General features: G+C 53.8%; 49 protein-coding genes and 3 tRNA genes (1 of these 52 running past the window's edge). 12 read left to right on the plus strand and 40 right to left on the minus strand.

Annotated features, from left to right (window positions below):
• Positions 1 to 258 precede the first annotated feature (258 nt).
• From BM477_RS01585 to BM477_RS01625, 9 genes are all read right to left on the minus strand, one after another.
• The gene (locus BM477_RS01585; protein WP_075361189.1) at positions 259 to 891 is read right to left on the minus strand and encodes a response regulator; all 633 of its coding nucleotides are present in this window, start codon (positions 889 to 891) and stop codon (positions 259 to 261) included.
• 81 nt (positions 892 to 972) lie between these two features.
• Positions 973 to 1,884, minus strand: a complete 912-nt coding sequence (gene mutM, locus BM477_RS01590; protein ID WP_075360939.1) for a bifunctional DNA-formamidopyrimidine glycosylase/DNA-(apurinic or apyrimidinic site) lyase — start codon at positions 1,882 to 1,884, stop codon at positions 973 to 975.
• Positions 1,877 to 2,647, minus strand: a complete 771-nt coding sequence (gene rnc / locus BM477_RS01595) for a ribonuclease III (protein ID WP_075360940.1) — start codon at positions 2,645 to 2,647, stop codon at positions 1,877 to 1,879. The genes mutM and rnc overlap by 8 nt, the downstream gene beginning before the upstream one ends.
• Position 2,648: 1 nt before the next feature.
• Entirely contained in the window at positions 2,649 to 3,260 is a 612-nt protein-coding gene (locus tag BM477_RS01600) for a YceD family protein (protein WP_084543639.1), read from the minus strand.
• A 55-nt stretch (positions 3,261 to 3,315) separates the two neighbouring features.
• Positions 3,316 to 4,002: a V-type ATP synthase subunit E family protein gene (locus BM477_RS01605; RefSeq protein WP_075360941.1), complete on the minus strand. Its 687-nt coding sequence runs from the start codon at positions 4,000 to 4,002 to the stop codon at positions 3,316 to 3,318.
• 9 nt (positions 4,003 to 4,011) lie between these two features.
• On the minus strand, positions 4,012 to 4,488 hold the full coding sequence (coaD, locus tag BM477_RS01610) for a pantetheine-phosphate adenylyltransferase (protein ID WP_075360942.1): 477 nt from the start codon (positions 4,486 to 4,488) through the stop codon (positions 4,012 to 4,014).
• A 13-nt stretch (positions 4,489 to 4,501) separates the two neighbouring features.
• Positions 4,502 to 5,077, minus strand: a complete 576-nt coding sequence (gene rsmD / locus BM477_RS01615) for a 16S rRNA (guanine(966)-N(2))-methyltransferase RsmD (protein WP_075360943.1) — start codon at positions 5,075 to 5,077, stop codon at positions 4,502 to 4,504.
• 33 nt (positions 5,078 to 5,110) lie between these two features.
• Positions 5,111 to 7,330, minus strand: a complete 2,220-nt coding sequence (locus tag BM477_RS01620) for an ATP-dependent DNA helicase RecG (protein WP_245792807.1) — start codon at positions 7,328 to 7,330, stop codon at positions 5,111 to 5,113.
• 2 nt (positions 7,331 to 7,332) lie between these two features.
• Positions 7,333 to 9,042 (minus strand): DAK2 domain-containing protein, encoded by a 1,710-nt coding sequence (locus BM477_RS01625; protein WP_075360944.1) that lies wholly within the window; start codon positions 9,040 to 9,042, stop codon positions 7,333 to 7,335.
• A 165-nt stretch (positions 9,043 to 9,207) separates the two neighbouring features.
• Between BM477_RS01625 and rpmB the strand changes: the two genes are divergently transcribed.
• Positions 9,208 to 9,399 (plus strand): 50S ribosomal protein L28, encoded by a 192-nt coding sequence (gene rpmB / locus BM477_RS01630; protein WP_075360945.1) that lies wholly within the window; start codon positions 9,208 to 9,210, stop codon positions 9,397 to 9,399.
• A 363-nt stretch (positions 9,400 to 9,762) separates the two neighbouring features.
• Positions 9,763 to 10,119: a M23 family metallopeptidase gene (locus tag BM477_RS08430; RefSeq protein WP_187337391.1), complete on the plus strand. Its 357-nt coding sequence runs from the start codon at positions 9,763 to 9,765 to the stop codon at positions 10,117 to 10,119.
• On the opposite strand, the gene BM477_RS01640 is transcribed toward BM477_RS08430, so the two are convergent.
• From BM477_RS01640 to leuS, 21 genes are all read right to left on the minus strand, one after another.
• Positions 10,116 to 11,069, minus strand: a complete 954-nt coding sequence (locus BM477_RS01640; protein ID WP_075360946.1) for a tyrosine recombinase XerC — start codon at positions 11,067 to 11,069, stop codon at positions 10,116 to 10,118. The two genes, BM477_RS08430 and BM477_RS01640, sit on opposite strands and share 4 nt — an antisense overlap.
• A gap of 19 nt (positions 11,070 to 11,088) precedes the next feature.
• Positions 11,089 to 12,291: a DNA-processing protein DprA gene (gene dprA, locus BM477_RS01645; protein ID WP_075360947.1), complete on the minus strand. Its 1,203-nt coding sequence runs from the start codon at positions 12,289 to 12,291 to the stop codon at positions 11,089 to 11,091.
• Positions 12,284 to 13,870, minus strand: coding sequence for a YifB family Mg chelatase-like AAA ATPase (locus BM477_RS01650; RefSeq protein WP_075360948.1), 1,587 nt, complete (start codon positions 13,868 to 13,870; stop codon positions 12,284 to 12,286). The genes dprA and BM477_RS01650 overlap by 8 nt, the downstream gene beginning before the upstream one ends.
• Positions 13,870 to 14,298 carry a YraN family protein gene (locus tag BM477_RS01655; protein WP_075360949.1) on the minus strand — a complete coding sequence of 143 codons (429 nt, stop codon included), beginning with the start codon at positions 14,296 to 14,298 and terminating at the stop codon, positions 13,870 to 13,872. Before BM477_RS01655 ends, BM477_RS01650 begins: the two co-directional genes overlap by 1 nt.
• A gap of 108 nt (positions 14,299 to 14,406) precedes the next feature.
• Positions 14,407 to 14,712, minus strand: a complete 306-nt coding sequence (locus BM477_RS01660; RefSeq protein WP_075360950.1) for a DUF2469 domain-containing protein — start codon at positions 14,710 to 14,712, stop codon at positions 14,407 to 14,409.
• Positions 14,713 to 14,758: 46 nt separating this feature from the next.
• Positions 14,759 to 15,418, minus strand: coding sequence for a ribonuclease HII (locus BM477_RS01665; protein ID WP_075360951.1), 660 nt, complete (start codon positions 15,416 to 15,418; stop codon positions 14,759 to 14,761).
• Between the two features lie 11 nt (positions 15,419 to 15,429).
• Positions 15,430 to 16,101, minus strand: coding sequence for a signal peptidase I (gene lepB, locus BM477_RS01670; protein WP_143230171.1), 672 nt, complete (start codon positions 16,099 to 16,101; stop codon positions 15,430 to 15,432).
• Between the two features lie 228 nt (positions 16,102 to 16,329).
• Positions 16,330 to 16,686: a 50S ribosomal protein L19 gene (gene rplS / locus BM477_RS01675; protein WP_075360953.1), complete on the minus strand. Its 357-nt coding sequence runs from the start codon at positions 16,684 to 16,686 to the stop codon at positions 16,330 to 16,332.
• Between the two features lie 193 nt (positions 16,687 to 16,879).
• A complete protein-coding gene (trmD, locus tag BM477_RS01680) occupies positions 16,880 to 18,079 on the minus strand; it encodes a tRNA (guanosine(37)-N1)-methyltransferase TrmD (protein ID WP_075360954.1) in 1,200 nt (399 codons plus the stop codon).
• A gap of 2 nt (positions 18,080 to 18,081) precedes the next feature.
• Entirely contained in the window at positions 18,082 to 18,600 is a 519-nt protein-coding gene (gene rimM / locus BM477_RS01685) for a ribosome maturation factor RimM (protein ID WP_075360955.1), read from the minus strand.
• A gap of 87 nt (positions 18,601 to 18,687) precedes the next feature.
• Positions 18,688 to 18,924, minus strand: coding sequence for an RNA-binding protein (locus tag BM477_RS01690; RefSeq protein WP_075360956.1), 237 nt, complete (start codon positions 18,922 to 18,924; stop codon positions 18,688 to 18,690).
• 2 nt (positions 18,925 to 18,926) lie between these two features.
• Entirely contained in the window at positions 18,927 to 19,427 is a 501-nt protein-coding gene (gene rpsP, locus BM477_RS01695) for a 30S ribosomal protein S16 (protein ID WP_075360957.1), read from the minus strand.
• 201 nt (positions 19,428 to 19,628) lie between these two features.
• A complete protein-coding gene (gene ffh, locus BM477_RS01700; RefSeq protein ID WP_075360958.1) occupies positions 19,629 to 21,200 on the minus strand; it encodes a signal recognition particle protein in 1,572 nt (523 codons plus the stop codon).
• Positions 21,201 to 21,255: 55 nt separating this feature from the next.
• Positions 21,256 to 22,416: a signal recognition particle-docking protein FtsY gene (ftsY, locus tag BM477_RS01705; RefSeq protein ID WP_084543641.1), complete on the minus strand. Its 1,161-nt coding sequence runs from the start codon at positions 22,414 to 22,416 to the stop codon at positions 21,256 to 21,258.
• 97 nt (positions 22,417 to 22,513) lie between these two features.
• Complete coding sequence (smc, locus tag BM477_RS01710; protein WP_075360959.1) at positions 22,514 to 26,098, minus strand: chromosome segregation protein SMC; 3,585 nt, start codon at positions 26,096 to 26,098, stop codon at positions 22,514 to 22,516.
• A 60-nt stretch (positions 26,099 to 26,158) separates the two neighbouring features.
• On the minus strand, positions 26,159 to 26,914 hold the full coding sequence (locus BM477_RS01715; protein WP_075360960.1) for a CDP-alcohol phosphatidyltransferase family protein: 756 nt from the start codon (positions 26,912 to 26,914) through the stop codon (positions 26,159 to 26,161).
• A gap of 19 nt (positions 26,915 to 26,933) precedes the next feature.
• Entirely contained in the window at positions 26,934 to 28,298 is a 1,365-nt protein-coding gene (locus BM477_RS01720; protein WP_075360961.1) for a bifunctional folylpolyglutamate synthase/dihydrofolate synthase, read from the minus strand.
• Positions 28,291 to 31,620, minus strand: a complete 3,330-nt coding sequence (gene ileS / locus BM477_RS01725) for an isoleucine--tRNA ligase (protein WP_075360962.1) — start codon at positions 31,618 to 31,620, stop codon at positions 28,291 to 28,293. The genes BM477_RS01720 and ileS overlap by 8 nt, the downstream gene beginning before the upstream one ends.
• A gap of 278 nt (positions 31,621 to 31,898) precedes the next feature.
• A complete protein-coding gene (locus tag BM477_RS01730) occupies positions 31,899 to 32,579 on the minus strand; it encodes a SanA/YdcF family protein (protein WP_075360963.1) in 681 nt (226 codons plus the stop codon).
• Positions 32,579 to 33,508: an aldose 1-epimerase gene (locus BM477_RS01735; RefSeq protein WP_075360964.1), complete on the minus strand. Its 930-nt coding sequence runs from the start codon at positions 33,506 to 33,508 to the stop codon at positions 32,579 to 32,581. The genes BM477_RS01730 and BM477_RS01735 overlap by 1 nt, the downstream gene beginning before the upstream one ends.
• Before the next feature lie 93 nt (positions 33,509 to 33,601).
• On the minus strand, positions 33,602 to 36,466 hold the full coding sequence (gene leuS / locus BM477_RS01740) for a leucine--tRNA ligase (protein WP_075360965.1): 2,865 nt from the start codon (positions 36,464 to 36,466) through the stop codon (positions 33,602 to 33,604).
• Between the two features lie 84 nt (positions 36,467 to 36,550).
• Between leuS and BM477_RS01745 the strand changes: the two genes are divergently transcribed.
• On the plus strand, positions 36,551 to 36,970 hold the full coding sequence (locus BM477_RS01745) for an HIT family protein (RefSeq protein WP_075360966.1): 420 nt from the start codon (positions 36,551 to 36,553) through the stop codon (positions 36,968 to 36,970).
• A 74-nt stretch (positions 36,971 to 37,044) separates the two neighbouring features.
• Here the strand turns inward: BM477_RS01745 and BM477_RS01750 are convergent, their stop codons facing one another.
• Positions 37,045 to 37,848 (minus strand): vitamin K epoxide reductase family protein, encoded by an 804-nt coding sequence (locus tag BM477_RS01750; RefSeq protein WP_075360967.1) that lies wholly within the window; start codon positions 37,846 to 37,848, stop codon positions 37,045 to 37,047.
• 158 nt (positions 37,849 to 38,006) lie between these two features.
• Between BM477_RS01750 and BM477_RS01755 the strand changes: the two genes are divergently transcribed.
• The 3 genes from BM477_RS01755 (at position 38,007) to BM477_RS01765 (ending at position 38,841) form a co-directional block, all read left to right on the plus strand.
• A tRNA-Lys gene (locus BM477_RS01755) sits at positions 38,007 to 38,079 on the plus strand.
• A 20-nt stretch (positions 38,080 to 38,099) separates the two neighbouring features.
• Positions 38,100 to 38,172 (plus strand) — tRNA-Lys (locus tag BM477_RS01760).
• Positions 38,173 to 38,316: 144 nt separating this feature from the next.
• Entirely contained in the window at positions 38,317 to 38,841 is a 525-nt protein-coding gene (locus BM477_RS01765; RefSeq protein ID WP_075360968.1) for a hypothetical protein, read from the plus strand.
• Positions 38,842 to 38,882: 41 nt separating this feature from the next.
• On the opposite strand, the gene BM477_RS01770 is transcribed toward BM477_RS01765, so the two are convergent.
• Positions 38,883 to 39,356 (minus strand): peroxiredoxin, encoded by a 474-nt coding sequence (locus BM477_RS01770; RefSeq protein WP_075360969.1) that lies wholly within the window; start codon positions 39,354 to 39,356, stop codon positions 38,883 to 38,885.
• A gap of 98 nt (positions 39,357 to 39,454) precedes the next feature.
• Between BM477_RS01770 and BM477_RS01775 the strand changes: the two genes are divergently transcribed.
• Positions 39,455 to 39,539: transfer RNA gene (locus tag BM477_RS01775), tRNA-Leu, on the plus strand.
• On the opposite strand, the gene mnmA is transcribed toward BM477_RS01775, so the two are convergent.
• The 4 genes from mnmA to BM477_RS01795 are packed head-to-tail and all read right to left on the minus strand — an operon-like array spanning position 39,540 to position 43,656.
• Positions 39,540 to 40,670, minus strand: coding sequence for a tRNA 2-thiouridine(34) synthase MnmA (mnmA, locus tag BM477_RS01780; RefSeq protein ID WP_075360970.1), 1,131 nt, complete (start codon positions 40,668 to 40,670; stop codon positions 39,540 to 39,542).
• Positions 40,670 to 41,833, minus strand: coding sequence for a cysteine desulfurase family protein (locus BM477_RS01785; RefSeq protein WP_075360971.1), 1,164 nt, complete (start codon positions 41,831 to 41,833; stop codon positions 40,670 to 40,672). Before BM477_RS01785 ends, mnmA begins: the two co-directional genes overlap by 1 nt.
• Before the next feature lie 12 nt (positions 41,834 to 41,845).
• Entirely contained in the window at positions 41,846 to 42,850 is a 1,005-nt protein-coding gene (locus tag BM477_RS01790) for an electron transfer flavoprotein subunit alpha/FixB family protein (RefSeq protein WP_075360972.1), read from the minus strand.
• Positions 42,847 to 43,656, minus strand: a complete 810-nt coding sequence (locus tag BM477_RS01795; protein WP_075360973.1) for an electron transfer flavoprotein subunit beta/FixA family protein — start codon at positions 43,654 to 43,656, stop codon at positions 42,847 to 42,849. Before BM477_RS01795 ends, BM477_RS01790 begins: the two co-directional genes overlap by 4 nt.
• 181 nt (positions 43,657 to 43,837) lie before the next feature.
• On the opposite strand from BM477_RS01795, the gene glgX reads away from it, so the two are divergent.
• The 4 genes from glgX to glgB all read left to right on the plus strand — a co-directional run bounded on the left by glgX (position 43,838) and on the right by glgB (position 51,842).
• Entirely contained in the window at positions 43,838 to 46,147 is a 2,310-nt protein-coding gene (gene glgX / locus BM477_RS01800) for a glycogen debranching protein GlgX (RefSeq protein WP_222842266.1), read from the plus strand.
• A 42-nt stretch (positions 46,148 to 46,189) separates the two neighbouring features.
• Positions 46,190 to 47,287, plus strand: a complete 1,098-nt coding sequence (gene trpS, locus BM477_RS01805) for a tryptophan--tRNA ligase (RefSeq protein ID WP_075360974.1) — start codon at positions 46,190 to 46,192, stop codon at positions 47,285 to 47,287.
• A gap of 303 nt (positions 47,288 to 47,590) precedes the next feature.
• Complete coding sequence (locus BM477_RS01810; protein ID WP_075361195.1) at positions 47,591 to 49,609, plus strand: alpha-1,4-glucan--maltose-1-phosphate maltosyltransferase; 2,019 nt, start codon at positions 47,591 to 47,593, stop codon at positions 49,607 to 49,609.
• A gap of 64 nt (positions 49,610 to 49,673) precedes the next feature.
• Positions 49,674 to 51,842 (plus strand): 1,4-alpha-glucan branching protein GlgB, encoded by a 2,169-nt coding sequence (gene glgB, locus BM477_RS01815; RefSeq protein WP_075360975.1) that lies wholly within the window; start codon positions 49,674 to 49,676, stop codon positions 51,840 to 51,842.
• A gap of 57 nt (positions 51,843 to 51,899) precedes the next feature.
• On the opposite strand, the gene BM477_RS01820 is transcribed toward glgB, so the two are convergent.
• From BM477_RS01820 to BM477_RS01830, 3 genes are read right to left on the minus strand one after another with little or no spacing between them, the layout of a single operon-like run.
• Positions 51,900 to 52,781, minus strand: a complete 882-nt coding sequence (locus BM477_RS01820; RefSeq protein WP_075360976.1) for a co-chaperone YbbN — start codon at positions 52,779 to 52,781, stop codon at positions 51,900 to 51,902.
• A 46-nt stretch (positions 52,782 to 52,827) separates the two neighbouring features.
• On the minus strand, positions 52,828 to 53,838 hold the full coding sequence (locus BM477_RS01825) for a hypothetical protein (RefSeq protein WP_075360977.1): 1,011 nt from the start codon (positions 53,836 to 53,838) through the stop codon (positions 52,828 to 52,830).
• On the minus strand, positions 53,831 to 55,282 hold the full coding sequence (locus BM477_RS01830) for a PepSY domain-containing protein (RefSeq protein WP_075360978.1): 1,452 nt from the start codon (positions 55,280 to 55,282) through the stop codon (positions 53,831 to 53,833). Before BM477_RS01830 ends, BM477_RS01825 begins: the two co-directional genes overlap by 8 nt.
• Before the next feature lie 154 nt (positions 55,283 to 55,436).
• On the opposite strand from BM477_RS01830, the gene BM477_RS01835 reads away from it, so the two are divergent.
• Positions 55,437 to 56,873 carry a DivIVA domain-containing protein gene (locus BM477_RS01835; protein ID WP_075360979.1) on the plus strand — a complete coding sequence of 479 codons (1,437 nt, stop codon included), beginning with the start codon at positions 55,437 to 55,439 and terminating at the stop codon, positions 56,871 to 56,873.
• A 60-nt stretch (positions 56,874 to 56,933) separates the two neighbouring features.
• Here the strand turns inward: BM477_RS01835 and BM477_RS01840 are convergent, their stop codons facing one another.
• Positions 56,934 to 57,671 carry the 3' portion of an alpha/beta fold hydrolase gene (locus tag BM477_RS01840; RefSeq protein WP_075360980.1) on the minus strand. It continues 33 nt past the right edge of the window, so only the last 738 of its 771 coding nucleotides appear in the window; its start codon lies off the right edge, out of view; the stop codon is at positions 56,934 to 56,936.

A 57,671-nucleotide genomic window follows, 5' to 3' on the forward strand; every position in this document is an offset into this window, starting at 1 on the left:
CCACCGCGATCATCACGATTAAAGCCACGGCCACCACGACCACCATCACGGCTACCGCCCCGGTCATCACGGCTATAGCCGCGTCCACCGCGATCGCCATCATTGTTCCATCTGCGTTCACCGCGAGAATTTCCTCGCGAATTATGGTTTCTATTGTTATCTGATTGACGATCGTCGTTCACGTGAGTCCTCACAAACTTTACTTCTGCTATCTATAAGTCATATTACGGCAATGCGGCCGTCACAGTGTGCACAGGATTAGGGATTTTCCCCACGTGGCGTACGCCATGAAGTAGCGCGCTGTCCTGCTACCCACGCCGCGACCTGCGTGCGGCGCTGCAAACCCATCTTGGCTAGAAGTGAAGTGATATGGTTCTTCACAGTCTTCTCTGCAACTCCCAGTCGGTCACCAATCTCACGGTTCGACAGACCGTCCCCGATTAGCATCAAAACACGACGCTCAGACGGTGTCAATGAAGCCGTCGGGTCATCACTATCGGCTTTACGCGCCGTAATAGTCCGATCATCTAGAAGGACCTGACCACTCGCAACCTGTCGAACAACGTCGGCAATTTCATTACCCCTCACGTTCTTCAAAACAAAAGCACGAGCTCCTACCTTAAGGCTCTCCGCCACGGCGGTATCATCATCAAAGCTGGTCAGCACAACGGGAAGAGCATCGCATCCCGATTCCTTCAAAGAACGCAAAATATCAATGCCAGTGCCATCAGGAAGCTGTAAATCAACCAAGATTACTTCTGGTTTAACAAGCTGTGCCCGCAACACCGCATCATTCACAGTGCCGGCTTCAGCAACCACTTTCAAATCGTCAGCGCGCTCAATAATTTCCGCGATTCCGCGTCTCACAATCTCATGATCGTCAACAATCATAACTGTGATAGGAGTGTCTGTATGGGGAGTAGTATTATTCACCCTCCTATAATAGCGTTAAGCCACGGAATAAGCGAAAATTTAGACTCCGCGGGGTGGCTTCTGGCAGTGTCGGCAAAAATGATGCGACCTGCCTGCGCTCATGAGGCTTTCAATCTTTCTCCCACACTTTCGGCACTCTGCCCCTTTGCGTCCATAGACCAATAGGTGCTCGCCAAAATCGCCAAATTTTCCGTTCACATCAACATACAGAGCATCAAAGGAAGTGCCTCCATGGGCTAGTGACAGATTCATGATCTCCCGGCCCTGCTCTAGGATTTCAACCACCTGAGCGAGTTTTAAGGAACTTGCCCGGCGCAGACCATGAATGCGGGTCCGAGCCAACGCCTCATCAGCGTAAATATTGCCAAATCCGGAAACTATCTGCTGGTTTAGCAGAACTGATTTAATCGTGGACTTAGATCTACGAATCAGCTGAGCAGCCTTCCGCAAATCTAACTCGGGATGAAATAAATCAACCCCGATGTGAGCAGCAGCCGCAGGGATACGTAAAGGAGGTGCACCATCTTTCAATGTCGGGGCAAACAACTCGATAATCGGGCTGGTATGCGTAGCGCCGAACATACGTTGATCGATGAAACGTACACCGTGATTGGGTGCTTCCGTGGTTTGGGTGCCCTCCGTGAAAGTCAGTCTGACTCTTTCGTGTTTGAGTGCCGCTGAGTCCACTTCTTCGAGTGGTCGCAGCTGCCCAGACATGCCGAGGTGGATAACAATTGTTTGGTCTTTTCGCGACTGCAGCCAAAGGAACTTTCCATGCCGGGCAACCTGGGTAATCTCGAAAGCCCGCGTAGCTTCAAGAAAAGCGGGGACTCCCCCATTTTGGTGACGAAGCATGCGCGGTGCATAGACAGCAGCCTCCTGGATCTGCTGACCCAAAGCTAAGGTTTCTAGCCCACGCCGGACCGTCTCAACCTCAGGTAGCTCAGGCATGCGGGAAGGTCTCCCCAAAAACTCCTGAGCCTGTCAAGACAGGAGCATCAGAAACTTGATACTTTTCACGAATCACCTTTACTGCCACCTCTGCAGCAGCGCGCTCTGCGTGACGTTTGGAAGTGCCCTGCCCCTTCCCGACCTCTATATCATCGACCAGGATGCGAGCCTCAAATACGCGCGCATGGTCAGGGCCAGAACCTGCCACCTCATAGACTGGGCTACCCAGTTTCAAATCGGCGGTCAGCTCTTGCAAAGTGGTCTTCCAGTCGACTGAAGCACCACGTTCAATCGCGTGATCAAGTAAATCACCTAAATGGTGGGTAACAATCTTGCGGGTAACTTCCAGGCCGTGGCACAGATAGGTAGCACCAATCAACGCCTCCACCGTATCCGAAAGGATTGAAGCCTTCTTGGCCCCGCCAGTCTTCTTTTCGCCTCTCCCCAGCAGGATAAAGCTACCCAGTTGTAGGTTCTTGGCCACAATCGCTAGGGCCGCTTGAGAGACAGAGGCAGCCCGCATTTTGGACAGATGTGATTCGGGACGATCTGGATAGGTACGAAAGAGATACTCTGTCACGATGATCGAGAGCACCGAGTCGCCTAAAAACTCCAGCCGCTCATTATGCGGCAAGCCATCATTCTCGTAGGCAAAAGAGCGGTGCGTCAAAGCCATCACCAACAGTTCAGGATCAATCTCTATTCCCCAAGCATCCTCGAGTTTAGTTACCTGAGAAACGGACAGCAACTGCGGCACAGTCATCCTACTTGTTCATCTCCTCAGATGAATCCAACTTCTCCGCAAAAACAGCTAAAGCTGACCAACGCGGATCAATCTCTTCATGAGCATGATCTTCGGGAAGTTTCGCCCAAGGTTCACCGCATACGTCACACAGTCCTTCGCAGTCTGGTGAGCAGAGCGGCAAAGTAGGCAAACCCAAGATTAGCTCATCACGAACGAAAGGTTCCAAATCAATGGAGTCGTTTTCAATCAGATAGAACTCTTCATCTTCCTCAGCTTCAGTAACGACTGGAGAATCAGGATAGAAAAACACGTCCTGCGCATTAAGTGGGGTGCTTCCTCGCACTTCCTCGGCGCAACGCGAGCACAAAGCAGTCCACCCCAGCTCACCCGCAACAGAAACCAACACTCCATCAGTCAAAGACTGAAGCTCCACGCGAATCGGGAAATCCTGATCTAGCCACTGAGCGACTTCAGTAGACCACTCAGCAATCGGGCGAATCTGCAAAGAATGCTCCTGCAGGGAACCAATCTCACGCCCCAGAGACTGCAACGATAAAACGAAAGTATCAGACATAGCTTTCCGGACCTCCACGGTTGAGAAATAGGTTTTCAGACCATCAGCGTACCGCACTGTCGGCAGCTAGGCCGCAGCCAAGCACCAAAGCAGAGGCGCAAAGTAAGCAAGCTTACTCAGAAAACTCCGCTTCAGGCTCATAACCAGAACGGTCAGCCATGCGCTGTTCAATCCGGTCGCGTCCGCCCTCAGCAACCCGGGCAACATCCAAAGCGGCCTGCATCAGATCGTTCATCTTCTCAAAAACGTATTCATTGGCGTTAGTCATCAAACGATCCGCTTCAGTTTCTGCCGCCCGAGTCACCTGCTGACCACGTTCAGTGGCAACCTGCAAGACCTCCTCCGCGGAAATCAGACGCTCAGCTTGAGCCTGCGCGTCAGCAATAATCTGCTCCGCACGGGTATTAGATTCGTTAATCGTCAAATCAGCCTGATTGGTGGCATTCGCCTGAATAGTTTTCGCTTCCTCATTCGCCTCAGCAAGGATTGTTTCAGCACGCACACCAGCATCACGCAAACGCGCATCAGCTTCCTGAGTGGCGCGTTCCAGCACTAGGTCAGCACGGTTAACAATATCGTCGGCGTTCAAAACATCACGCGGCAAGGCTTCACGAATCTGCTCCAACAAATCCAAAACCTGAGCTTTGTTGATTAGAACCGAAGCAGACATGGGCAGAGCACGTGCCTCAGTCACCAAGTCATGCACGTAATCAATCAGCGCCAGCGCAGTTGATTCATCATTCGCAACCGCACCAGTTTCTGCCGTTTCAGTCTCGTAAGACTCCTCGTACTCGCTCATGCTTACCCCCTACTGCTGGTTCAACTTCATTGCGAGCGCTTGCGCGACCCGCTCGGTGGTGAACTCGGATAAATCCACCCCGTAGTGCCCCAATTCTTTCACGATTGACGAGGAAATATGGGAAAGACTCGGCGTTGCGGGCAAATAGAAAGTCTCAAAACCAGAAATCTCCCGATTAACAGTGGACTGGATAGCCTCATGCTGAAAATCAGACGGTCCACGCACGCCCTTCACAATGACCGGATTGAACGACTTATAGCGCTCCACCATCAAGCCCTCCACAATATCCACCCGCACATTCGACAGATGACTGACCGCATCTCGGGCCAGTTCAGCGCGTTCTTCAGCGGTAAACAAGTAGCATTTTTCCGCATTATTAGCGATCGCCAAAATCACGGTGTCCGCCAATGAGGCACAACGGGCAATCACATCGACGTGGCCAAAAGTAATTGGATCATAGCTACCGGGGCAAACAAAAACTGTCATGTTGAGATTCTACCTATTCTTGTATTGCCGAGGGAAGCTCGGCAGCTAATTCCAGATACCACACTGTGGTTTCACCGTACTTTTTCTGATCCAAAACCGAGAGCGCCGCCGGCCAGCTAGGTTCACCGCCGCGCGATGACCGCTCCAACACCAGGACCCCGTGTGGCTCCAGCCAGCCAGCAGCTACCTGAGCGGCAATCGATTCAACCTCTTGAGCAGCCATATCGTAGGGCGGATCAAAGAAAACCACATCACAGCTGTGTGGGCTGCCGGCGAGAAAAGAGGCAGCTGACAGGACATGAACGCGCGCGCCCGCATAACCTAAAGCTTGCACATTTTGCTGGCAGACGCGGGCCGCCTTATGTGATATTTCAACCAAATCCACCTTCCTGGCCCCGCGACTGGCAGCCTCAAGGCCGAGGGCGCCAGAGCCGGCACACAGGTCTACAACCCTAGAATCGTTCAGCAGATTCCAGTGCTCAAGACGGCTGAAGATTGCTTCCCTCACTCGTGAAGAAGTCGGCCTAGTCCCCTGCTGGGGAATTTTCAGTTCCCGACCCTTGTATTGTCCAGCAATAATTCGTGTCATGGTTTTAGCCTAACCTCTCAACGGCATGCGCGCCTATGCACGCAGCAGGTTAGCCTGTTCTGCTTCGTTTAAGCGTAGCTCAATAGCCGCTTTGAGCTGAGGATGTTCTTCCAACTTCGGGTCAGCTTCTACTAGCTGGGTGGCAATCTTTCTGGCCTGCCGGATTAGCTCCCCGTGGTGGCGAACTTTCAAGAATTTCAGACCCGAATGGTAGCCGGCTTGATTATGCCCTAACACGTCACCTTCGGCCCTGAGTTCTAGGTCTTTTTCTGCGAGGATGAATCCGTCTGTGGTTTCAGCGAAGGCTGAGAGTCGTTGCGCTGAGATGGGTGATTCGGTGGCGCGCATGACGGCCATACAGATGCCTGCACGGTTGCCGCGCCCAATCCGCCCGCGTAGCTGATGGAGTTGGGAGAGCCCGAATTGTTGCGCATCCAAGATGATCATCATGGTGGCTTGGGGGTCATCAACACCTACTTCAATCACGGTGGTCGATACCATGATGGGGGTTTTCCCGTTTTGGAAGTCAGCCATTGCTTCGTCTTTTTCGGTGGCGCTCATGCGCCCGTGAAGACTGCCGATTTTATAGCCAGATAGTATGGGCAACTGTGTCAGTTTTGCCAAAGTCGCTTCCACTGAAGCGAGGCTTTCCGCCGCACCCTCGTAGGTTTCCCCGTCTTCTACGGTGTCCGCATCGATTCGCGGGCAGACCACGTAGACGTGTCCGCCGCCTTTGATTTCCTCTGCTGCTCTTTCCCAAACTCGGCCCATCCAGCGTTGGTTTTCGGCGGGGACGAGGAAGGTGGAAACTTCGGCGCGCCCCGCTGGGCGGCTCTCGAGGACTTCTACATCCAAGTCACCGAAAACCGTCATGGCCACGGTGCGCGGAATCGGGGTGGCGGTCATCACCAACACGTGCGGGGTGAGTTCGCCGCGTTCGCGGAGGGTGTCACGTTGGGCGACACCGAAACGATGTTGTTCATCCACGACCACGAGGCCGAGGGATGGTATCTGCACATTCTCTGACAGGAGGGCATGGGTACCCACCACGATCAGAGGTTCCCCCGAGGCTAGCCGGGCAAGGACTCTACGTTTTTCTGCAGCGTTTGCCGATCCGGTCAGTAGTTCCACGCTGGTGGAGGGACCATCTTGAGCTAAAAGTGTCCCACCGTTTGCAAGACGGCCGAGAAGACTCCTCAGTGTGCGGGCATGCTGAGCCGCTAAAACTTCCGTGGGGGCGAGTAGCGCCGCCTGATAGTTTGCATCTACCGCCCGGCACATGGCCAGTAGCGCGACGATAGTCTTTCCAGAGCCCACATCACCTTGGAGCAGGGTCTGCATGGGGTGATCTTTTCCTATGGTAGCGTCCAGTTGCTTCAAAACCGTGCTCTGCGCGGAAGTGAGTTCCCAGGGAAGCTGGCCGCGCAACGCATCGTGGACTCCCCCAGTTTTCGGGGAAAGTACCGGGGCGGGACGCGAATTTGCGCCCACCCGGGCGAGGGCGAGCGCGCTTTGCGTGATGAGGGCTTCATCCCAAGCGAGTCGGCGTTTCGCTGCCAGCCACGTATTCTCGCTGGCGGGATGGTGGAGGTCGCGGAGTGCCTCCAGGGTGGTGCTGAGGTCGTGGGATTTGCGATCTTTGTCGGGGAAAACTTCCGGTATTTCACCTGGTTTCAAGGTTTCGAGGATGGTGTCGACGGCTCTGGCAATCGCCCATGAGGGGAGCCCCGCTACCGCCGGATAGATTGGCACCGGTTTCGCAGCCCGGCTGGCCACTTCTGCTTCACTGAGTTCGCTGGCATCGTCATAGGTGGGATGAGTAAGCTGCCATTGCCCACGGTATTGACTAATTTTCCCAGCGAACATGAGTCTTTGACCGGGAACCAGGTTCTTTCGATGATAGGTCAGGGCACCAGAGTGCTTCGCAAAAAAGGTAGCACTCAAACTACCACTATCGGTTTGGAGCGTCACTGTCAGCATGGCGCCGCGCCGAGCTTTCATAGTGCGTACTTGCGCATCTATAACGTCTGCGATGAAGGTGATTTGGTCTCCCTCGTTCAGCTCACCTAGATCGGTAAGCTGGTCCCATACTTGGAGTCTCCGAGGGGCCAAGTAAAGCAGGTCTAAAGCCGATTCGACGCCCAATTTAGCCAGTTTCTTGGCAGTTGCTGGACCTACCCGACGCGCCACTGGGGCGAGCAAGCTGGTGCCAGCTTCGGGATTGATGAGTTCTCCGACTTGTGCGTTAGTCATAGTTACCAAGTTTGGACGATGATAATGGTGTCCGCTTGATTTCCTTGATAGTAGTGAATGTCCGCGTTTACTCCGGCCAGTTTCGGCAAGCTAGCTTCAAGGGTTTGAAAATCGATGGGATCCATGGTGGCGGGGAGCTGCACTAGCAGATTGTTGAGTCGACTGTAGTCGTCATCTACCAAGAATCCACCGCGAACCGTGTCACGCATCAGCCAACCAGATTGTGAGTCAACCTCTTCACCGCTGAGTTTGAGGTCTGGAATGTCTCGCAAGAAGGGGTCTTTGGTAGTGAAGGAACGCATGGTAGCTTCCGCCTGTTCGAGGGCGTTGTGGGCCAGTTGATAGCGGCTCTCCGGGTCAGCTCCGCGATTGTACGCGCAGGCATGCCGAGCGGCATGAAGCAAGGCCACCTCAGATTCACATTCCGCATGCAAGATGGGCATCTCCGAGCTACCTACGTAGTTGGAGAGCACTTCTTTCACCAAAGCGACGGAAGCTGGATCGCTCGTGAGGATAGTGATGGGAACATCAGTAACCGATTCGAGGAGTCGTTTCAATCTTTCCGTAGAATCAGGATTAAACAGCACATTCACCCCCATTGGCGGCAAATCTCTAACGGTATCTTGGCAACGAGTCAGCGCGATTACGGTGGGACGATGAGCCACTCGGGAAGCAGGCTTATGTAAGGTGACCACATTAGAATTCCCGGCACTACGAGTGGGGTCTTGTTCTGTACCGAGGCTAAGCTCACCTACCGGCGGAGGTGAGACAACCACCAGGTTTCGTCGCTTAGCAAAGTCTGGCACCTCACTGACCGGATCAGAAACCCGATGTACTAGTTTCCAGGTTTCCCAACCGAAAAAGTCGGTCTTACCAACCGCCCAAATCACATCCTTTGAGCGGGTTTGCTGCCGGTATTCAGCTAAGACCCCAGCGGCACCTTCAATCGTTAAAATACAGAAGTTTAGGCGTTGGGCTCGCATGGTGATTGGGGCGGGCCGACTAACACTGGGAAGACGGCTGAGCACCTCATTTGCTGAATCCATCAAGTCACTATCTGAAATGGCGGGCTGGGCTCCTAAAGCTAAGCCGAGGCTTATCATCAAGAAAGCTACCAGATCCGGTTCTAAGCTCAGGTACGCATCTTCAGTCGCAGCTGCAGAGTCTCTCAAGAAATCAGTATCTTCGCTGCCCTGTTCGGGGAGGGATACGGCTGCCAGTAGAGAGTATGACAGCATCGTGAAGACGTCCTCGGCGGTAATGCTGGAGCGTCCGGTTAGGGCAACGTCAGAGGGATGAAGCTGCCGGGGAGAACTGGAGGGCAAAGCAGCCGGCATCTGTTCAATAATCTGCCTGATAGCTTCCGCCAGGGCCACGGGCGTGAGCTCATCTTTCCCCTCACAAGCAGAAGCGAATGATTGGAGCGCCCAAGATAGTCGCATTCCGCTGAAACCAGCCGCAGCCTCAGTCGCAGCGGTGGCCATATCTTCGGTAACGGCGGCTAGGTCTTTGGCGGAATGCTCCGCACCGGCTTGGAGAGCAGCCGCGAGGGGCACGGAAAAACCGGTATCCAGGTTGTGTCGACTCACCCGCGCGTAGGGGGCTAAAATAGGAGCGTACTGGGGGGAATGAATCAAAGCTAAAGCCCTCTGACAGCCGGTTTTTAATTGCGCTGCCGTGAAGTTAGCTGAGATAGTTATTCCTTGGTTCATGGCTATATGATATCGCCTCTCAGGCGTGATAACTCGCACAGCCTTAGCATTTGGGTTTTTGGCTGAAGTGAGCTATTCTAGTCAAGTTGCTTATTCAGGTTATTAACAGATTTCCTTAATGAGCTCACACAAAGTTTTAATTTTCGAAGAGACCAGGAGATCACCGTGGCTGCTGTTTGCGACGTTTGCGGTAAGGGACCGGAGTTCGGCAAGAGTGTCTCGCACTCGCACGTGCGGACCAACCGCCGGTGGAACCCGAATATTCAGCGTGTTCGCGCCGTTGTTAACGGTACTCGCATGCGCTTGAACGTGTGCACTAAGTGCATTAAGAGCGATCGGGTAGAACGCGCCATCTGAGCGCCTTATAGTTCTTTCAACTGTGGCCTAGTGGAAACACTGGGCCACAGTTTTTTGTACGCCCTGTTTTTGGCTTTATCCACATTTTAGAGCGTGAGTAGCTTTCCCCAACCTGTTTGAAGCCGGTTAAACAATGAAGTTTCCCACTAGCATGATGGAAAGATGCAAGTTTACTTTTTTCCTCGCCCACAAAGCGGGCGGCAGAAGATTGACGCTCACAGATTGGGTCCGTTGAGAAGCTTTCGAAGGGGTTTGGCTCTGGTCGCTCTAGTTCTTATTTGTGCGCTTGGCTTTAGCCTATCCCTCCCGTCATCACTTTCTCACGCTACTTCCGGCAGGTTCCAAGCACCCACTCGGCCTTTAGTGATTTCCCGTAATTTCAGCAATCCAGATCAGCCTTGGTTATCGGGAAATCGCGGAGTGGATTTGGTGGTGACCGAGGGCACCCCCGTGTACGCCAGTGGGGATGGGGTCGTCACGGTTGCCAGGGTGATTGTTGACCGGCCGGTGGTAGCAATACGTCATTCACCGCTACTACGCACCACCTACACTCATGTGACCCCCAAAGTGAGCGAAGGTAGCAAAGTGAGAGCCGGGGAGGTGATCGGGGTGGCGCAAGGCGAAATGATCGAATGGGGGGCTAAAACCGGACAGAAAAGCTACCTGAATCCTCTGCTTCTCCTGCTGGGCAGGGCGCGACTGGTTCCCTACGACAGTTAGGCACGCGGGAATGCCTGTAGGTACACTGCCGCGAGGCGTTTTTGGTCCACATGAGTGTAGCGTTGCGTGGTTGCAAGGGACGCATGTCCGAGGAGGTCTTGCACTACTCTCATGTCGGCTCCCCCGCTCAGTAGATGGGTGGCGGCGGAGTGACGCAGGTCGTGTGGGCTGATATCTGGTACGCCGGCAGCTTGAGCGCAGTGATGAACATCTGCTCGCACGGTACGCGGGTTGACTCTGCGGCCACGGCTACCGATGAAGACCGCTGGTTCTTCGGAGTGCACGCCACCTAATAGTGTGGGCCTTGATTTCGCTAGATAGGTATTCAAAGCGTTCAGAGCGGGCAGACCGAATGGGACAATGCGTTCTTTATTGCCTTTACCTAGGACTCTGATGGTGCGGTGTGAGAAGTCTACGGACTCGATATTTAACCCGACTAGTTCGCTAACCCGGATACCTGTGGCATAGAGTAGCTCGCATTCGGTCCAGCGCCGCAAAGCGGTAGCTGCCGCATGTATCTCAGCTGTTTCAGAAGCTGCCGCTGCCTGCCTTTCCGCTGCCTCTTGCGCAGTTGCTAGCAAAATACTAACCTGTTCTCCATTAAGCACCGTGGGCAGATACTGGGCTAGTTTCGGGGTTCTCAGTCTGCCGGTTGGGTCCGATTCGATTAGCTCCTGCTTTACGCACCAGCCGAAGAATGTGCGAGCGGCAGCCGCCTTACGCATCAAAGTGGATCTGGCCTTGCCTTCGGCGCCTAGTTCGGATAACCACAGACGAAGCACCGAGTAGTCGACCTGGCGGAGTTCGACTGCCCCGCACTCGGCGGCAGCGAACTCTAGGCAGTCTTTAATATCGTTCGTGTAGGCGCGAACAGTATGATCACTTAAACCTCTTTGTAGCTGCAGGTATTCCCCGAACTGGGCAACTACCTGGCTACTGGGACTGTTCATCCCTCTATCTTCGCATACTTTACGCCCCTTGCAGGCGAGACCATTGCGCGCCGGTTTGTTTCACTCGTCCGCAAAGTTCAAGTTGTCCAAGAAGACCCAGCGCCTCGTAGGGTGCCAAGCCGGTCGCCACACTAATGCGCTCTGGTGTGATACCGGCCCCGTGTGGCGGCAGTGCGTCATATACTCTGCGCTGGCTGGCAGTCATCTCTCCTGCTTCTGCCGTATCGACACCCGCAATCACATCAGTTTGGAGTAGCGAATACGGTAACAGTGTTTGTGCGGACTGCGCCATCAAATCCACAATGTGTTCACTGCGCGATACGAGGCTTGCCCCGTCGCGAATTAGCTGGTTCGTACCACTCGAGAGTTGAGAGTGAATAGGTCCGGGTACAGCACCAACAGGCCGACCAATTTTGAGTGCAGTTCTGGCCGTATTTAGGGCACCCGAACGGATATTGGCTTCTATCACTATTGTGGTAGCTGAGTAGCCTGCGATGAGCCGGTTACGGGAGAGGAACCGCCATCTTGCGGGCCTAGCTCCTGGAGGGAATTCTGAAACTACTGCTCCGGTTGAGATGATCCGCTGGTGTAGCTCAAAGAGATCGGCTGGATAAAGCCGGTCTAGTCCTCCGGCCATAAATGCTACAGTGTTTCCGTTGGCAGCGAGAGCGCCCTGATGCGCGCATGCGTCTATCCCGAAAGCTCCACCCGATACTATTACGCTACCTGCGCTATTGAGCTCGTAGGCAAAGTCGCGGGCAACTGTTTCACCATAGTTGCTAGCAATCCTCGCGCCGACAATGGACACAGGCATTCCCTGCGGAATCTTCCCCCGCAGCCAAAGACCAATCGGAGCGTCTTCTCCTAGGTCACTGAGCTGCTGTGGCCAGCTAGGGTCTCGTGGGCAAAGGAATCTGATTTCGTGCCTTGCCGCGCCGTCTTCCATCCTCTGTAACTGGCAAGCAGCAGCCCTTGGCTTCCAACGTTCCATAGCGTTTCGTAAGTTATCTGCGGGCAGTTCCAGCTTCTTGGCCAGCAGAGACTGCTGGTCGCGAGAATCCAGAGACCGTGCGCAGACACCGAGCGCCGCCGCCGCACCGTAGGCAGAGATTAGCCGGTAAGCAACCCGGTCTGGAGGTTCTAGGATTGAGCTCCAGATCATTCTGGCTGTAGTTTCGTCATTGACTCCAGGTAGGGCAGAGAATTCATTCTGCTTAAACATAGGTTTTTCCTTGTTGTCTCAGGCTCATTGCGAAGCCAATATCATCTCCGTCAGGGGTGTCGTGGCCACGTGAATCTGCCACGCTCCAAGCCACCTTCAGGACTCTTTCCATTCCTCTCATTGACAGGGAGCCACGGCTAACTCCCCGATGAAGACCAGCCAATAGATCGGCGGTAACTCCTCTCCCGAGGCTTGCGAGGGCAGCCCCGGGGACTTCTCTCATGCTGTTCCAAGGCGTGTCTTTTAAGCGATAGATAGCCCGCTCACGAGCCTCCAGCACCCGTTGCGCCACCTGTTCGGAAGACTCAGGCACGTTGCTGTATTCGAGATCTGCGGCGGTTAAAGGCTCAACAACCACCTGCATGTCGATACGGTCTAAGAGAGGCCCCGAAAGCCGTTGCCCGTATCGGCGTCTCATTGCGACAGTACAAGTACAGGCAACACCTCTTGACATGGCATTACCGCAAGGACACGGGTTAGCCGCCATTACCAGTTGAAAACGCGCCGGATAGTCCACCGAGAGGCGCGAACGAGAAATAGTAACTTTCCCCTCCTCTAGGGGCTGACGCAATGAGTCTAAAGCCCGCGGTGAAAACTCTGGAGCTTCATCAAGGAAGAGCACGCCATGATGGGCTAAAGAGATGAGTCCAGGCTTAGGAACTGGGGCACCTCCGCCAACTAGGGCAGGCAAAGAAGCCGAATGATGCGGGGCAAGGAAAGGCGGGATGTTAATTAGCTTTTGGACAGCCTGCTGAGTGCCAAAAACGGAGTGGATGCTGGTTACCGTCACAGCTTCAGTTTCTGTGAGCGGAGGCATAATAGTCGGCAGGCATTTAGCCAGCATTGTCTTCCCCGCTCCAGGTACTCCCACCATCAGCAGATGATGTCCCCCGATGGCGGCAATCTCCAGTCCCATCCGGGCCAATGTTTGCCCCCTGACCTGACTCAGATCTACAGTATTTTTCACACTGGAGTGCTTATTGTTAGTCTCTGAACTGGATGAGACTGACATATTCACATCGGAGACAAACGCAGCTGATTTGGCCCAAATATTGTGATCAACATTAATCCCACAGTCGTTCAGCAGCTCACCGAGATGGCGGTATCCGCGCACCACAATCCCTGAAACCAAGCGCGCTTCAGGGAGATTAGCAAGGGGAACCACAATCTCCCTGATACCCGTTTCTTTCGCGGCCCGAACCGCGGGGAGCACACCCTTCACTGGATGGAGCGATCCATCCAAACCCAGCTCCCCCAGAAAACCACGTTCTTTCAATAGGTGCATGGGGAATCCGTGCTCAGCCCAAAGCACCGCCACAGCTATGGGTAAATCAAAGCTACTCCCAGTTTTTGGTAGATCTGCGGGAGAAAGATTAACCGTGATTTTCCGTCGACCAATTGGGTACTGGCAACATGATGCGGCTGCTTTCACTCGGTCCTTTGCTTCACGCAAAGCGGCATCTGGCAAACCAACCAGTGTGATGGCTGGGAGCCCCTGAGCGCAGTGTGCTTCCACTGAGACGATTTGTCCTTCTAAACCCAGTAGTGCCACGGTTTTCACTGAGACGACCCGAGACATTAGCCAACGCTCCGAATGAATCTCAGCAAAGCTGGCTGATTTGTACGGACCGCTATCTCAATTACGTCTAGACTCACTAACGACCAATGCTGGTCTTGAGCCTGCAACCAGAGCGCAGCGAGTTTACGCATTCGCTTCACCTTGGTTACTGTCACGGCCTCGGCGCCTGAACCGAATGCGTCAGAGCTCCTCGTCTTCACTTCAATAACAGCGAGATGGCGCCCCTTGCAGGCTACGATATCAATCTCGCCGTTGCGGCAGCGCCAGTTTCGGTCGAGGATCTCCCAGCCGTGATCGGTGAGCATTTGGCAGGCGAGAGACTCTCCCTCGTTGCCAATTTTTTGGTTATGGCTTAGCTCAGCTTTTTGAGGCTCAGGATTATCGAGAGCTGAACTATCGTCTTGGTATTCTTTGTTCTGTTTTGACATATTTTCCTCCTGAGAGCAAGCATGCCAAGGTTAAAGCTATGATTACAAAGAGAAAAATGCCAGGTTGGGGATTAAATTTTTGTGGAAAACTCTGAAAACGACTGACTCTTAGTTAGGCATATCCAGTTCAGATTTGGCGAGTTCCTCCACGTTGACGTCCTTAAAGGTAATCACCCTGACGCTCTTTACAAAACGTGAAGAACGGTAGATGTCCCAGACCCAAGCATCAGTGAGCTCAATATCGAAAAAGACTTCACCGCCGGTCGAACGCGCCTGCACATCAACCTGATTTGCCAAATAGAAACGGCGTTCAGTTTCCACTACATAGCGAAAGAGTGGGACTACATCACGATACTCCCGAAACAGCGCGAGTTCCTGATTGTTCTCGTAGTTTTCTACTTCATCATGACCCATGACGACTCTTTTCTTTGACTATCCGAATAATTGTCTGGTCCGTATTTCACAGGGGTAACTTCCAACTCTGCCTATGATAAGCGCTCACGCCCAGTTTTTGCAGTGCCGCACGGTGCCCGGCCGAAGCATAGCCTTTATTTTTTGCCCAACCATAGCCAGGATCGGGCAAAGCCGCCATGTAGGCGTCGCGGCTTACCTTCGCTACCATCGAAGCCCCCGCAACCACCGCGCATTCACGGTCTCCCTTTACCCTCATATAGACGGGAAGCGGAGAAACCGGCCATTGGTCCTCCGGCCCGGCCCACAAATCTAAAACCTCGGGCGGTGTCAACCAATCATGTGTGCCATCCAAAATGATGGCGGAAGGGAAGATTTCTTGTTCAGCTAAAGCTGTCAAGGCGCGCATACCTGCCCGACGTAAAGCGCGAATAATCCCCACCTCATCGATTTCCGTGGCGGGGCTTGAGGCAACATGGGTCGCCACGGACCAGGTGGCAACCGCCTCAGCTAGCGCACCTCGCTTGCTTGCTGAAACCAGCTTGGAATCAGCTAGGCCCGCTGGCGCTTCCGAGGTATCCCTATCAACTACGCACACGCCCACGCTGACGGGGCCAGCTATCGCGCCGCGTCCTACTTCATCCATACCGAGGACGAGGGGGAACTGCTCAAGCAGTTCCAGTTCATATTCACGACTGGCCAAAAGCATAGGAGCGACGATTAGTTGTGGTCTTGGACGCGAGCGCCAGCTGGAACTGATGAGAACACATCAGAGTAATCGGTCAGCCATTGGATCCTAGAGAAAGGCCAGACCACAGCTACGGCTTTGCCCAAGACATCCGAACGAGGAATTGTGCCGTCCCCCGGATTGTCTTGATGAGCTCGAGAGTCCGCTGAATTGCTACGGTTATCACCCATCACCCAGTACCGGTCTTCCGGCACAGTGACGCTGAACTGTGCAAGTGAGGGAACTACCCCAGATTTAAGATACGGCTCATCAATTTCAGTGCCGTTCACTTCAATCAGTCCTGAGGCATTACAACAGGTAACTGTGTCACCGGGCAAGCCAATCACACGTTTGATTAATTGCTGATGCCCAGGATCTGGGCGCAGGCCGCTCCAAATCAAAGCCTTTTGGAACCAGCCCAGTTCAGGCTGTTCATGCTCACCCAGCCAGTTTCCGGAGTCGTTGAAGACCACAATATCGCCGCGGTTAATCTCGATGCTATCGGGAACCAACTTAGAGGTCAGTACATAGTCGTGAGGCATAATCGTGTTTTCCATCGAACCCGACGGAATATAGTAGCGTTGTACCACCCAGTTATTGAGCATCCCGAGGACCGCTAATGTAACGAATACCACTACGACAAAATCAAGAGCCTGCCGAAACAAACCTGCTTTTTCAGCGTGCTTAGAGTGACGATAACTCGGTCCCCTAAACGCAGAATCTGCCGTCGCTCGGTTGGCTGACGCTGCTTTACTTGCAGGGTTATTTAGCGGCGTATTCTCCACCCGTAGCACCTCTCATCCGTCAAATACCTATCAGTATTGTACACACTGATAATACACGTGTACCCACGGCAAAACCGTGGGTACACAGATGCTTGAAGCTGATTTAAGTTACTTCGCGACGTTATCGCGACGTTCCTTAACTTTAGCTGCCTTACCGTGGCGGTTACGCAGGTAGTACAGCTTAGCGCGACGCACGTCACCGCGGGTAGCAACCTCAATAGATTCGATAGTCGGCGCGTGCAACGGGAAGGTACGCTCAACACCAACGCCGAAGGAAACCTTACGGACGGTGAAAGTCTCGCCGATACCGGAGCCATGACGGGCCAATACAATACCCTGGAACATCTGCACACGAGAGCGGTTACCTTCAACCACGCGCACGTTCACCTTAACGGTGTCGCCGGGGCGGAAATCGGGAATGTCATCGCGCATGCTTGCGGAATCAATAGCATCAAATTTCTTCATTGCATTTCCTTCACATTCAAGCCGCAGGTCTTCAACGTGTAGTTACGGCGCTCTAGTCGCCTGTTTCTCTATTGCTGCCCCTGTATTTGCGAGCCCCCTACGGCAGGTTATCGCACAGTGCAACGACTCTTAATCTTGCCATAAGTTACCGCGTATACCAAGCGATATTTGAGTTGCTTTCGCCACCCTGACCTTAAGAGAGCTGCCGGTAAAACCAGACGCTACGCGGTTCTTCCTGTCCAGGGACCCGCAAGTCAGCATGACGAAGCACTTTCCCCAGGCCCTGCGGGGCCTTCTTCCAACCGCGTTCTTTCGCCCATGCCTGGGTCAGTTTATCCGCAGGCATACGCATCAAAGCAGCAGAAACCCCCAGTTTTTCGGCATATTCTTCTGCCAGAAGCAAGGTGGAGCCGACCAGTTCGTTCTCAGCTCCAAGATCTGGCCTGGCACCAATAATTACGAAGCCGTGCTTTAACGCCTCATGCGGATGTTGCGGGTGAGCCTCCCTCGGACCCCAAATCACGACAGCGGCTGAACGCGATAAGGCTCCACGCTGGTGCGTAAGTTGGAAGCACTGACCTCCAGCGTAGTCCATCTCCTGCAACCTGACTTGTCCCGCATCTGGGCTGACCTGCCAAGCTAAAAGACGCTCACGGTCCAAAACAGAAAGAGAGTCATGCGCCTTACCCCCCGGTTGCAACAAATCTGCACGAACCTGTGCGGTACGCTCCAGAGATTTCAAATGCCGCCACCTAGCCACCGCCTCATGGTCCCCGCTCAGCAGCACCTGTGGTACCTGCGCTCCCGAAAAATCCAAAGGCCGGGTGTAAACCGGATACTCCAGCAGACCGGACTGCCCATGAGATTCTTCCACTAACGACTCCGCGTTGCCCACCACGTCAGGTACCAGCCTGCCGACAGCTTCAATAGCGACCAGGGTGGCTGCCTCTCCCCCATTGAGGACGTAGTCGCCGAGGGAGAATTCGCACAACTCAACTGCCGAGTCCTGAGCGACCAGCTCAGCAAACCGAGCGTCAATCCCCTCATACCTGCCGCAAGCAAAAATCAGCTGATCAGCGGTCGCGAGATTCTCCGCCAGAGTCTGAGTCAAAGGACGGCCAGAAGGAGTCGGAATCATGACCACACGACGCCCCTTTATAGCGCTGCTGTTGAGAACATCGGTCAAGGCCCTGGTCCAGACATCAACGCGCATTACCATCCCTGCACCACCCCCGTAGGGTGAATCATCTACAGTGCGGTGACGGTCGTGGGTCCAGTCGCGCAGATTATGGGCTTTGATGGCGAGGGCGCCACTCTCTTGCGCCTTTCCCATCAAGGAAAGTTCTAGCGAGTCAAAGAACTCTGGGAAAATCGTCAGAATATCAATGCGCACGATTATCCTTCAGCGCCGGTTTCAGCTGGGAAAAGACCGCCGGGCGGGTCTAGCACAATCTTCGCTGCCTCTAAATCAACTTCGGGAACGAGTGCGTGCACGAAAGGCACAGCCACTTCTTCTCCATCCGGGGTCGTGACGAGGAGGCGTTCTTGCGCCAAACCGAACTCTAAGTCCTTCACCACTCCCAAGGTTTTCCCCTCTAAATCAACTACGTCCAATCCGCGTAGCTGGTGAGGGTAGAAACCTTCGTCGTCTTCGTCAGTCTCAGAATCCACGGTAAGTCGCACTCCGCGCAGCGCCTCGGCAGCGTTACGGTCCGTCACCTCAGCGAAAGCAACAATGAATTTAGTACCCTGCTTGCGGAGACCCTGCACGGTTAGGGGACCAACTTCGGCAGGATCGGTATGCAGAACGGAGCCTTTTTCGAAGCGTGTCAGAATCTGGTCAGTGCGCATGTCTAACCGAACATGTCCTCGCAATCCTACTGCGGATCCAATAATTGCCACTGTGACTTCCATTTTGCCTCCTTACTGCTCGTTTATCATACCGCTTCATATGAGAAAAGGCCGAGATCATTTCGATCTCGGCCTTTTCCTAAGTTACCTTTAGCGGTCCGTGTCGATTACGTCAACTCGAACTGCCCCTCTGGTAGAGATGCCATTCATGACGGTACGAAGAGCCTTAGCTACTCGACCGCCACGACCAATCACTCGTCCCAGATCGTCGGGGGCAACCCTAATTTCTAGGAGTTGACCGCGACGAATGTTCTTCCGGGTCACTTCCACAGAGTCGGGATCATCCACGATTCCACGAACCAGGTGCTCGAGTGCGTCAGCCAGCATGATTAGGCCTCCTCTGCGGGGGCTTCTGCCGGCTCTTCAGCTGCTTCTTCAGCGACGGGCTCAGCCGCAGCTTCTTCAGCTACTGCCTTTTCGGCGGCAGCCTTCTCAGCTTCAGCCTTGGCCTTTTCTTCGGCCAGAGCAGCCTTTAGCTTCTCTGCATCCTTAGCAGCTTCTTCCATTGCCTTGGCGGCAGCGGCCTGCTTGGCGGCTTCGTCACGGTATTCCAGACGAGACTCAGTGTTCTTGGCACCTTTGAACTTGGCCCAGTCACCGGTCAGATCCAGCATGTGCTTGACGGCGTCGGAAGGCTGTGCGCCAACACTCAACCAGTACTGCACGCGCTCAGAATCAATGTCGATCAGAGACGGGGTGGTCATCGGGTCATATTTACCTACCTGCTCGATGACGCGGCCATCACGCTTCTTGCGTGAATCGACGACGACGATACGGTAGAACGGTGCACGGATCTTGCCCATGCGCTTCAAACGAATTCGAACTGCCACTTTAGTGGTCACTCCTATGCTTAATCGGGGTGGATTACAAAGTAATTCCGGTGGGTATCGGATTTACTGAGAATCCGTTGTGCCGCGACATGTTCTGAGAGGGGTCCCACATCACGAGTACAGCTAACTATTCTGCCAGAAAACTGCCCGAATAGCTATTTATCGCACCGGCAGGTGCGGTGTCTTTGCTCACTAAGGCGCTTAGAGCTGCCCCAGCATCCGTTTCACGTCATCCGGCAAGTCGTCCAGCGTGGGCGGTCCAGGCTTAGCTGAGGTTGCATTCGGTAGGCCCGGTTGAGTCATTCCGAAGGAGCTACCACCCGTACTCCCCTGTTTCGCTGCTTTCTCCTGCTGCACGCGTTTGGCGGGATTACCGGATTTAACCTTGCGATTCTTTTTAGATTTTTGTTTGCGTTGCTGAACGCGCTTTGACTGTCGTCCACCCGGCATTCCCGGCATTCCCGGAACCCCACCACCATTACCCATCTGCTTCATCATCTTCTGGGCGGCTTCAAAACGTTTCACCAAACTGTTGACGTCCTGCACGCTGGTGCCGGAACCGCGGGCGATGCGGGCACGACGCGAACCATTCAATAGCTTGACATCTGCACGCTCCGCAGGCGTCATAGACTGTACGATCGCCTGAACTCGGTCGATCTCACGCTCATCGAAGTTCTCTAGCTGATCACGAATCTGTCCAGCGCCGGGGAGCATGCCCAGCATCTTTTTCATCGACCCTAGCTTGCGTACCTGTTGCAGCTGTTTTAGGAAGTCATCTAGGGTGAACTTGCCGGCCATCAACTTGTCGGCCAGTTTCTCCTGCTCAGCTGCGTCGAAAGTTTTCTCGGCCTGCTCAATCAGGGTGAGGACGTCACCCATATCCAGGATGCGCGATGCCATGCGGTCGGCATGGAAACGTTCAAAATCTTTGATTCCTTCACCGTTTGAAGCGAAAAGAATCGGGGCTCCGGTGACGCCGCGCACGGACAGTGCCGCGCCACCTCGTGCATCACCATCAAGTTTGGAGAGCACCACGCCGGTGAAGCCAACCCCGTCACGGAAAGCGGTGGAGGTATGTACCGCATCCTGACCGACCATGGCGTCAAGGACGAACATGACTTCGTGAGGATTGATGGCGTCACGAATCTGACGCGCCTGGTCCATGAGGACCTCATCCACGCCGAGGCGACCAGCGGTATCAACAATGACCACATCGTATTTCTCGGTCATGGCGTGGGCGACACTGGTGCGCGCCACCTCTACCGGATCTCCGACTCCGTTACCGGGTTCGGGAGCGAACACGTCGACTCCAGCACGTTCACCAACCACCTGTAGCTGATTAACTGCGTTTGGTCGCTGCAAATCACAGGCCACCAGCAGGACTCGTTTGTTTTGCTCTTTCAGCCAAAAACCGAGTTTCCCCGCCAGGGTGGTTTTACCGGCACCTTGCAAACCAGCCAGCATAAAAACGGTCGGTCCGCGGCGGGCGAAGTGCAAGTCACGGGTTTCCCCGCCCAGCATGTCGATTAGTTCTTCGTGGACAATCTTGATGACCTGTTGCCCCGGATTCAGCGATTTAGATCGCGCCGCACCGTAGGCTTTCTCTCGGACGGTTTGCGCAAATTCGCGCACCACGGGCAGGGCCACATCGGCATCAATCAACGCGCGGCGAATCTCACCTACGGTTTGGTCAACATCAGACTCCCGCAGGACGCCTTTGCCGCGTAACCGTTTAAACGAATCTGTGAGCCGATCAGAGAGCGAATCGTACACGAATACCCCTTATGGAAACTAAAACTTAACCTACTAAGGATAACACCGACCCCAGCTAGGCGATGATGGAGTCAACAAAACTCTCCGGATCGAAAGGTGCCATATCGTCAGCGCCTTCACCCAGCCCCACCAGTTTTACGGGAACACCAAGGGCTTTTTGCACTGATACGACGATGCCGCCTTTAGCGGAACCGTCCAGTTTGGTGAGGATGATGCCGGTCACGTTGGTGACTTCAGCGAAGACCTTTGCCTGCGCCATACCGTTCTGGCCGGTGGTGGCGTCGAGGACGAGGAGGGTTTCTTTAATCTGGGTGCCACGCTCCATAACCCGGCGGATTTTGCCTAGCTCATCCATGAGGGCGCCCTTAGTGTGAAGACGTCCGGCAGTATCAACTAGGACCACATCTGCTTGGGTTTCGAGGCCGTGTTTGACGGCATCGAAAGCTACTGAGGCTGGGTCTGCCCCTTCTTTGTCGGAACGCACGACCTCAACTCCGACGCGCTCTCCCCAGGTCTGTAGCTGATCAGCGGCAGCCGCCCGGAAAGTATCAGCGGCGCCGAGGACAACCTGGTTACCTTCCGCAACTAAAATCCGGGCAAGTTTGCCAACCGAAGTGGTTTTACCGACACCGTTCACGCCTACGACTAAAGCTGCGGCAGCCTGTTTTTGCCCGTCCTCTGCTTCTCCAGGTTCCAGATGGAGTTCGCGGTCTGCGTTGAGGTCAACCAGTTTGAGTAGTTCTTGGCGTAGTACTTCGCGGATTCTTTCGCTGTCGTTATTACCGGACACTTTTACTTCGGTGCGCAGAGCTTCCATGATCTGATCGGTAGCTTCCAAGCCTAAATCAGCACTCAATAAGGTATCTTCGATATCCTCCCAGTCGCTGGCTTTTAAGTCGCCACGAGCAAATACACTCAGGAGTGCTTTACCTAGTGCACCTGAGCTAGCTAGTCGAGCACGCAAACGGGTCATGCGGGAGGAGACTGATTCAGGTTGTTCGAACTCGGGCGCGTCCTGCAGACCTTGTGGTTGCGCTGTTTGGCCGCTATCGCTTTCCGAACTTGGCGACGCAGCTAGCTGAGCTTCACCGCTGTCTGCTTCGGAGGCAGTATCGCGAGAGCTCTTGTACCCAAACCAGCCGGCGATAGCTACTACGACTGCTACCGCGGGTCCCCATACTTCGGGCATGGAAAGAAAATCAATCATCTGTTGCATACTGTTATTCAACCGTACTTTCGGACAGTTTGGCTACCTGTATCGCTGTCAGGGGCCGGTTTATGCTACTTAACACAGAGCTGTCACCAAGGGCACGTCAGTGAGAGCGTTCCTCAAGTCTTTGCGACACAACTTTGGTGACGCCGTCGCGCATGGTGATGCCATAAAGCGCATCTGCAACTTCCATGGTGCGTTTTTGGTGAGTAATCACAATCAGCTGCGAGTTTTCTTTCAGGCGCTTGAAGATTCCCAGCAAGCGACCCAGATTGGTATCGTCGAGGGCGGCTTCGACCTCATCCATTACATAGAACGGGGAGGGGCGTGCCATAAAAATAGCGATTAGCATTGCTACCGCGACAAGGGAGCGTTCCCCACCGGAGAGCAGGGAAAGCCGTGAGACTTTCTTTCCGGCCGGTCTCGCTTCGACCTCAATCCCACTGGAAAGCAAATCTTCCGGTTCAGTGAGGACAAGTCGGCCTCGCCCACCGGGGAACAGTGTGGAGAAGACTTCTTGGAAGGCTTGCGCAGTGTCGTTGAAAGCCGATTCAAAAACCTTTAGGACGTGGTCATCAACTTCATCAACAATCTTGAGAAGATCTTTGCGTGATTGGTGCAGGTCAGCTAGCTGTGTCGTAATGTATTCGTAGCGTTCACTCAGGGCGCGATGTTCTTCTAACGCCAAGGGGTTAACTTTGCCCAATCGCTCCATTCGACGCTGAGCTGCCTCATAGGCGGCTTCAACTTCTGCGACGTTAAACGGTCTAGTTTCCGTCTTTTCATCCTGCTCCGCGCTTGCCGGAGGGGTTTCCTCCTCGGCATCCTCGTCCGGGATGACGGGCGCCCTGAACAGCCATTCTGGCACCGGTTGCTCCGGGCCGTATTGTGCTACGAGAGCCAGCGGCTCCACCCCAAGCTCAAGTCTAGCTGAGCGTTCAGCAGCCGTAACCTGGGCGTTGATTTCGGAACAAGCTACCTCATCTCGGTGGATGCCTTCCAGTAACTCCCCCAGTTTCTGGTTGAAGTTCTCAATTTGGTCACGTAGCCGGCCGACCTGTCCGGCCTGCTCTTGCTGCAGACGGGATACTTCTGCACGAATCGTAACGGCCTGCTGGTAGCTTGCCTCGACACCTTGCAACAAAATTTGGGTTTGTGCGGCGACCGCTTTAGCATGGCTTAGCGCCCGAGTCCTTTTCTTCTCAAGTAACGCTCTGCGGGCCAGCTCACTGCGTTCTCTTTCCGCCGCGCTCAGCAGGGAACGAGTACGCCCTTGAGCCGCAGCTAGTCGTTCTTGCGTGGTGGCCAGCTGCAGTTTAATCTCAGTCTCCTCTTCCCTGATTTGACGCGCCGCCTGGGAGGCCGCCTCCATCGCGGCGCGGGCCTCTTCCACATCTGGTTCGGACTGCTGGTTTTGCTTTTCACCCTGACGGGCTTGCGCCTCTGCCAGTTGTTCTTGACGTAAGGTGGCCTCTGCTTCGGCGCGCTTAGTTGCAGCTTCGGCGCGCTCACACTCGGCTTGGGCCATGCGTTCAGCGGTTTCCAGCTGGGATCGCTGAGCCGCGGCTTCTGCTGCTTTTGCGTCAGCCGCGCGTAAGGCCTTGATCGCCAAGTTGGCTTCCCGAATCGACTGGTCTAGGCTCTGCCTGGCTTGCTCTAGTTGCGCGCCTAAATTGCTGGCTTGTTGCTGTGCTAGGGCGGCTTCTTTTTGGGCGCTCTCATATTCAGCTCGCAGGGCCAGCACGTTCGAACTGTCTTCACCTGCTTGCTGTATCGACCAGCGAGTATGCACGCTACCTTTACTGGTCACCACCTTGTGTACCTGCGGGTATTTATCCAACAGTTCGCGGGCTTGCGAGTCATCCTCGGCGACCGCAATTCCTTGCAAACTTTGCTGCAAGATTTGGGCACTCTCGGGGTCTTGCGTTGAAACCAGGTGCAGTGCCCAGGTAAAGGGGGCCGAGGGCGCGGGAGCAGCTTCGTCAATCATTCGCTCCGCGTCACTCTCAGCGGCACCAAATAGTAGCCTGGCTGCCCCGTTGAATGAGGCCATTACGGTCTGCGCTGCTTGAGCATTCGTAGTCACGCCAGCATCGGTGAAAGGCTGCAAGGCGGCGGCGATTGCTCCCTCCCACCCTTTAGTGACGGTGAAAAGCTTAGAGAGCTGTCCAGTAACCTGCTCATGTTTTAGGAGCTCAGCTGTGACATCATCTGGGACGGTTGCTTGGCTAAGCGCTTCAGCTCGGGCTTGCCAGTGGGAAGCTTGGTTCCGGACTTCACGTTCTTGCGCCAAGAGATCATCAAGCTCTTGACGGGCACGATCACGCCTGGCAATGGCTTCATCGTGGCTTTTAACCGCTTCACCTTGCGCCATAATCTGCACTGGTTGATAGTTTTGCACAGCTTTCTGGGCGATAGCGAAGCGCTCCTGAGCTTCCGCCAGTTCGCGCTGCGCTCGGGTCTTGAGATTCTCTGCCGACTCCAAGCGGGATTTAGCTTGCGCAATATCGCCTTCAAGGCGGGCACGTTGCTCTCGCAGCTGTGAGCGCAGGGTGGAGAGGCGCGCAAATTCGTTCGCGGCGGCTGCTTCCGCAGCATCAAGTTCAGCACGTTTAGTAACGATTTCAGTCAGTTTGAGTCGTGCCCTATCCGTGGTTTCAGACAGTTCATCCTCCAAGGCTTTGGCCGCTTGAGCTTTTTCGTCCAGTACCTTCGGATCAGTACGTGGCGTTTCCTCAGCTTGCGAAAGGTTACGCTCACGCTCTTGAGCAAGTGCCAGCAGGGACTTAGTTCTTTCGAGAACGCCACCCAAGTCAGCTGCTGCTCTTACGGCAGCATCGAACTTGGCTCTGGTACGATTAGCGGCCTGCTCTGCTTCACGCAAGTTTTGTTTAGCCAGTCCAAGTTCCTCTAAAAGGGCGGCTCTGGCAGTCTTGAGTTCTTCCACGTCGCTACTATGGGTGTTGAGCTTAGCCTGCCAAACTGCTAGATCTGCAGCCACTAAACGCGACCGGGCGTCGGTCAGCTGCGCTTGGATACCGGCGGCGCGTCTCGCCGCTTTGGCCTGTCGGGCCAGGGGCCCTAGCTGCCGTTTTAGTTCACTGGCTAAATCTTGCACTCGTGCCGCTTTATCCGACATGGATTCAAGTTTGCGTAGAGCACGTTCTTTACGCCGGCGATGCTTCAAGATACCAGCAGATTCTTCAATAAAGCCACGGCGTTCAACCGGAGTTGCAGACAAGATTGCGTCAAGTTGTCCTTGACCGACAATTACATGCATCTGCTTCCCCATGCCGGTATCGGAAAGGAGCTCTTGAATATCTAGTAGCCGGGCTGGAGTGCCGTTGATAGCGTACTCAGATCCGCCTCCGCGAAACATGGTACGAGTGATAGTAACCTCGGTGTAGTCGATGGGCAGGACACCATCTGAATTGTCAATAGTCAGGGATACTTCTGCTCTGCCCAGCGCAGGTTTTAGGGCAGTACCGGCAAAGATAACGTCAGCCATTTTAGCGCCGCGCAGACTCTTCGCACCCTGCTCCCCCATCACCCAGGTGAGGGCGTCAACGACGTTAGACTTACCGCTTCCGTTCGGACCGACTACTGCGGTGATGCCTGGTTCAAAACGCAACGTGGTAGTGGATGCAAATGATTTGAATCCACGCAAGGTCAACGTTTTGAGATACATGGTTAATAGCTTAACTAAATGTCAACCAAAATAGCCGCAGTTTGCGCCTGCTAAGACTGGCTATTCTTCCTCAAGGGAAGCTAAACGGGCCATCCGAACCCGGCCAATAGCGGTGCGTAAAATGCCAATTCCAATAAAGTAAATACCGGAAATCCACCACAAAACCAGCACCCAAGTCGGGTGTACCGGATGCCAGCCCAGCAACAGTCCAGTCATCACAATCCACACCACTGTGACCACAATATTGATCGGCATCATGGCACGTACCCGTAATGGATGTACGAAAGTAAGCCGACTCAAAGTGAGGGCGCCAATCAACAGGCTGGCCACCACATTGAACCAAGCAGGGGTACCTAGAATCCAGAAGTACGCTGCCACGATATTCCAAGCGGCAGGGAATCCCACAAAGTAATAATCCTTCGCTTTCATCCCTTTATTGGCGTAGCAGAACATGGATGAGGCGGCAATGAACACTGTCATCACCACAGCTAGATTGCGTGAGCCAAAAGGAATGTAGCGCATCATGAAAAGTGCCGGAATAAAGGTCCATGTCAGGTAGTCGACGATATCGTCCAAAATGACGCCATCAAACCAGGGCACTACTTCAGAAACTCTGGCTTTACGTGCCATAGTTCCATCGACCGCATCAACGATCAACGCTACGGACAACCAAATCCACATCCAGCCAATCCGGCCTTCAATCAGACTGGTCAAGGCAAGAATTGCCCACAACACACCGGTCATGGTGAAAGCGTGGACTCCCCAAGCCTTAATGTACTGGGCTGTGGTGAACTGCTTCTGTTTTGATTCGCTCATGCTCATACTTTAACTGTCTCTAGCTTAAACCGCACGCATGACGGGCTTGCCCGGCCAAAACTACCGACCCAAACGCCACGATTCCGTTGGCGGTCAAAGCCGACTGCGTATCTTGGCTCAGTTCCACTGCCTTGTCTAAGGCTTCAGCGGTACCAGACACCGCATACACCCGATCAGGGCCGAAAACATCCTCGGCTATCTCACGCAAAGAGTCAAGATCAAGAGCGCGCGAAGATGGCATATCAGTCACCACAATCTCTTCCAAGACAGGTTCCATCTCAGCCAAAACAGCTTCCACGTTCTTATCCGCCATTGCCGAGAACACACCATAAATCCGTTCAAAACCAAAGGATTCCTGCAATGCTTCACGCAACGCCTGAGCACCAGCCGGATTATGTGCGGCATCCACTAAAACGGTCGGTGATGATTTGACAATCTCTAAGCGTCCCGGACTTTGCACCTGACCAAAAGCAGCTTCCACCACATCTGCGGGCAGAGAGAGACCGCCTCGGAAAGCTTCCGCCGCGCACAAAGCCATTGCTGCGTTCATGGCTTGGTGCTCACCGAATAAGGGCACCACGATATCTTCATAGACTGCCGCTGGAGTACGAATTGACAGAATCTGCCCACCGACTCCAATCTGTCGGTCAATCACTTCGAAATCTTCACCCCAGACACGCAAGATCGCGTCCTGTTTGGCGGCTTCTTGATGTAGCACTTTCATTACTTCAGGAGGCTGCTGCCCCACAATCACGGTAGCGCCAGGCTTAATAATGCCGCTCTTGGTTTCGGCAATCGTCTCTAAATCGGCACCTAACCAGCGCTCGTGATCGTAGCTGATGGGCGTAATCACAGCAGTTGCGGCATCGATTACGTTCGTCGCATCCCAGCGGCCGCCCATCCCGACTTCCACAACTGCAACATCCACCGGGCTGCTGGCAAATGCTTGGTATGCCATCAGGGTGTACAGCTCAAAGAAGCTTAGGCGCGGCCCACCCTCAGCCTGAGACTGCTCGTCAGCCATCTGGACGAAAGGCTCACAGTCCTCCCAAGCCTGCACAAAATCGGCGGCGCTAATCATTTCCCCATCTAGGCTGATTCGCTCACGCACATCAAATAAATGAGGCGAGGTGAAGCGTCCGGTTCGCAATCCTAACGTGGATAGCAGACTATCAATCATCCGAGAAGTGGAAGTCTTACCGTTTGTTCCGGTCAAATGGACAGCCGGATAGGATTGCTGCGGGTTCCCCATCAGCTCTAGGGCCAGCCTGACTCTTTTCAGGTCAGGCTGGACCCGATGCTCAGGAGCCCGCGTATTGATTAGTTTTTCAATCTGGGCTACCTGGGGAAGATACTCTTGCTCTAAGGCGTCTGTATCAGTCACTAACTTTTTCTACCTCAACTGTGACGGGACCCTCGGCTGCCTGAACCTCAAGTTCCACAGTCAAAGTGTCATGTTTAATCATGTCGGCATAGGTTTCTACCGCGCTCACGCGCTCAGCCGGGACGGTCAGTTTTACCTTGACACGGTCAGAGACGTACAGGTCGCGCGCTTTACGCTCATCTTGAATAGCGCGCACGATGTCACGGGCGTAGCCTTCCGCTTCGAGGGCGTCATCAAGCTCCGTGTCGAGAACAACGAATGCACCGGAGTCTAAGACGGTAGCAACCTCGCCCTCGTTCGCACTGACCTTAATAGAAAGCTCGAACTGACCCTCATGCAGTCGCACGGGCTCTCCCCCGACTAGGACGCCACCAAAGACAACCTCGTCGCCATTAACTTCCCACTGCCCTGACTTCTGAGCCCCGAAAAGCTGTGAGGTGAAACGACGGAAAGACGGATCAAACTCGCGCGGGTTCAAGGTGAGCTGCTGCTCAACTCGGTAACCAGAGGCCTGCGGCTCCTTGAACTCTACTTCCTTCACATTTACCTCACCGGCAATCAAATCAGCGAAACGCTCAACCCCACCCTGCGTGGTGACGAGGGTGAGTTTGCGCAGTGGCTGGCGCACACGCAACTGATTGGCCTTACGCAAACCATGAGCTGCGGAGACAACGTTACGAACCTCATCCATGGAGGCTACCAGTTCAGCATCGAAAGCAGTTTCCGGGAGCATCGGCCAGTCAGTCAGGTGAACAGAGCGTCCACCGGTAAGTCCACGCCAAATTTCTTCACTCAGCAACGGCAGCAAAGGAGCGGCCACGCGCGTGAACACCTCCAGCGCCGTGTACAAGGTGTTGAAGGCGTCGTGGTCTTCATTCCAGAAACGCTCACGGGAAGTACGCACATACCAGTTGGTTAGGAGATCCACATAGTCACGGATTGCATCAGTCGCGTCAGTGATGGCGTAAAGGTCAAGCTGTTCCCGAACGGTGTCAGCCAGTTCTTTAGTCCGCGAAATCACGTAGCGATCCATCACCGTCAAGCCGTCCAAAACATGCGGATCATCGAGATCTAGCAGCCGAGCCTGGTAGCCGGCGCCCTGAGAGCAGGTCTGTGCGTACAGGCTGAAGAAGTAGTAGGTGTTCCAAAGCGGCAGGAGCACGTGACGCACTGTGTCACGAATACCATCCTCATGCACGACTAGGTTTCCGCCGCGAACCACCGGAGAAGACATCAAGAACCAGCGCATCGCGTCGGAGCCGTACTTGTTGAACACTTCCTGAACGTCAGGATAGTTCCGCAAAGACTTGCTCATCTTACGTCCATCATCACCCAGCACGATACCGTGAGAAACACAGCTACTGAAAGCCTGGCAGTCAAAGAGGGCGGTAGCCAACACGTGCAGAGTGTAGAACCAGCCACGTGTCTGCCCAATGTACTCCACAATGAAGTCGCCCGGGTAATGGCTTTCAAACCATTCGACATTCTCGAAGGGGTAATGAACCTGCGCGAAAGGCATGGAGCCTGATTCGAACCAGCAGTCCAAAACATCAGGGATGCGGCGCATCATAGACTGACCGGTCGGATCGTCCGGGTTAGGGCGAACTAGGGTGTCAATGAAAGGACGGTGCAGGTCCTTAACCTCTACGCCGAAGTCACGTTCAAGCTCAGCGAAGGAACCGTACACGTCGGTGCGCGGGTATTCCGGATTGTCAGAAACCCATACCGGGATGGGGGCGCCCCAGAAACGGTTACGACTAATCGACCAGTCGCGGGCACCTTCCAGCCATTTGCCGAACTGACCATCACGCAGATGCTCAGGCGTCCAAGTGATCTTCTGGTTTAGTTCCACCATGCGATCACGGATCTTAGTTACTGCTACGAACCAAGAGGACACTGCCCGGTAGATGAGCGGCTTACGACAGCGCCAACAGTGCGGGTATGAGTGCACGTAGGACTTCTGCTGAACCAAAACCGGACGCTGCGACTCAGGGATGCGGGCTAGCGGGCCGGTGCTGTCACGCAAGTCATGAGTGATCGGCTTGTTCGCGTCGAAGATATGCTGACCTTCATATTCGGGTACTTCTGCGGTGAGGATACCACCGTCATCGACGGGCATGAATACATCGCGGATACCTGCCGCAGCGCAGACGTTCATATCGTCTTCACCAAAGGCAGGAGCCATATGCACCAAACCGGTACCAGAATCGGAAGTCACGAAGTCAGCAGCGAGCACTGACCAGACAGCCTCATCCTCGTGCTTATTCGCATCAACACGGGCACCACGCTCATCCAAGCTGGCGTAGCCAAGATTGTTCAAGAGGCGCTCTACGAAGAAATCGAACATCGGGTAGTAGGTGCGCCCAACCAGCTCAGAGCCGGCGTATTCACGTAGCACCTCGGGGGCCTCCCCCAGTTCCTTCGTGTAGGCGCCCAAGAGCTCCTTCGCCACGATAACGCTTTCACCAGCAAGCACGCCCTCGGAAGGACGCACGGTGACGTAGGTGAAACTGGGGTTGACGGCGATAGCCATATTGGAGGGCAAGGTCCACGGAGTGGTCGTCCAGATTAGTGCCCATTCGCTAGGCAGCCCGTCTTCTGAAAGCATGCGGACGGCAACGGTCACCGTATTATCTTGACGGTCTTGATAGACCTCATCATCCATCTTCAGTTCGTGGTTCGATAGCGGGGTCTGGTCGTTCCAGCAGTATGGCAGGACGCGGTAACCCTGGTAGGCCAAGCCCTTGTCGTAGAGCTGCTTGAAAGCCCAGATGACTGATTCCATGAAAGTAGGGTCAAGGGTCTTGTAATCATTGTCGAAGTCAACCCACCGTGCCTGTCGGTTGATATAGTCCTGCCATTCATCAGTGAACTGAAGCACGGATGAGCGACAAACCTCGTTGAACTTTTCGATGCCGATGCCGCCTTCACCGTCAATAGCGTCTTTACCGGAAATGCCGAGGATGCGCTCTGCTTCCAACTCCGCAGGAAGACCATGGGTATCCCAGCCAAAACGGCGCTCTACGCGGTGTCCGCGCATGGTTTGGTAGCGGCCTACGAGGTCTTTAACGTAGCCGGTAAGGAGGTGGCCGTAGTGGGGCAGACCATTAGCAAACGGAGGGCCATCGTAGAAGATGAACTCATTGTCTCCGTTTTCACCTGCTGGGCGCTGATCGATAGAGGCCTGGAAAGTTTTATCGGCCTCCCAGTAGGCCAAGGTAGCTTCCTCCATTTGCGGGAAGGAAGGAGAAATCTCGATTCCACCATCACGATGCAAGGGGTAGCCAAAAGCGTTTACATTAGCGGAGTTTTGGGGGGTCATTCAGGTTTCTCCATACTCGTCCATTTCCTGGTCGAGGACGGCGACTCACTTCGTGAGCTACCGCGGTACCACCCCGCTTGCAGAAGGATTCCCTTCTACCTCTCATTGACAGCTATCTCGGGCTTACCCGTCCGGTTCTAATAGGGGCGAAAACGCCCGGTTCTTCCGGATGCTCCCCGGTGATATCCCAATACTTGGGGCCGGTTCATTGCCACGCCAGTATACAGTCGAGTTACCCACATTCCAAGCGCAAAATAAGTGAGATTAAAGACCTCTACTCAGCGGTAAGTAGATGCCGGCGCGGTAACCTGCCCGTCGCCACGCAAATCATAAGGCCCATCGGCTTCAGATTGAGGCTGAATTTGCGCATAAATCCAGGCTTTTACCCGGGCCCCCACTTCTCTGATATCGCGTCCAAGTTGCCCTTCTTCACGGCCAGGTGAAATCACTCCAACCGCATCCACTCTTAAGCTTTGCGCCAAATACAGAGCTCGGGGCAGATGGTAATCCTGAGTCACCACTATCAAATTGGTGGCCTTAAAGGTATTTACCGCACGGGCCAGCGAATAGTAGGTAGAAACGCCCTTGCCATCAATGAAAATACGTGCCTTAGGGACGCCTGCTGAGACCGCATAACGAGCCATCACCTCCGTTTCATTACCGCTTCCCCCATTGGCATCACCACTCATAATAATGGGTAGCTCAGGATTCATTTTCCACACAGCAATGGCAGTATCTAAACGCTGCTGGAGCATCGGGCTGGGGCGCGGTCCTGGATATACCGCAGCACCCAAAACCATAATGGCCTGCGCATCTGGCGCTGGAGAGAACTCTGCTAGCTCGTAGCATTTATCGCCGCAACTGGATTTAACTATCCAGTTCATGACCAGTCCTCCGACCAGCGCCAGACCTAGGGCGGTAGCAAGAAAACCAGCCACCGCTCGCAACCAATGCTTCATTAGCGAGCTACCTCGCCGCTGGGCGCAGAGACCGTCAGTTGCACTGTGAACATACGTGAATGGGCAGGCTCCAGACGCAGAGCTTCTGCCAGTTCTGGACGATTGTAAGCGTCAGCGATAAACTCGCAGGGCTCTACCGCTACTGATTGGCCCGGGCGAACGCTCATTCCCTCACCGGTGTAGACATGGAATACACCGACACCTGCCTGTTGACGTAGTCCGGTGTAAGTCATTTCAATATCGTAGGTGCCGTTATTGATCTTTGCGGTGTTGCTAGAAAGCGCCGTATAGGCTGTATCAACATTCTCTGCAGAATGTAGGACCACTGGCTCTTCAACTTCCACAAAAGGTTCAGGCAGAGGATTCAATTGCTCATCCACCAGTACCTTCTGTCGAGCCGGGAGCGTAACCGTCCAGTCTCCCTCGTGTGCGAAATACGGATGCCAGCCCATACCGACCGGTGCGGCCTTCTCACCCTGGTTGGTAGCTTCCATCTCCATGAACAGGTTAGGACCGTCCAAACGGTAAGTTACCTTTAAAGCAATCCGGAAAGGGTAGGCATCTATTCCGCCTACAGTGATAGCCAAGGTGACACTAGAATCAGTGAAATGCAAAATCTCCCAGTCACGCATATAGGCTAAGCCATGTAGCGCAGAGCGCATCCCGTACTCATCGGGGCCGAAATCGTACTCAACGCCGTCGAAGCTGTAACGGGCATCTTGGATACGATTCGACCATGGCACCAACAGAGCGCTCCTACAACCATCCAAGGTGTTCAGGTGAGCAACATCGGAGTACCCATCAATCAGATGATGGGAATGGTGTCCGTCCCTAATTGTCCACGAGTTAAGCACTGCACCTCGGCGTGAGCCGCGAGCGGTATAGACTCCGCTCCTAATCGTCCAATCTGGTAGGGTCGCTTCCGTCATTGAATTCCTCCTATCAATAGGCGAGGCTCCTTTGCCCCTGCCCTATTGTAACCCGAGGAAGCCCAGAACGGTTGCGACCCTATCAAGTGGCAATTATTTTGGAAGCACCACGTTCACCAGTTTCGGAGCGCGGATAATCATGCGAGCCGGCTCTCTACCCTCCAAAATCTCCGCAATAGGACCTGCAGCGAGCGCTTGCTCCCCCAATTCTTCCTCGGAAATATCCGGGTCTACCTCAATTCGAGCTTTAACCTTTCCATTCACCTGAACGACGCAGGTAATCGAATCAGCCTTCAGCAAGGAAGCGTCGGTAACTTCAGGGAAGTCCTCATGAACCAAAGAATCTGCGTGACCGAGCAAGGCCCACAGCTCTTCCGCAATATGCGGAGCCACCGGAGCAACCATCAATAGCAGGGGCTCAACAGCTTCACGTGGCACCTTAGTCAATCCAGTCAGATGGTTATTCAACACAATCATTTTGGCAATCGCGGTATTCACGCGCAGATTGTTGTATTCTTCGGTCACCTCAGCGATGGTTCGAGCCACTAGACGTTTAGTTTCCCGGTCAGCCGGCTCATCAACTACCGTAATCTCGCCGGTCTCCTCATCTATCACATTTCGCCACAGCCGCTGCAAGAAACGCTGTGAACCGACCACTGCGCGAGTGTCCCAAGGACGGGACATATCCAGTGGACCCATACTCATCTCATAAACACGGAAAGTATCAGCACCATACTCATCACACATATAGTCAGGCGTGACAATATTCTTCAAAGACTTGCCCATCTTGCCGTATTCACGGGTGACCGGCTGCCCCTGGTAGGTGAAACCAGCGGTCTCATCGCCTTCAATTTCATCCGCGGGAACATACTGTCCGCGCGCATCCTTGAATGCATAAGCCTGCACGTAGCCCTGATTAAAGAGACGATGGAAAGGCTCAGATGAGTTCAAGAAGCCCAGATCGAAGAGTACCTTGTGCCAGAAGCGCGCATACAGCAGGTGGAGCACGGCATGTTCAACACCGCCGACATACATATCCGCACCACCGGAAGCGCCCTCGGAACGCGGCCCCATCCAGTACGCCTCATTCTCATCAGCGGCGAAAGCTTCGCTATTATTCGGGTCCGTGTAGCGTAGCTCATACCAGCAGGAGCCGGCCCACTGCGGCATCGTATTGGTTTCGCGCCGGTACTGCTTGGGTCCATCACCCAAATCCAGCTCCACATTCACCCATTCCTCGGCGCGACCCAGGGGCGGCTCCGGCTTGGAATAGCGGTCATCAGGATCGAAAGTGCGCGGGTTGAAATCCTTCATTTCGGGTAGCTCCACCGGCAGCATCTCCTCGGGGAGCGCATGGGTGACGCCATTCTCATCATAAACAATGGGGAAAGGCTCACCCCAGTAGCGCTGACGGCTAAACAGCCAGTCACGCAAACGGTAGGTGGTGGTGGCATGTCCGACGCCGGCCTCTTCCAGCCAAGCAATCATCTTGGCTTTCGCTTCAGTCTTATTCAGACCGTTCAAATCGATTGCTTCATTGGCAGAGTTCACTACTCGACCGTCTTCTTCCCAAGCGCTTTGCTTGTCGAAATCGGCGGGAGTTTCCATCGTGTAGATGATGTCTAAGTTGAACTTCTGGGCGTACTCAAAGTCACGCTGATCATGCGCAGGGACCGCCATAATGGAGCCGGTGCCGTAACCGGTCAGCACGTAGTCCGCCGTAAAAACGGGAACCTCTCCCTCGGTGACCGGGTTGATGGCGTAAAGGCCTGTAAACACGCCAGTCTTTTCCCGCTCATCACCGGTACGGTCAGTTTCAGACTTAGCTTCAGCCTGCTCACGATAGGCGGCAACAGCCTCACGCGGGTTAGCGTACCCACCGGTCCATTCTGCACGAGTTCCCTCCGGCCATTGCGCCGGCAGATTTTCGCTGTCACTAATCAACTCATGTTCGGGGGCTACCACGGTGAAGGTTGCGCCGAAGAGAGTGTCGGGGCGGGTGGTGTAGACCTCGATGAAACGATCACCAATGGAAAAACGCACCGTCGCACCCTCGGAACGCCCAATCCAGTGACGCTGCATGGAGGAAACCTTATCCGGCCAGTCAATGGTGTCGAGGTCAGCAAGTAGCCGGTCAGCGTAATCGGTAATCCGCATCATCCACTGCTTCAGCTTTGCCGGGAAGACCGGATAGTTACCGCGTTCTGAGCGACCATCAGTGGTAACTTCTTCATTCGATAGCACGGTTCCCAGTCCTGGACACCAGTTCACAGCAGCCTCAGAAATATAGGCCAAGCGGTGATTATCTAGCACCTCATGCTGTTCAAGGCTACTCAGCTCAGCCCACTTCCGACCGTCGGGGAGGGCGCGTTGTCCGGTAGCATATTCTTCAGCCAGTTCACTGATGGGACGGGCTCGCCCAGTGCCACGGCCATCACGGGCGGGAGCCTCCGTGTCATACCATGAGTTGTAGACCTGCAAGAAAATCCACTGGGTCCAGCGCACATAGTCAGTATCCGTGGTCGCGAAGGTGCGGCGGCGGTCATGACCCAAACCAATCCGGCGCAGCTGGCGCTCCATATTGGCAATATTTTCTTCGGTCGTGATACGCGGGTGCTGACCGGTCTGGACCGCATACTGTTCCGCGGGCAGACCAAAAGCATCATAAGACATAGTGTGGAGCACGTTATAGCCTTGCATCCGGTGGTAGCGGCCAATTACGTCTGTAGCAATGTAGCCGAGGGGGTGTCCCACGTGCAGACCTTTACCGGAGGGGTAAGGGAACATGTCAAGAATGAAGTACGGCTTCTTTTCTGACTGCGGGCCCTGCAAATCTCCGACAGGGTTATCTGCATGGAAGCTACCAAGCCGCTCCCAGTTCTTCTGCCATTTAGCTTCGATTTGTCCTGCTAGCGTTGCATCATAGCGGTGCAGCTCATTTGCCGTTGTCTCAGTCATGTTTCCTCTATCTAAGTGCGAGAAAGTACTCTTGGATAGTTTAGCGCACTAGACCCCGGTAGGTTAAAGGAAGATAATGGTGTTATGAGCACAATTTTTGAAAAGATCATTGCCGGTGAGATTCCCGCAACTTTTGTTTGGCAGGATGAGATCTGCGTAGCTTTTATGGATGTCAATCCGATGGCTGAGGGGCATTGCTTGGTGGTGCCGCGCGACGCAGTTGACCATTTCTTCGATGTTCCTTTTGAGCAGTCAGCACATTTGATGATGGTGGCGCAAAAGATTTCGAAAACTGCGGACCGAGTTTTTGATTGCACTCGGGTGGGTTTGGTGATTGCAGGCTACGGCGTGCCGCATACGCATTTACATTTGATTCCAATCAATAGCGAAAAAGAATTAGATCCGACGCACAAGATTCCGACTAATCCCGAGCAAATTCTGCATGCTGGCGAAAAGTTGCGCCACGCTTTACTAGAAGATGGTTACCAGGAAGCTCGACTATAAGGCTAGCTAACGCATTTGTGGCGCCGAGGAAGATTCAGTTCCCTCGGCGCCACTATGCATCTAGGCAGATTGATTTAGCTAAAGAGCTTAGACCCTAGCCCCAAGATTACGATTAGAACCAGCAGACCATACATGACTGCGGAGAAGCCCCACCAGTCACGGACCATTACCCGTCCCAGCCAGCCTAAGCCGGGGATTTGGGCGCGGCTTGCCCTCCCGACGATGATGATGAAGAGGGCAATCATGGAGAACCAAATCACCATGCACCAGGGGCACAGCTTTTGCATGCTGAAAGCTGACTGCCAAGCGAACCAATAGACGAATAGCAAAGCCAGTGTGCTGGCTACGGTCATCGCCATCCAGAACCAGCGTGGCAGTTTCACATTGGAGACGAGGAGGACGCTGACTGTCAACAAAGCGGCGAAAGCAACTGTACCCAGCAATGCGTTGGGGAATCCAAAGAACACTTCTGACTTCCATGAGGACAATGACGCTCCGCAGGAAACATAAGCATTCAGGTCACAAGAAAGCTGCGCCTCAGGATTCTTCGCGTGTTCAATGGTTGCTAACACCAGTGCTACTGAAGCGGTTAAACCAAGAGCAGAGAATAAAACCATTAACCAAGCTGGGATGGCATCGAGCCCACCTGCAGTTTCTTTCTCAGAAGGATCAGTGCGCCGCTTAGCTTCTGCGGCGAATTCTTGGTCGGTTATTCCGCCTAAGACCGTAGTCTCTTCTGCCGGTTCATTATCCTCCGCTGTAGTTTCCCCAAGGGATGTGTCCATCTGCTCATCGGATTCTTCTGGTGCGATAGCTAGCTCAGGAGCAGGCTCGCTCCGATTCGGACTAGCAGAATAAAAATCATTATCTTCGGCCATACTGCCCCTCCTCTTATATACAGCTTAAGTGTACCCTGTTAGCCACCAATCCCCCGTGCTAAAATGTGGCACCCACCATATAGCGGGTTACCGATTTGAACTCAGAGCGACAGCACTGTAAAGTTTCCATGTCGAGAAACTTAAGCTTCTTGAATCCAGCGCCGTTAGCTCAATTGGCAGAGCAGCTGACTCTTAATCAGCGGGTTGGGGGTTCGATTCCCTCACGGCGCACTGCTCCACTTTGGAGCCCAGCGCCGTTAGCTCAATTGGCAGAGCAGCTGACTCTTAATCAGCGGGTTGGGGGTTCGATTCCCTCACGGCGCACTTTTTGTACCCAAAATTCGCACACCGACAAACTCAATACTATATTGTATTGAATACGCCTCCCATTTACCGCATATTCAACCAACATTAGGTATATATTCATTCATAGGATTCAATTTTGGATGCCATATGAAGGGAGGGGTAATGGCTCGCCGTCGTTTGACTCAAACCGAAAGAGGACTGCTAGATGCGATTGCCGATCGCATGGCAAGCTGCCGTCCCGACGAAATTAGGCCAGACTCGATTACGGAGGCAGCCCGATTAGCCGTGACCGTACTCAGGGACAAGAATTCGCTTGATGACGTGATAGGCCCAACTTGCACGACATCTGTACTTGCAAAATGGTGGCAGATTTCTCGGCAAGCAGTGCACAAAGCTGTAAAAGAGTTCCGTGTCGTCGCGGTGCAAGATGCCAAACACACTTGGCACTTCCCCACTTGGCAGCTACAGGAGGACCATCGCTCTATTGATGGGGTTCATGAAACCCTCATAATTATGCGAGATTTACCACGCATGGATCAGGCAATGTGGTACATTAAGCCAGCTAAACAGCTAAACGGATTGACTCCTGCGCAGTGGCTCATCGAAAAGCGAGACATTAGCTGCGCGACTACCCTGGCACGCCAATATGCTCACTCTCAGATTCGCGCGCGACAAAAGCGTGATTAGACGCCCAAAAGACCAGATTTCGACGCTAGAAGACAGAGAATCTAATCTTGAGACAGCAGTCTCGTTAATCTGTCCACATGCCCTTTAGCGCGCACATTATAAAGCGCATGGGAGACTTCTCCAGTCGGTGAGATTACCACGGTAGAGCGGATTGTCCCCACTACAGTTTTGCCGTAATTTAGTTTTTCTCCCCACGCCCCGTACGCTTCCATCACGTCATGCTCAGGATTAGAAGCCAAGATAAACGGCAGCTCATGGTCAGCCGCAAATTTCTCAAGCGCGGCAAGCTTGTCAGGGCTGATTCCTACCACCGTATACCCGAGGCCTGTAAGACGACCGAGATTATCACGAAAATCACAAGCTTCAGTCGTACAACCGGGAGTATTCGCGCGGGGATAGAAATAGAGAATCAGGCCAGTTTGCGCTTCTTTCAGCAAATCCTCTAGGTTAATCCCACCTTGCATTGAGTCCAGTGAAAAGTCCGGAGCTTTATCTCCTTCGATTAATTTCCCCATATTTGTATCCTCCATTTCAGCAGAAAATGTAGCTAGTATCACTCTACCGCTATTACCGGTAGAAGAGCATCAATAAGTGCGGTAGACTCAACGGGCAAGCGCGAGTGGCGGAATTGGCAGACGCGCTGGATTTAGGTTCCAGTGTCTTATGACGTGGGGGTTCAAGTCCCCCCTCGCGCACCATTACTTCTCTTTCCAGGCCCCGCTAATGGTGGCCTCCGCGATTACCCTAGTATCGCGATAAATCACCATGGATTGACCCGGAGCAATGCCACGCATTCCCGGTATCCCGCTTCTTTCCTCACCCACGATATGAGCAATAATCGTCTCGCCTTTACGTTCAATCAAAGCGTCGACTGGACGTCCGTGGGCCCGTACCTGGACTTGCAGTCCGCCGACCGCAACGCCCTCGGCTCCAGCCAAAACCTCATCACTGTCCGGAACCAGCCACACTGGACGGGTCGCAGAAATCCGATTTACGGTCAACAGCTCAACTGGACCTACCACTACTTCATTGGTCTGAGGACGCGTCTCCAACACGTAGCGGGGACGCCCATCCGGCGCTGGGCGGTCAATGTGCAGCCCCTTGCGCTGGCCGACGGTAAAACCGAAGTAGCCGTCATGCTGTCCGAGAACTTCACCCTCAGGGGTGACAATATTGCCCCTATTTGAATCCAAGTTACGCTTCAAAAAACCAAAGGTATCCCCATCTGGGATAAAGCAAATATCGTAACTGTCAGGTTTTTGCGAAACTGTGAAACCACGAGCTTGTGCCTCCGCACGCACCTCGGCTTTGGTGGCGGCTCCGCCGAGGGGGAATAACACCCGGTTAAGATTCTCCCGTCCCATCACAGCCAGCACATATGACTGATCCTTCAATGGGTCAGAGCCCCGATGTAGCTCAGGTCCTTCAGGACCTTGCACTAGAGTCGCATAGTGCCCCGTACAAACAGCGTCGAAGCCGAGGGAGCGTCCTCGGTCCAAGAGCTCACGGAACTTGACGAACTCATTGCACCGCACGCAAGGATTAGGGGTCCTTCCGGAACGGTATTCTGAGAGAAAATCATTCACCACGGTATCAGTGAATTCTTCAGCCATATCCCAAACATAGAAAGGAATACCCAACTTTGCTGCAGTCCTAGCAGCATCCGAAGCATCCTCCACTGTGCAGCAACCACGAGAACTGCATCGTGATTCACTACGGTTTGCAGAAAGAGCCATATGAACGGCGGTAACATCATGCCCGGCATCAACCGCACGTGCAGCTGCCACAGCAGAATCAACCCCGCCAGACAAGGCGGCGAGTACTCGCATTAATTACGTCCTTTTTCAAATCTGGCGGCCGCATCAAGGGCCGACCCTAAGGCAGCTAGGAAAGCTGCAATATCTTCACTGGTGCTATCCCATCCAAGAGACACACGCAAAGCGCCCATAGCTTCCGCTTCACTGCGTCCCATGGCCAATAACGCGGCAGAAGGTCGGGGTACGCCAGCGGCACAGGCAGAAGCCGCAGAAACTGCAACGCCAGCCTGATCCATCATCATTAAGATAACTTCGGGATGCTCAGTAGGCAGTGTCAAATGAACAATATGAGGTGAAGTCTGTCCAACCTTCGTCACAGTAGCTCTAGGATCTAAACCGGCAATCAGCTGCGCACGTAACTGGAGCATCAGGGAAGTTTCCTCAGCGCGAGTAGCATCAGCAATTTCCAGGGCAGAGGCAAGAGCGCGTGCCCCAGCCACATTCTGGGTACCAGAACGTAGCGAGCGTTCCTGTCCTCCGCCAATACGGTCAGATACGACTGCGATAGCACGCTTGATTAAGAGCACTCCGATGCCTCCGGGGGCCCCAATTTTATGGCCGGAGAAAGCTAAGGATTCAACTCCCCATTCGTGGAAATCCACCTCAATATGGCCCACTGCCTGCGCCGCATCACAGTGGACGTGTTTAACACCATGCCGGTGCGCGATCTCAGCAAGTTCTTTGACTGGTTGAATCGTCCCAACCTCATTGGAGACCGCCATAAAGGCAGCTACCGAAACCTGATTCTCTGAACAGAGCCTCTCCACATCCGCGGTGTCGATTAGTCCCAGCTCATCAACCTTTGCGATAAGTACCTGACCGCCGTTTTCGCGACACCGGTCCCCCAGTTTAGCGATTGCGGGATGCTCCAATCCGTCGGTCAAGAAAACTGGTGTCTGTCCAGCCTCCTCGGCCGCCTTCAAAGCTCCCAGCACGGTGAGACTATTGGACTCCGTAGCACCAGAAGTGAAAACTACTTCCGCAGCGTCGGCACCCAAACTATCGGCAACCCGTTTTCGAGCGTCCTCCAGCATCTCACGAGCCGCGCGCCCCGCCGCATGCAGAGCATTAGGGTTGCCAGGATTCTGACTAAGTAATCTTAAATCCTGCGCGTAGGAGTCAATCACTTCAGTCCGAATCGGCGCAGTCGCCGCATAGTCCAGGTAGCTAGTCATCGAAGCAGTGCCTCACTCACGCTGAAAATCTGGGTTAGCTTTGAGTGCCTCAATCGCCTGTGGCAATATCTCACGAAAATCACCGATTACCGCAAAGTCAGCCATTTCTACCATAGGCACATCTGGATCATCGACGACTACCGCAATATTCTTAGAAGATTGCATTCCACAAGTGTGATGAATTGCGCCAGAGACGCCCACTCCAAGATAGAAATCAGGGGAGATGGTAAGACCAGTTTGCCCAACCTGAGCTGAACGATCCATCCAGCCCTCGTCACAAACGGGACGGGTCGCACCAACCGCACCATTAAGCAGTTCAGCTAATTCCTTCACCTCATCAAGGTCCCCATCTGTGCCGTATCCAGCACACACCACGGTTGAGGCTTCAGCGAGAGAAGGACCAGATTCGGCTATGACCTCAGAGGACAGCACACGAACGTCGTCAGCTGCCGCACTGAAAGAAACCTCAACCGGAATCACCCCCGGGGTTTCTACTGCGGTTACCGGGACAGCTGTGCCAGCGCCGGGACGCAGTGCCACAATCGGTAATCCCGAAGGGATATTAAAGGAAGAAGACCACTCTCCGCCTAGCACGGACTTGGAGGCAGTTAAAACCCCGTCCACCACATCAACCTCTGTGACCTCTACTGCCGCGCCGGAGCGGAACTTTGCTCCCACCATAGAAGCAATCTCTCGGCCGCGGAAATTGGAGATACATAAGATTGCAGAAAGCTGGGTAAGCGAGTTCGCACAGGCGACCACGGCGTCTGCTACAACAGCACTCACCCGCGGGGAACGTCCAGCTAGATTCGGGATAAGCACCTTAGAAACCCCTGCCTCACCAAGCCGAGACATATTCGGCGACGGGTTCAAAGAGACCGCCCAAATCTCAGCGGAGGTCAACCGGCGGGCTACGCCCAGCAAATGCACAGAAGCGTCAGTGAGCAGGAAAGAGCCATCAGGCTGTGGGATCTGGTCCAAAACAACCAGTACCGGGTGAGTAAATTTTTCAGTCATCGCGACACCACCTGTGCAATATATTCGGCCAGTTTCTTCCCGCCATCTCCAGTATCAGTAACTACCACACGATTCTCGCGTTCCGGTAGCACTGAAACATCCAAAATATTGGTGCCAGAAGACTGCGCTCCCACCGGACCTAGCTCAAAGGAAGCATTGGCCTGCGCAACACGCCCCAAAAGCTCATCTAGATCCCAAACCTCCAAAGGCTTCTTGCGCGCGGCAGCCATCGCTTTAAAGTTCGGGTATCGCGGATCGTTGGCCTGGTCAGTCACTGAGATAACTGCCGGGAACGGCGCTTCCAACTGATCTAGGTATCCGTCTGATTCGCGGGTGATCCGGACTAGGTTGCTGGTTACTTCAGTTTCCTTAGCCAGACCCATGTAGGGACGTCCCAGATATGTAGCCAAAGCTGCCGGCAGCATGAAAGTCATGCCATCAAAAGAAGCCATGCCGGTAACTACCAGGTCAAAAGGAGCCTCTGCCTCATGCGACAAGATGGCCGCGCTCAATACGGAGGCCGTCGCGTAAACATCAGAACCAGCCAGCTGCTCATCAGTAATGAGCACGCCGCGATCTGCACCCATCTGCAAGGCTCGCATTACGGCGTCCTCAGCGTCCTCGGGGCCCATGGAGAAAGCCACTACTTCGCCGCCATGCTTCTCCACTAGAGAGACGGCAGCCTCGATAGCGTTTTCATCTAGCTCGTTGAGAGTGTCGTCCTCTCCCCGGACCATTCGACCGTCTTCAATCCGGCGTTCAGACTGAAGATCAGGAATGTACTTAACACATACTGCAATTTTCATGTCTTTACTGTGCCATATTCTTCGCCAGATTCCCATTTCGAGGTACCGTTTCGCGCTGATTGTGAAACTCTGGTCAGTTTTTTCGCGCCGAAACGGTCAGTAACCGAAGAGGACAGTAAAGAGTCATCATGTTAGTCTCGATATCCGATTCACTTAGAAATTTAGATATGAAAGTGGAATAATGCCGCCTATGAAGACAGCAAACCACAACGCTGAAATGGCAAGTTTTGAGCAGCTAATTTCGGATGCCCCACTGAGCGCCCCCAGCCAGCTATTGAGCTCTGCACTGGGCGCAACCGTGGTTGACGGAGGGGTTTGTTTCGCGGTTTTTTCAGCACATGCCACCGCAGTTGATGTCTGTATTTTTGACGAGGACGATCAAGAACGTCGCTTCCAACTCAACGGCCCTGATAAAGCCATTTGGAAAGGATTTATCCCCGGCATTGGGGCAGGAACTAGATACGGATACCGTTTCTACGGCCCTTGGGATCCTGCCAACGGGCACGTCTTCAATCCTTATAAACTAACAATTGACCCGTACGCGAAAGCGCTCTCCGGCACGGTCGAACACCGACCAGAGATATACCCCCATGCCGTCACCGACGATCTAGTTCCCGCCGGTCACCCCCTCGTCCCCAGCAAAGCAGACTCGGCTGCTTTTACTGCGAAAAGTATCGTCGTAGCACCCGGATTTGAGCTTCATCCCGGTCCCCAAACCGCTTGGCGTGACACCGTTATCTACGAAACCCATGCGAAAGGTTTTACCAAACTCATGCCTGGTGTTCCCGCAGAACTTCAGGGCACTTACGCTGGTTTGGCCTCACCGACAGCAATCTCTTATCTGCAAAACCTCGGAATAACAGCCGTGGAGCTACTCCCGATTCACGCTATTCTAGATGAACCCTTCTTATCCCAAAGAGGACTCAGCAATTATTGGGGATATTCAACACTGAACTATTTCAGTCCCGAACCCAGCTATGCTTCGCAAGCCGCCCAAGAGGCGGGACCACAAGCGGTAATTGATGAGTTCCGCGGCATGGTTTCAATCCTGCATGAGGCCGGCATCGAAGTCATCCTTGATGTGGTCTATAACCACACCTGTGAGGGGTCCCCGCTAGGCTCTAGTCTTTCTTGGCGCGGCGCTGATAACGCCACCTACTATCTACACGATCCGTCTAGCCCTGCAGACTATATTGACGTCACTGGAACCGGTAATAGCTTAGACTTTACCAACCCAATAGTGGTACAGATGACGCTTGATTCGTTGCGCTACTGGGCTACTGAAATGGGAATTGATGGCTTCCGGTTCGACCTCGGAGTCACCCTAGGACGCGCGCACGGCGTCTTCAACCGGCAGCACCCCTTCTTAGTAGCTGCCGCCGCAGACCCTGCGCTAGCTGCAAAGAAGCTCATCATGGAGCCCTGGGATGTTGGATTTGATGGCTGGCACACCGGCGACTTTCCGGTTCCCTTTGCCTCATGGAATGACCGTTTCCGTGATTCGGTACGCGATTTCTGGGTCGCCAATGTCGGCACCGCCGCCCATGGCAACCAAAACTTAGCTGGACAATCAAATCTAGCTACCCGCCTAGCTGGCTCCGCAGATACCTATTACCGTGACCCGAATGGGATTATTCGAGATCCCCTCGCCTCAGTCAATTTCGTGACTGCTCATGACGGCTTCACCATGGCAGACCTGGTTAGCTACGATCGCAAACATAATGAAGCTAATCGTGAGAATAACCGAGACGGCAGCGATAACAACCGCTCTTGGAACCACGGTGCGGAAGGCCCTGTCATCACACGTTCCAAAGCTACAGAGCTTCATCCCGACAGCGGCATTTTTGCTGAAATCCTGCCCGCTCGAGAACGATCCATCCGAAATCTCTTTGCGACCCTAGTGTTGGCAGCTGGCGTTCCCATGATTACCGCCGGCGATGAATTCGGACGAACTCAGCGCGGAAACAATAATGCCTACTGCCAAGACAATGAGATTTCTTGGCTGGACTGGGACTGGGAAGACTGGCAGGGCAATCTCCATTCCATGGTTAAGCACCTTCTCAAGCTACGCTCCCACTATCGGGTTATGAGACCTGAGCAGTTTGCTATCGGTAAGCCATGGATACCAGAACTTGATCATCCTGACGTTGCTTGGTTTGACGCTTTAGCGCACCCAATGGAAGGAGCAGCGGATTGGAATAACCCAGCCAATCGCCTTCTCCAAATGCATCGGTGCTCCTGCTCCAATCCTCATCATGACATGTTGATGATTGTCAATGGCACCTTGAATGAAGCTACCGTGAAACTCGCCTTGCCTTCAGGCAAGCTGTACCGAATGGTCTGGGATTCCTCCTGGACCACCCCACAAGATGGCGGATTTGCCCCCGGCAGCATCGATCTTGACGACACTTACGTCACCTACGCCGGTAAAACACTACCGGTTGAACCCCTTTCAATTACTGTGCTGATTTCGGAAGGACCAGTGCAGTAGCTTTGATTCTCTTTTGTTAAGAAAGACCGTTAGGATAGTTCCATGAGTAACCACGACACTATTGCAGAAACTATGACTGACGCTTCTCTTGCCAGAAGCATGGAGCGTTCAGCTGAAATCGAAAAGTCGCTCCTTGAGAACCCTGAGAAGTTCCGGGTCCTCACCGGAGATAGGCCCACTGGACATCTCCACTTAGGACACTACCTAGGCACTTTGAAAAACCGTGTACGACTCCAAAACCAAGGCGTTGAAACTTGGATAATCATCGCTGACTATCAGGTAATCACCGATCGTGACGGGGTTGGCCCCATCAAAGAGCGCGTACTCTCTCTCCTCACTGACTACTTGGCGTGTGGGATCGACCCGAAGAAATCTACTATCTTCGCACACTCCCAGATTCCGGCACTGAACCAGCTAATGCTCCCATTCCTTTCCCTAGTCACGGAAGCAGAGTTACACCGCAACCCCACAGTTAAAGCAGAGTTTGAGGCGACCGATGGGCGCGCGCTCTCTGGCCTGCTGCTTACGTACCCTGTACACCAAGCTGCTGATATCTTGTTCTGCGATGCAAACCTGGTTCCGGTAGGTAAAGACCAGCTTCCTCACATCGAACAAACTCGCCTCATCGCCCAGCGTTTCGACAAACGATACGGGCGCGCCCAGAAAGATCAGCCGGTCTTCCGTCGCCCCGAAGGTTTACTCTCTAACATCATGACCCTGTTGGGCACTGACGGTGAGAAAATGAGTAAGTCTCGCGGCAACACCATTGAGTTGCGCATGAGCGCAGATGAGACCGCCAAGCGTTTAAAGAAGGCAGTCACTGATGGCGAGCGTCTAATTACTTTTGAACCCGAACGTCGCCCCCAGGTGGCTAATCTTTTGCAGATGGCTTCAGCTGCTACCGGTGAAGATCCCGTAGCCATCGCTGAGTCGATTGGTGATAAGGGCGCGGGCGCTTTGAAGATGCACGTAATTGACGCGGTCAACGGCATGCTGGAACCGATTCGGGCCCGTCGCGCAGAACTGGAAGACCAGCAGGATTACCTCTGGCAGGTCCTGCGTGAAGGAAATGGGCGAGCCAACGAGCAGGCTGAACGAAAGCTCAATGAAGTTCGGCAGGCCATGAATATGAACTACTAGTCAAAAACAGTAGCTTACAGCCTTCTCAAATGGGCAGCTTAATCGAGCAGATTAGATTAACCCGCCCATTTTCTTGATTACAATTCAAGCATGAAAGAGAGTCCCGTCACATTAGGATGGAATTCGTATTATCCTTAAGGGGTGAATAAAAAGAACGCATCTCGACGTCCCCGCCCACCTCGGCAGCTACGCGATTCAAGTGATCCGTCAGCTGTTTCAAGTCGTACTGCGAAGGAGACGCCGCAGCCGCCTAAACGTAGCAAGACAGCTACTCGGCCTGCCGCGCTCCCTCAGCCCAGCCCCATCACTAGAATCCCGGTAACTGAGGTATTTCCGGTGATCGAAGATGGCACTTGGCCAGCCAAAGCTTGTGAGGGCGAGGCGTTTCCGGTGCGGGCTACTGTCTTCCGTGAAGGACATGACGCCTTCGGTGTAGAGGCGGTGCTGTGCGATATCGCTGGCACAGAAGTAATGCGCTCCCCCATGCGCGATATCGCCCCCGGCTTGAACCGCTACGAAGGGTGGCTTCGGGCAGCTCTCCCGGGCACATATACCTTCCACATTGAGTCTTGGGCCGACCCCTATGCGACTTGGGCACACGATGCCTCCATTAAGGTTAGTGCTGGTACCGACATAGAACTCATGTGCGAAGAAGGCGCACAACTGATGGAGCGAGCTGCCGAGGGCGCTGCAAAACCATATCCGCCCAGCACAAAAGTTCAGGGACAACCCCCCAACCAAGAAGCACAGGAGCATCTACTCAATACAGCAGCCATTCTGCGTGACCGCCAGAAAACCCCTCAAGAGCGTATTTCAGCTGGGCTTAGCTCACTGACTAGGAAAATTTTCGGTAGCTCCCCGCTACGTGACTTGGCGGATACGACTCGAAAGTTCCCGCTCAATGTTGACCGCCGCAAAGCTCTCACCGGCTCTTGGTATGAGATTTTCCCGCGCTCTATTGGAGCAGAAATGAACCCTGATGGCACCTGGACTTCAGGTACCTTCCGCGAAACTATTAAGGACCTCGATAGAATCTCTGAGATGGGATTCGATGTCCTTTACTTGACCCCGATTCATCCGATTGGAACGCAGTATAGAAAGGGTAAGAACAATACCCTGAATGCTGGCCCAAATGACCCGGGTAGCCCCTATGGGATCGGTGCTCCCGAAGGTGGGCACGACGCCTTGCATCCTGACCTAGGCACCTGGGAAGACTTTGCTGCTTTAGTTGAAGCCGCGAAAGAGCATGGCCTTGAGATCGCTCTTGACCTAGCTCTCCAATGCTCTCCTGATCATCCGTGGGTGAAAGAGCACCCGGAATGGTTCACCACGCGCGTTGACGGCACCATTGCCTACGCTGAGAATCCTCCGAAGAAGTATCAGGATATCTACCCACTCAACTTCGATAATGATCCAGAAGGAATCTATCATGCGATTCGCGAGGTAGTCGAAAAGTGGGTCGAGCAAGGTGTCACCATCTTCCGAGTAGATAATCCGCATACCAAACCGCTGATCTTTTGGCAGCGATTACTGCATGAGATGCGTCAAAGCCACCCGGAAGTGCTCTTCCTAGCTGAAGCTTTCACCAAACCGGCGATGATGCGCACCCTCGGCGCTATCGGTTTCCACCAGTCCTACACTTACTTCACATGGCGTACCAGCAAGACTGAGCTGCAAGACTACTTCTTGGAGCTGGCCCAGCAGACTGACCATTTGATGCGCCCGGCTTTCTGGCCTACCACGCACGATATCCTAACCCCTCAGATGACCGACGGGGGACGCAACGCCTTCGCTATTCGAGCTGTCCTGGCCGCCACCGGTTCTCCGACCTGGGGTATCTATTCGGGTTATGAACTGGTTGAATCTGATCCTCGTCCCGGCTTTGAAGAGCAAAACAACAATGAAAAATATGAGTACCGTCCTCGTGATTGGTCTCAAGCAGAACAATACGGAATTGCGGAACTGCTGAAGAATCTGAACCTCGCCCGTTCCTCACATGAGGCGCTGCAACAGCTACGGGGTTTGACTATTTGCGACTCCTCCTCGGATGATGTCATTGCCTTTGTCAAGCATCTTCCCGGCCGTCACTCTGCTTCAGGCAAACCGGATGCAGTTATTGTGGTCGTGAATTTGGACCCGCATGAGGTACGTGAATCCATGGTTGGAGTTGATCCTGCTTTGCTCGGTGTGGAGCTAGCCTACGGCCAGTATCGGGTCCGTGACATGTTGGATGGGCAAACCTACACATGGTCCGATTACAATTACGTGAAACTTGATCCCAGCGAAAGAGTCGCGCACGTATTTGAGGTGATGCCGCTTTGAGTTTGACAATGATGTCTACCCGATAAATCACCTAAACCTTTGACAGATTTGAAAGAGCAATAACATGAGTATCTCCGATATCCACCTCGACGTTCTATCCGCCGTATCTAACGGACACTACTATGACCCGCACTCGATTCTCGGCGCTCATCCGCATGAGAATGGCTTGACGATTCGCACCCTCAGACCCTTGGCAGAGGCCGTACAGATTGTCACTGGGAAGGAAAAAATCGCAGCAACCCATGTTTTTAACGGCATCTGGGAGGCCGAGTTGCCCGAACATGAGGTGGTCGATTACCGCATCCAGGTAACCTACGCTGGCGAGACCAGCACGGTAGATGACCCTTACCGCTTCCTTCCTACTTTGGGAGAGATGGACCAGTACCTGATTAATGAGGGCCGCCACGAGGAGCTTTGGCGGGTGCTAGGTTCTCATGTTCGTTCCTTCACCGGCCCCATGGGAGTGGTCGAGGGCGTTTCCTTCGCGGTCTGGGCGCCGGCTGCGCAGGCAGTCAGGGTCGTCGGCGACTTCAACTACTGGGATGGTCGCGTCAACGCAATGCGCGAACTGGGATCCACCGGTGTTTGGGAGATCTTTATTCCTGGCGTTGGCGTGGGAGCTCGCTACAAGTACGAGATTCAAGCTCCGGATGGAAGCTGGCGTCAGAAGGCTGATCCGATGGCACGGGCTACCGAGATTCCGCCGGCAACTACTTCAGTGGTGACAAAGAATCACCATGAGTGGATGGATGCGGAGTGGATGGATCAGCGTGCGCATCAGAACCCGCAGGCAGGACCAGTTTCTGTCTATGAGGTACATGCCGGTTCTTGGAAACAAGGACTGGGCTACCGTGGTCTAGCAGACGAGCTGGTCGAATACGTCACTGATATGGGCTACACGCATGTTGAGTTCATGCCGGTCGCGGAGCATCCCTTCGGTGGCTCTTGGGGTTACCAGGTAACTTCCTACTATGCCCCGTCATCTCGTTACGGCACTCCCGATGATTTCAGATATTTGGTTGATCGCCTGCACCAAGCTGGCATTGGAGTCATCCTCGACTGGGTTCCCGCACATTTCCCGAAAGATGAATGGGCCTTGGCTCGTTTCGATGGTACGCCCCTCTACGAGGACCCAAATCCTCTCCGCGGCGAGCATCCTGACTGGGGAACCTACGTTTTCAACTTCGGACGCCGTGAAGTCAAGAACTTCTTGGTTGCGAATGCGCTGTACTGGTTAGAAGAGTTCCATATTGATGGTCTCCGCGTCGATGCTGTAGCCTCCATGCTTTACTTGGATTACTCACGCGAAAATGGCCAGTGGGAACCCAATATGTTTGGCGGCCGGGAAAACCTGGAGGCAATCGAGTTCCTCCAAGAGACCAACGCAACTGCCTATCGCCGTAACCCCGGTATCATGATGATTGCTGAAGAATCCACCGCATGGCCTGGGGTAACAACCCCCACAGAATTTGGTGGACTAGGCTTCGGTATGAAGTGGAATATGGGCTGGATGAACGACACATTACGCTACATCTCAGAAGATCCGGTAAACCGCAAGTGGCATCATGGGGAACTGACTTTCTCGTTGGTATACGCATTCTCAGAGAATTTCGTTCTCCCTATCAGTCACGACGAAGTCGTTCACGGCAAGGGCTCTGTGGTCTCCAAGATGCCCGGAGACCAGTGGCAAAAGATTGCTGGCGCGCGACTGCTCTACGCCTACCAATGGTCACATCCGGGCAAACAGCTATTGTTTATGGGCCAAGAACTGGGTGGAGAAGGGGAATGGAACCAGGACTGGTCTTTGGATTGGGGTCTGCTGGAAAGTCCCCTGCATCGCGGACTGCATGACTGTGTTCGTGAACTTAACCATCTCTATAGGACCATTCCAGCGTTCTGGCGTGACGGACACGAGGGCTTCGAGTGGATTGATGCCTCCGATTCGAATGCTAATCTGATTAGCTATATTCGCCGCGGTTACGACCCCGAGGACGTAGTGGTTTGTATCGCTAACTTTGCTGGTAACCCACATGAGAATTACCGGGTCGGGCTTCCCTTCGGCGGGCAGTGGGATGAGATTTTGAACACTGACAGCGTTGACTATGGCGGCTCTGGTGTGGGCAATATGGGCTTGGTTGAGGGCGAGGAAGTGCCGTGGAATGGCCGCCAGTATTCGGTCAGCCTGCGGATTCCTCCGCTAGGTGCCCTGTGGCTAGCCCCGCACCGTGATTAACTAGTAATGCGGCAGGAGAAGTTCTCTCCTGCCGCATTATTTTTCTTGTCAGACTGTTTAGAATAGTAGGCTTGCCAGTTTGGCGCGGGCTTTTTGAACCTGTTCATGTTTAGGGCCGAGCACCGTGAACTTCTCTAGTAGGCGTTCACGGGCTGCCTCTCTGTCCTCATCGCTTTCAGCAACAATATCTAAGAGCATGGTGAAGGATGCTTCCACCTCACCACGGGCAAACAGCAGATCAGCTTCATCAAGACTGCTTAGTTTCTCTGCATCTAGTTTCTGCAAGCGGGCTCGCATTTGTGCTTCAGCAAGGTTTTGTTGAGCGATTTTATCTGCGGGATACTGTGCCAAGACCTTCTTCCATGCTGCAGCTTCCTCTTCCGCGGCTCCACGCTCACGGGCCTCTAAAGCTGCCTGGTATTCTGCTGGAGCTTCGGGAGTTCCCGACTCATCTACTACCGGAACGGGATCTAGAACACCGGTGATTCCGGCTTGCTTAGATACTTCTAGCAGCTGGGTGAGCACCTGATTAATTACGGTCCGGGTGACTATACCTTCGAACATGGGCAGGGGACGCCCATTTACAAGTGCGTAGACTGCGGGGGTGCGGGAAACCTGGAAAGCCTGTACCAGCTGCGTTTCCACCTGAGCATCAACGCGAGCAAGCAAAATCCTTCCCTGCTGCGCCTCCACAGCTTCCTGGAGCAACGGAGCTAGCTGGGCAGAGTCTTGATCTTCTGCGGAAAGGAATTCCACCACGACCGGAACCTGAGTGGATAGCTCTGATAGCTGGGGCCATTCAGCGACTTTGGCATCTACCACCACACGGTACTCGGTACCTGGGGTAGCCGGCGAAGAAGTAGGGGGATTATTTCCGCCGGAGATTTTTGAAAGATCTATCGCCCCATAGGTTGACGGCATACTAGCTGATTGTGACATACTATTTCTCATTCTCTTTTCTCAAGGCAAATCTTCAAAATCTTCATCATCCACCGGGATGTAAATCAGCCCAGCTTTGACTGCTGACTGAAAGTGGAGTGACATGTGCTCCGATTACGCGAATCTTCTCACCAGAGTCAGCCTTGGGGATAACCATGATTAGGGACACAGCACGCTTGGAAACGAGGCGACCAGTTACCTCCTTATTGTCTCCCATCAGCGCTTGAATCGGTCCAGTAAGTGTAATGCTAGACCCTTCTAGTTTCACCGTGCTGGTGATGTCATAGCTGATTCCACCAGCCATCAATGCGCCTTCATTTTCAAGTCCCAGTGTAGTAATCAATGGTTCTTCCGCGGTGGCGCTCATGCTCGCATCTGCAATTTCAGAGACTTTGGACTGCCATTCACTCATGTAACTACGCAGGTGCTCCATAAAAGGATCTGACTCGAATAAGTCTTTGGCTTCATTATTGGGGTCGTTAATCAATTTGACATAGGCACCTAAGGCATCCCGTGGAGATAACACCAGCCCGGTGGCGGTATCAGGAAGCAAGGGAGCACCTGATTCAAGACGGGCAGTACTGGGCCATTTCGCGCCCGGCAGCAAAGAAGCCCAATAATTCAAATGGTAGTTTTCAGTGGCCTGTTCTTGCCGGAAAACGCTAACCACAGGGGCTTTCCCCTCAGTAATCTCAGAGACGTTGAAGAAGGCTCGGGGCCATGAGCTGCCCTGACTGGCGGTCGCCTGCGCGGTGCTTAGATCTATGGGAAGAAGCTCCTGATTATTCGCGGTCGCGATTGCTAGTTCAGCTGAGCGCATCCGCAAACCTAGATTGGCGAAACGACTGTTCAGCGGTGCCGGGCTCTTTTCCTCTGCACTCATCCGCATTGTGGCTTCTGTGTGATCTAGTACGGAAACTAGTCGGGTTTCGTTGATATTACCTTTTCGACTTTCATCAACCACAGGGGTTGGAATAGTAGCAGAACAAGCAGTCAACAATAGAGAGCCGGCAGCAAACAGACTGATTACCACCCGGCGTAGCGCATAATTACGCATTACCGTCCCCTTCCGACTCACTCTGATTGGTTGAAGATCCCCCGCGGTAGCGCCGTAGACGTTCCCAAAGACTTTCGCCTGGTCTAACCCCGGTATTTTGCCCGGCCGCCTTAGCTTCGTTAATCATTTTCTCTACTTCAGCCGATGAATCCTCCGGAACCTGGAGTGGTTCAACAGCGTCTTCCTCGCCCTTTTCCACATGCACGGCTGGAATTACACCAGTCTCATAGACCACGCCATCGATTTCCATCTTAGCTTCGCCACGTTCACGAGCCGTACGCAAGGCGCCACGGCTAGGAAGACGAATCTGCCCGGTGGCGGTGGTAATTGCGATAATGCTGCCAGACTCCGTAGTCTCAATGTTCTCAAGCTCAGCCGCGGGCTGTTCGCTTGCTCTTTCTTCTCCCGGCTGAGGTTCTGGCTCCACTGCTGTAGCGGTTTCCTCCGTTCCGGATTCGCTAACTTCCGCCTCTTCGAGGGACTCTTCCGTCTTAGATTCTGCCTCAGTAGCAGCTGCATCATCTGCTACAGCCTCACCATCAGATTCAGTCTCGTTGCTATCCATCTCCGGTTCAGCCGGGGCTTCATTAGCCGGGGCGTCATCAAGTTTGATTATAACCTCTTCCACCACAGGTAACTCAGTCTCGGCAGACGTCAGTTCTTGCGTGAGAGATGGAGATTTTTCAAGTCGGGAATCAGCCTCAGGGGCCACTGGAATCTGAATTTCGGTTTCAGACTTAGACTCTTCGTTTTCCCTACTATTTCGTCTCATCCACCAGAGCACAAGACCAGCAGCAATCAGCAGGGCGATCCCAAAACCGAGAACCACCCACTGCCAGTAGGTGACTGCGCGATACGGCCAGCTCAACGTAATGGTGTATCGCAGTTCTTTATCCTCGGAAACAATTATTACGGAGAGATCCTCTGAAAGATCTTCCAGGGTTAAAACGACCTCACCATTGCCTAAAACGGTTTGGTTCCACAGGTCAGATTCAGAGACTTTTACCGGCTCAGGAGTGATGTTGTTGTTCACTGTCGCAGGAGCAGCTAGCTCCAGATTCTCCCAAGTGGTTAATCCTTTAACCTCGGCAGCATTCAAACTAGCGGCAAAAGCCGCGACATCATAGGAACGCCCCACCACCATAGTGAGTTTCTCATTGCCTTCAGTTTTAGCTGTAATAGTTACCGGGGTCTTGAACAGACCCAGCACTCCCCCACGCGTAAAGACAGCCTTCGCTGGAGCAGTAGTTGTCGCTGATGCAGTCACGGTATCTGCAGGACGAAAAACGGTTGCACCAAGTATTCCCACAATCAGTAGAACCAGACCAATCGCCCCGATTAACGTGGCAAGCCAGTCCTTCTTTAGGTCAAACTTCAATGTGCTCTCCTCATCTTGCATACGCTTTATGCTTGTTTCGGATTGAACATTTGAGAAATGCTGCATTCCGAAACTCCATATTCCTATAGAATACCGTGATTTTACTGTGTTTCGCGGCGCGCATGCCCAAGTGGGCATGTTCCTCTGCCTATTCTATTAAACTTGAGACCATTAGTAATGCGATATAACTGCATTCTCAGCAACTTTGAAGGAGCAAATTGTGTCCCCTGAATCTCAGGAATTACCTGTTGTTATGCGCGGTTACGACCGCGTAGCGGTGGATAACCTAGTCGGTTCTCTCCAAGCAGATTTGCACCGTTTGCAAGCAGAAAAGGCAGAATTGTCTAATCGTGCACAAAAACTCTCTGAGCAGCTCACACAACTGCAACACCAACAGCAGACGGGAACCCCTAGCTATTCAGGAGTAGGCACTCGGATTGAGGAACTATTAAAAAACGCCCAGGATCAGGCCGCCCAGACTATTGACACCGCCCAGCGTCAAGCCGCGCATCTTACTGGCACCGCAGAGGCTAATGCGGAACGCATTCGGAAGCAGACGGATGAGGAAACACAAACCCAGCTCAATCGTGCCCGCCGGGAAGCCACCGATATTACTAACCGAGCCAATGAGGAAGCTGAAACTACTCTGGCTAACGCACAAAATCACGCGGAAGAATTGATGGCCGCTGCTGAACGTGAAATCTCAGCAATTCGGGCACAGACCCATACGGAGGTAAACAACCTACGGTCTGCGGCCCAACGCGAGACTGAACTGTTGCGTGCACAAACTGAAAAGGAAGCGGTGGCGACTCGCGTGGAAGCTGAGAAGGCGGCAGCGCAGATGCGTTCCACGGCCCGATCAGATGCGGAGCAAATGCGCACAGCAGCCCAGCAGGAGAGTTCAGCTTTGCGGGAATCCGCTCAGCAGGAGGCTGAGGCCACCTTGAATTCCGCCCGGACGGAAGCTGATTTGATTACCCGTGAAGCCCGTGATGGAGCCGAAGCCATGCGCAATCAGATTAATCAGATGCATCATGAGGCAGAGTTGGAGATTGCTACCCAGCGCACTGAAGCACGCGAAGCTGACGCCCGCGCCTTACAGAAAGCCCAAAGTGAAATGAGTGAGCTGATTGAGGCAGCTAAAGCTCAGGTGGATGACGCTGAGCAGCAGTTGACTGAGGCACTGGCCCGCTCTGAAAAGCTGATGACTGATACTGATGCTTTGGTTCGCCGCCGCGAGGATGAGGCCCGACAGAGCGCTGATGCGACGATTGCCGCAGCTGAAGCTGAAGCTCATACTATTCGCCAAAATGCCCAGGCTGACGCAGAGCAAGAGCTGAGCCGTGCCCACGCCGAAGTAGACCGGCTGGAGAAACAGCGTCATGCACTTACCACTTATATTGAGAGCATGCGAGGCTTGCTGGGAGCGGTTCCTTCCATTGCTGACTTCCCTGCGGCTCCCGACTCGATGGGGGCCGAGGAAGCATCCCAGCCCGCGGACAACGGTGACACCGAAAGTGGCTCGATTGAGACAGGGACAGAGCCGAAGGTTGAGAGTGTAGGAGCACTCGATGAAATCGTAGCACCGGAACCGGTTGAACAGATCGAACAGCCAGAGTTTTCGGATAACTATCCTCCGGCTCCGGACGAAAACTAGCTAGCTTCAATCGGTTGTGGGGTGGATGCTTGTTTCATCCACCCCACAACCAATTTGCGGTCAAAATGCCGTCTGATAAACCTTTTGAATCGCATCTGCAACCAAGTCGGGCTCCTCAACTGGGATTAGGTGGCCACTGCGCTGTGTCGTAATCAGCTCTGTTCTGAGAGCTTGCGCCATCTGCTGAGCGTCTTGCAATGTAGCTGCGCTGTCATGCACTCCGTAAATAACAGCGGCAGATAGACGTAGTGTAGCTAGTTCGTTATGCCGGTCCAATCGGTTAGCGATCAGATTTTGACACCAACGCACCCCGACGGGACTGGTGTTAGCCGCCCATTCGTGCAGCAAACTCATGGTTTCTGGATTTGACTCAGCAAATTCCGGCGCAACAAGCGCGTCCAGAGCGGAAAAGACCTTGGCTAAGCTTCCGCTCTTCCAGATTTCTTCAATCAGCTGCATGCGTCCAAGTCGTACGGACTCGGCGTCAGCCCCAGCCTTAGTACCTGCCAAGACCAGTCCGCGAACGTATTCTGAGTGACGAATCGCACCAGCTTGTGAGACGTAACCGCCCATGGAGTTACCGGCCATGATAACCGCTTCGAATCCTAACTCTTTCGCCGTTGCTATAGCATCATCAGCATAGTTATCTGGAGTGGCAGGAAACCCTGGCACACCCGATCCAATCCCAGGATGGTTAAAGGCAACAAACGGCATCTTGAGAAGCTTCGCTACTTCTTCCCATTCGTCGCCGGTGAGAGGAAATGCAGGTACTGCCAGAACAGCCGTTTTGGCAGCGGT

The organism is Boudabousia marimammalium, from assembly GCF_001936115.1.
GTDB classification, from domain to species: Bacteria; Actinomycetota; Actinomycetes; order Actinomycetales; family Actinomycetaceae; genus Boudabousia; species Boudabousia marimammalium.

What these genes read in the sequence shown, in the direction of transcription:
- BM477_RS01585 (WP_075361189.1), bottom strand. Translation starts at nt 891, where the DNA reads ATGATTGTTGACGATCATGAGATTGTGAGACGCGGAATCGCGGAAATT.
- mutM (WP_075360939.1), bottom strand. Translation starts at nt 1,884, where the DNA reads ATGCCTGAGCTACCTGAGGTTGAGACGGTCCGGCGTGGGCTAGAAACC.
- rnc (WP_075360940.1), bottom strand. Translation starts at nt 2,647, where the DNA reads ATGACTGTGCCGCAGTTGCTGTCCGTTTCTCAGGTAACTAAACTCGAG.
- BM477_RS01605 (WP_075360941.1), bottom strand. Translation starts at nt 4,002, where the DNA reads ATGAGCGAGTACGAGGAGTCTTACGAGACTGAAACGGCAGAAACTGGT.
- coaD (WP_075360942.1), bottom strand. Translation starts at nt 4,488, where the DNA reads ATGACAGTTTTTGTTTGCCCCGGTAGCTATGATCCAATTACTTTTGGC.
- rsmD (WP_075360943.1), bottom strand. Translation starts at nt 5,077, where the DNA reads ATGACACGAATTATTGCTGGACAATACAAGGGTCGGGAACTGAAAATT.
- BM477_RS01620 (WP_245792807.1), bottom strand. Translation starts at nt 7,330, where the DNA reads ATGACTAACGCACAAGTCGGAGAACTCATCAATCCCGAAGCTGGCACC.
- BM477_RS01625 (WP_075360944.1), bottom strand. Translation starts at nt 9,042, where the DNA reads ATGAACCAAGGAATAACTATCTCAGCTAACTTCACGGCAGCGCAATTA.
- BM477_RS01640 (WP_075360946.1), bottom strand. Translation starts at nt 11,069, where the DNA reads ATGAACAGTCCCAGTAGCCAGGTAGTTGCCCAGTTCGGGGAATACCTG.
- dprA (WP_075360947.1), bottom strand. Translation starts at nt 12,291, where the DNA reads ATGTTTAAGCAGAATGAATTCTCTGCCCTACCTGGAGTCAATGACGAA.
- BM477_RS01650 (WP_075360948.1), bottom strand. Translation starts at nt 13,870, where the DNA reads ATGTCTCGGGTCGTCTCAGTGAAAACCGTGGCACTACTGGGTTTAGAA.
- BM477_RS01655 (WP_075360949.1), bottom strand. Translation starts at nt 14,298, where the DNA reads ATGTCAAAACAGAACAAAGAATACCAAGACGATAGTTCAGCTCTCGAT.
- BM477_RS01660 (WP_075360950.1), bottom strand. Translation starts at nt 14,712, where the DNA reads ATGGGTCATGATGAAGTAGAAAACTACGAGAACAATCAGGAACTCGCG.
- BM477_RS01665 (WP_075360951.1), bottom strand. Translation starts at nt 15,418, where the DNA reads ATGCTTTTGGCCAGTCGTGAATATGAACTGGAACTGCTTGAGCAGTTC.
- rplS (WP_075360953.1), bottom strand. Translation starts at nt 16,686, where the DNA reads ATGAAGAAATTTGATGCTATTGATTCCGCAAGCATGCGCGATGACATT.
- rimM (WP_075360955.1), bottom strand. Translation starts at nt 18,600, where the DNA reads ATGGAAGTCACAGTGGCAATTATTGGATCCGCAGTAGGATTGCGAGGA.
- BM477_RS01690 (WP_075360956.1), bottom strand. Translation starts at nt 18,924, where the DNA reads ATGCTGGCTGACGCACTCGAGCACCTGGTTCGTGGAATCGTGGATGAT.
- ftsY (WP_084543641.1), bottom strand. Translation starts at nt 22,416, where the DNA reads ATGCAACAGATGATTGATTTTCTTTCCATGCCCGAAGTATGGGGACCC.
- smc (WP_075360959.1), bottom strand. Translation starts at nt 26,098, where the DNA reads ATGTATCTCAAAACGTTGACCTTGCGTGGATTCAAATCATTTGCATCC.
- BM477_RS01715 (WP_075360960.1), bottom strand. Translation starts at nt 26,914, where the DNA reads ATGAGCGAATCAAAACAGAAGCAGTTCACCACAGCCCAGTACATTAAG.
- ileS (WP_075360962.1), bottom strand. Translation starts at nt 31,620, where the DNA reads ATGACCCCCCAAAACTCCGCTAATGTAAACGCTTTTGGCTACCCCTTG.
- BM477_RS01730 (WP_075360963.1), bottom strand. Translation starts at nt 32,579, where the DNA reads ATGAAGCATTGGTTGCGAGCGGTGGCTGGTTTTCTTGCTACCGCCCTA.
- BM477_RS01735 (WP_075360964.1), bottom strand. Translation starts at nt 33,508, where the DNA reads ATGACGGAAGCGACCCTACCAGATTGGACGATTAGGAGCGGAGTCTAT.
- leuS (WP_075360965.1), bottom strand. Translation starts at nt 36,466, where the DNA reads ATGACTGAGACAACGGCAAATGAGCTGCACCGCTATGATGCAACGCTA.
- BM477_RS01745 (WP_075360966.1), top strand. Translation starts at nt 36,551, where the DNA reads ATGAGCACAATTTTTGAAAAGATCATTGCCGGTGAGATTCCCGCAACT.
- BM477_RS01750 (WP_075360967.1), bottom strand. Translation starts at nt 37,848, where the DNA reads ATGGCCGAAGATAATGATTTTTATTCTGCTAGTCCGAATCGGAGCGAG.
- BM477_RS01765 (WP_075360968.1), top strand. Translation starts at nt 38,317, where the DNA reads ATGGCTCGCCGTCGTTTGACTCAAACCGAAAGAGGACTGCTAGATGCG.
- BM477_RS01770 (WP_075360969.1), bottom strand. Translation starts at nt 39,356, where the DNA reads ATGGGGAAATTAATCGAAGGAGATAAAGCTCCGGACTTTTCACTGGAC.
- mnmA (WP_075360970.1), bottom strand. Translation starts at nt 40,670, where the DNA reads ATGCGAGTACTCGCCGCCTTGTCTGGCGGGGTTGATTCTGCTGTGGCA.
- BM477_RS01785 (WP_075360971.1), bottom strand. Translation starts at nt 41,833, where the DNA reads ATGACTAGCTACCTGGACTATGCGGCGACTGCGCCGATTCGGACTGAA.
- BM477_RS01790 (WP_075360972.1), bottom strand. Translation starts at nt 42,850, where the DNA reads ATGACTGAAAAATTTACTCACCCGGTACTGGTTGTTTTGGACCAGATC.
- BM477_RS01795 (WP_075360973.1), bottom strand. Translation starts at nt 43,656, where the DNA reads ATGAAAATTGCAGTATGTGTTAAGTACATTCCTGATCTTCAGTCTGAA.
- glgX (WP_222842266.1), top strand. Translation starts at nt 43,838, where the DNA reads ATGCCGCCTATGAAGACAGCAAACCACAACGCTGAAATGGCAAGTTTT.
- trpS (WP_075360974.1), top strand. Translation starts at nt 46,190, where the DNA reads ATGAGTAACCACGACACTATTGCAGAAACTATGACTGACGCTTCTCTT.
- glgB (WP_075360975.1), top strand. Translation starts at nt 49,674, where the DNA reads ATGAGTATCTCCGATATCCACCTCGACGTTCTATCCGCCGTATCTAAC.
- BM477_RS01820 (WP_075360976.1), bottom strand. Translation starts at nt 52,781, where the DNA reads ATGTCACAATCAGCTAGTATGCCGTCAACCTATGGGGCGATAGATCTT.
- BM477_RS01825 (WP_075360977.1), bottom strand. Translation starts at nt 53,838, where the DNA reads ATGCGTAATTATGCGCTACGCCGGGTGGTAATCAGTCTGTTTGCTGCC.
- BM477_RS01830 (WP_075360978.1), bottom strand. Translation starts at nt 55,282, where the DNA reads ATGCAGCATTTCTCAAATGTTCAATCCGAAACAAGCATAAAGCGTATG.